Source organism: Gordonia sp. N1V (assembly GCF_029269935.1).
Taxonomy (GTDB): Bacteria; Actinomycetota; Actinomycetes; order Mycobacteriales; family Mycobacteriaceae; genus Gordonia; species Gordonia polyisoprenivorans.
In genome coordinates, this window is sequence record NZ_JARJDD010000020.1 from 57672 (window position 1) to 114793 (window position 57122).

General features: G+C 67.8%; 46 protein-coding genes, 1 tRNA gene, 1 pseudogene and 1 riboswitch (1 of these 49 only partly in view). Of the genes and pseudogenes, 18 read left to right on the plus strand and 30 right to left on the minus strand.

Going from position 1 to position 57122, the window contains the following annotated elements; translation table 11 throughout:
• The 3 genes in view from hpaE to P3L18_RS21770 are tightly spaced (at most 60 nt apart) and all read right to left on the minus strand, a layout consistent with a single transcriptional unit that may run on beyond the window.
• Positions 1-112: the beginning of a 5-carboxymethyl-2-hydroxymuconate semialdehyde dehydrogenase gene (hpaE, locus tag P3L18_RS21760; RefSeq protein WP_014360777.1), read on the minus strand. 1406 nt of this gene lie to the left of the window's left edge; 112 of the gene's 1518 nt are visible here — the first part of the coding sequence; it begins with the start codon at positions 110-112; its stop codon lies beyond the left edge, outside the window.
• Positions 113-172: 60 nt separating this feature from the next.
• The gene (locus P3L18_RS21765; RefSeq protein ID WP_276115203.1) at positions 173-871 is read right to left on the minus strand and encodes a GntR family transcriptional regulator; all 699 of its coding nucleotides are present in this window, start codon (positions 869-871) and stop codon (positions 173-175) included.
• Positions 868-2370, minus strand: a complete 1503-nt coding sequence (locus P3L18_RS21770) for a fumarylacetoacetate hydrolase family protein (protein ID WP_253194030.1) — start codon at positions 2368-2370, stop codon at positions 868-870. The genes P3L18_RS21765 and P3L18_RS21770 overlap by 4 nt, the downstream gene beginning before the upstream one ends.
• Positions 2371-2649: 279 nt before the next feature.
• Here P3L18_RS21770 and P3L18_RS21775 point away from each other — a divergent pair, with 279 nt between their 5' ends.
• Both P3L18_RS21775 and P3L18_RS21780 read left to right on the plus strand, forming a co-directional pair.
• Positions 2650-3963, plus strand: a complete 1314-nt coding sequence (locus tag P3L18_RS21775) for an MFS transporter (protein ID WP_276115222.1) — start codon at positions 2650-2652, stop codon at positions 3961-3963.
• A 3-nt stretch (positions 3964-3966) separates the two neighbouring features.
• Complete coding sequence (locus P3L18_RS21780; protein WP_276115204.1) at positions 3967-5904, plus strand: FAD-binding monooxygenase; 1938 nt, start codon at positions 3967-3969, stop codon at positions 5902-5904.
• A gap of 74 nt (positions 5905-5978) precedes the next feature.
• Here P3L18_RS21780 and P3L18_RS21785 read toward each other — a convergent pair whose 3' ends face one another.
• The gene (locus P3L18_RS21785) at positions 5979-6572 is read right to left on the minus strand and encodes a TetR/AcrR family transcriptional regulator (protein WP_276115205.1); all 594 of its coding nucleotides are present in this window, start codon (positions 6570-6572) and stop codon (positions 5979-5981) included.
• A 188-nt stretch (positions 6573-6760) separates the two neighbouring features.
• On the opposite strand from P3L18_RS21785, the gene P3L18_RS21790 reads away from it, so the two are divergent.
• The 6 genes from P3L18_RS21790 (at position 6761) to P3L18_RS21815 (ending at position 15015) form a co-directional block, all read left to right on the plus strand.
• A complete protein-coding gene (locus P3L18_RS21790) occupies positions 6761-8674 on the plus strand; it encodes a primary-amine oxidase (protein ID WP_276115206.1) in 1914 nt (637 codons plus the stop codon).
• Positions 8675-8709: 35 nt separating this feature from the next.
• Complete coding sequence (locus tag P3L18_RS21795; protein ID WP_276115207.1) at positions 8710-10200, plus strand: APC family permease; 1491 nt, start codon at positions 8710-8712, stop codon at positions 10198-10200.
• Positions 10201-10285: 85 nt separating this feature from the next.
• Positions 10286-11419: a tyramine oxidase subunit B gene (locus P3L18_RS21800; RefSeq protein ID WP_276115223.1), complete on the plus strand. Its 1134-nt coding sequence runs from the start codon at positions 10286-10288 to the stop codon at positions 11417-11419.
• A 30-nt stretch (positions 11420-11449) separates the two neighbouring features.
• Positions 11450-12571, plus strand: a complete 1122-nt coding sequence (solA, locus tag P3L18_RS21805) for an N-methyl-L-tryptophan oxidase (protein ID WP_006372898.1) — start codon at positions 11450-11452, stop codon at positions 12569-12571.
• A 202-nt stretch (positions 12572-12773) separates the two neighbouring features.
• Positions 12774-14450: a thiamine pyrophosphate-dependent enzyme gene (locus P3L18_RS21810; RefSeq protein ID WP_276115208.1), complete on the plus strand. Its 1677-nt coding sequence runs from the start codon at positions 12774-12776 to the stop codon at positions 14448-14450.
• Positions 14451-14511: 61 nt separating this feature from the next.
• Positions 14512-15015: an Lrp/AsnC family transcriptional regulator gene (locus P3L18_RS21815; RefSeq protein ID WP_006372900.1), complete on the plus strand. Its 504-nt coding sequence runs from the start codon at positions 14512-14514 to the stop codon at positions 15013-15015.
• Positions 15016-15047: 32 nt separating this feature from the next.
• On the opposite strand, the gene P3L18_RS21820 is transcribed toward P3L18_RS21815, so the two are convergent.
• The 11 genes from P3L18_RS21820 to P3L18_RS21870 form a co-directional block, all read right to left on the minus strand.
• A complete protein-coding gene (locus P3L18_RS21820) occupies positions 15048-15677 on the minus strand; it encodes a pyridoxamine 5'-phosphate oxidase family protein (RefSeq protein ID WP_276115209.1) in 630 nt (209 codons plus the stop codon).
• Between the two features lie 87 nt (positions 15678-15764).
• Complete coding sequence (locus tag P3L18_RS21825) at positions 15765-16997, minus strand: amidohydrolase (protein WP_276115210.1); 1233 nt, start codon at positions 16995-16997, stop codon at positions 15765-15767.
• A 171-nt stretch (positions 16998-17168) separates the two neighbouring features.
• Complete coding sequence (gene crcB / locus P3L18_RS21830) at positions 17169-17537, minus strand: fluoride efflux transporter CrcB (RefSeq protein WP_079930524.1); 369 nt, start codon at positions 17535-17537, stop codon at positions 17169-17171.
• The gene (gene crcB / locus P3L18_RS21835) at positions 17534-18037 is read right to left on the minus strand and encodes a fluoride efflux transporter CrcB (RefSeq protein ID WP_276115211.1); all 504 of its coding nucleotides are present in this window, start codon (positions 18035-18037) and stop codon (positions 17534-17536) included. Before crcB (P3L18_RS21835) ends, crcB (P3L18_RS21830) begins: the two co-directional genes overlap by 4 nt.
• 20 nt (positions 18038-18057) lie before the next feature.
• Positions 18058-18133, minus strand: a riboswitch (Fluoride riboswitch).
• 2 nt (positions 18134-18135) lie between these two features.
• Positions 18136-19134, minus strand: coding sequence for an FUSC family protein (locus tag P3L18_RS21840; RefSeq protein ID WP_276115212.1), 999 nt, complete (start codon positions 19132-19134; stop codon positions 18136-18138).
• Between the two features lie 53 nt (positions 19135-19187).
• Complete coding sequence (locus P3L18_RS21845; RefSeq protein ID WP_079930527.1) at positions 19188-21101, minus strand: propionyl-CoA synthetase; 1914 nt, start codon at positions 21099-21101, stop codon at positions 19188-19190.
• Between the two features lie 241 nt (positions 21102-21342).
• On the minus strand, positions 21343-21606 hold the full coding sequence (locus P3L18_RS21850) for a DUF2630 family protein (RefSeq protein WP_006372908.1): 264 nt from the start codon (positions 21604-21606) through the stop codon (positions 21343-21345).
• Positions 21607-21657: 51 nt separating this feature from the next.
• Entirely contained in the window at positions 21658-21984 is a 327-nt protein-coding gene (locus P3L18_RS21855; RefSeq protein ID WP_006372910.1) for an Lsr2 family protein, read from the minus strand.
• Positions 21985-22286: 302 nt separating this feature from the next.
• Positions 22287-24002, minus strand: coding sequence for a phospho-sugar mutase (locus P3L18_RS21860; RefSeq protein ID WP_253194034.1), 1716 nt, complete (start codon positions 24000-24002; stop codon positions 22287-22289).
• A 128-nt stretch (positions 24003-24130) separates the two neighbouring features.
• Positions 24131-24207 (minus strand) — tRNA-Met (locus tag P3L18_RS21865).
• Positions 24208-24317: 110 nt separating this feature from the next.
• Positions 24318-27338: a UPF0182 family protein gene (locus P3L18_RS21870; protein ID WP_276115213.1), complete on the minus strand. Its 3021-nt coding sequence runs from the start codon at positions 27336-27338 to the stop codon at positions 24318-24320.
• A 189-nt stretch (positions 27339-27527) separates the two neighbouring features.
• Between P3L18_RS21870 and P3L18_RS21875 the strand changes: the two genes are divergently transcribed.
• A complete protein-coding gene (locus P3L18_RS21875) occupies positions 27528-28133 on the plus strand; it encodes a PPA1309 family protein (RefSeq protein ID WP_238534733.1) in 606 nt (201 codons plus the stop codon).
• Between the two features lie 25 nt (positions 28134-28158).
• Here the strand turns inward: P3L18_RS21875 and P3L18_RS21880 are convergent, their stop codons facing one another.
• Complete coding sequence (locus P3L18_RS21880; protein ID WP_079930539.1) at positions 28159-29208, minus strand: PDZ domain-containing protein; 1050 nt, start codon at positions 29206-29208, stop codon at positions 28159-28161.
• A 186-nt stretch (positions 29209-29394) separates the two neighbouring features.
• Between P3L18_RS21880 and P3L18_RS21885 the strand changes: the two genes are divergently transcribed.
• The 3 genes from P3L18_RS21885 to P3L18_RS21895 all read left to right on the plus strand — a co-directional run bounded on the left by P3L18_RS21885 (position 29395) and on the right by P3L18_RS21895 (position 33309).
• On the plus strand, positions 29395-30864 hold the full coding sequence (locus P3L18_RS21885) for a zinc-dependent metalloprotease (RefSeq protein WP_079930529.1): 1470 nt from the start codon (positions 29395-29397) through the stop codon (positions 30862-30864).
• A 93-nt stretch (positions 30865-30957) separates the two neighbouring features.
• Positions 30958-31938, plus strand: coding sequence for a hypothetical protein (locus P3L18_RS21890; protein ID WP_240523970.1), 981 nt, complete (start codon positions 30958-30960; stop codon positions 31936-31938).
• Between the two features lie 57 nt (positions 31939-31995).
• The gene (locus P3L18_RS21895; RefSeq protein ID WP_006372918.1) at positions 31996-33309 is read left to right on the plus strand and encodes an AarF/UbiB family protein; all 1314 of its coding nucleotides are present in this window, start codon (positions 31996-31998) and stop codon (positions 33307-33309) included.
• Here the strand turns inward: P3L18_RS21895 and P3L18_RS21900 are convergent.
• On the minus strand, positions 33278-34015 hold the full coding sequence (locus P3L18_RS21900; protein ID WP_079930540.1) for a helix-turn-helix transcriptional regulator: 738 nt from the start codon (positions 34013-34015) through the stop codon (positions 33278-33280). The two genes, P3L18_RS21895 and P3L18_RS21900, sit on opposite strands and share 32 nt — an antisense overlap.
• A gap of 107 nt (positions 34016-34122) precedes the next feature.
• On the opposite strand from P3L18_RS21900, the gene P3L18_RS21905 reads away from it, so the two are divergent.
• A complete protein-coding gene (locus P3L18_RS21905; protein ID WP_006372920.1) occupies positions 34123-34494 on the plus strand; it encodes a VOC family protein in 372 nt (123 codons plus the stop codon).
• On the plus strand, positions 34491-35054 hold the full coding sequence (locus P3L18_RS21910) for a class I SAM-dependent methyltransferase (protein WP_079930531.1): 564 nt from the start codon (positions 34491-34493) through the stop codon (positions 35052-35054). The genes P3L18_RS21905 and P3L18_RS21910 overlap by 4 nt, the downstream gene beginning before the upstream one ends.
• Before the next feature lie 59 nt (positions 35055-35113).
• Here the strand turns inward: P3L18_RS21910 and P3L18_RS21915 are convergent, their stop codons facing one another.
• The 4 genes from P3L18_RS21915 to P3L18_RS21930 all read right to left on the minus strand — a co-directional run bounded on the left by P3L18_RS21915 (position 35114) and on the right by P3L18_RS21930 (position 38471).
• Complete coding sequence (locus P3L18_RS21915; protein WP_026919965.1) at positions 35114-35431, minus strand: WhiB family transcriptional regulator; 318 nt, start codon at positions 35429-35431, stop codon at positions 35114-35116.
• 154 nt (positions 35432-35585) lie between these two features.
• The gene (locus tag P3L18_RS21920) at positions 35586-35861 is read right to left on the minus strand and encodes a hypothetical protein (RefSeq protein WP_079930532.1); all 276 of its coding nucleotides are present in this window, start codon (positions 35859-35861) and stop codon (positions 35586-35588) included.
• 119 nt (positions 35862-35980) lie between these two features.
• Positions 35981-38098, minus strand: coding sequence for an ATP-dependent DNA helicase UvrD2 (locus tag P3L18_RS21925; RefSeq protein WP_079930541.1), 2118 nt, complete (start codon positions 38096-38098; stop codon positions 35981-35983).
• A 100-nt stretch (positions 38099-38198) separates the two neighbouring features.
• Positions 38199-38471: a mycoredoxin gene (locus tag P3L18_RS21930; RefSeq protein WP_006372925.1), complete on the minus strand. Its 273-nt coding sequence runs from the start codon at positions 38469-38471 to the stop codon at positions 38199-38201.
• Between the two features lie 95 nt (positions 38472-38566).
• Here P3L18_RS21930 and P3L18_RS21935 point away from each other — a divergent pair, with 95 nt between their 5' ends.
• Entirely contained in the window at positions 38567-39142 is a 576-nt protein-coding gene (locus P3L18_RS21935) for a DinB family protein (protein ID WP_172398865.1), read from the plus strand.
• Positions 39143-39171: 29 nt separating this feature from the next.
• Here the strand turns inward: P3L18_RS21935 and nudC are convergent, their stop codons facing one another.
• From nudC to P3L18_RS21955, 4 genes are read right to left on the minus strand one after another with little or no spacing between them, the layout of a single operon-like run.
• The gene (gene nudC, locus P3L18_RS21940; protein ID WP_006372927.1) at positions 39172-40098 is read right to left on the minus strand and encodes an NAD(+) diphosphatase; all 927 of its coding nucleotides are present in this window, start codon (positions 40096-40098) and stop codon (positions 39172-39174) included.
• A gap of 1 nt (position 40099) precedes the next feature.
• Positions 40100-41170: a potassium channel protein gene (locus tag P3L18_RS21945; RefSeq protein ID WP_026919963.1), complete on the minus strand. Its 1071-nt coding sequence runs from the start codon at positions 41168-41170 to the stop codon at positions 40100-40102.
• A gap of 53 nt (positions 41171-41223) precedes the next feature.
• A complete protein-coding gene (locus tag P3L18_RS21950) occupies positions 41224-44673 on the minus strand; it encodes an ATP-dependent DNA helicase (RefSeq protein ID WP_276115214.1) in 3450 nt (1149 codons plus the stop codon).
• Positions 44666-48289, minus strand: a complete 3624-nt coding sequence (locus P3L18_RS21955; protein WP_276115215.1) for an ATP-dependent DNA helicase — start codon at positions 48287-48289, stop codon at positions 44666-44668. Before P3L18_RS21955 ends, P3L18_RS21950 begins: the two co-directional genes overlap by 8 nt.
• A 113-nt stretch (positions 48290-48402) precedes the next feature.
• Here P3L18_RS21955 and P3L18_RS21960 point away from each other — a divergent pair, with 113 nt between their 5' ends.
• Both P3L18_RS21960 and P3L18_RS21965 read left to right on the plus strand, forming a co-directional pair.
• On the plus strand, positions 48403-49188 hold the full coding sequence (locus P3L18_RS21960) for an alpha/beta fold hydrolase (RefSeq protein ID WP_079930542.1): 786 nt from the start codon (positions 48403-48405) through the stop codon (positions 49186-49188).
• Entirely contained in the window at positions 49185-49493 is a 309-nt protein-coding gene (locus tag P3L18_RS21965) for an MGMT family protein (protein ID WP_276115216.1), read from the plus strand. Before P3L18_RS21960 ends, P3L18_RS21965 begins: the two co-directional genes overlap by 4 nt.
• Before the next feature lie 90 nt (positions 49494-49583).
• Here P3L18_RS21965 and P3L18_RS21970 read toward each other — a convergent pair whose 3' ends face one another.
• Genes P3L18_RS21970 through P3L18_RS21990 form a run of 5 tightly spaced genes read right to left on the minus strand, consistent with a single transcriptional unit; the run spans position 49584 to position 56035 of the window.
• Positions 49584-50327: a sirohydrochlorin chelatase gene (locus tag P3L18_RS21970; protein ID WP_079930543.1), complete on the minus strand. Its 744-nt coding sequence runs from the start codon at positions 50325-50327 to the stop codon at positions 49584-49586.
• On the minus strand, positions 50324-51496 hold the full coding sequence (locus P3L18_RS21975) for a uroporphyrinogen-III synthase (protein WP_276115217.1): 1173 nt from the start codon (positions 51494-51496) through the stop codon (positions 50324-50326). The genes P3L18_RS21970 and P3L18_RS21975 overlap by 4 nt, the downstream gene beginning before the upstream one ends.
• Positions 51493-51957: a nitrite reductase small subunit NirD gene (nirD, locus tag P3L18_RS21980; RefSeq protein WP_276115218.1), complete on the minus strand. Its 465-nt coding sequence runs from the start codon at positions 51955-51957 to the stop codon at positions 51493-51495. The genes P3L18_RS21975 and nirD overlap by 4 nt, the downstream gene beginning before the upstream one ends.
• A complete protein-coding gene (nirB, locus tag P3L18_RS21985; protein WP_276115219.1) occupies positions 51954-54548 on the minus strand; it encodes a nitrite reductase large subunit NirB in 2595 nt (864 codons plus the stop codon). Before nirB ends, nirD begins: the two co-directional genes overlap by 4 nt.
• Positions 54545-56035, minus strand: coding sequence for a nitrate/nitrite transporter (locus P3L18_RS21990; protein WP_172398867.1), 1491 nt, complete (start codon positions 56033-56035; stop codon positions 54545-54547). The genes nirB and P3L18_RS21990 overlap by 4 nt, the downstream gene beginning before the upstream one ends.
• Before the next feature lie 693 nt (positions 56036-56728).
• Here P3L18_RS21990 and P3L18_RS21995 point away from each other — a divergent pair.
• Positions 56729-57122: pseudogene (locus P3L18_RS21995) on the plus strand (HNH endonuclease); the annotation flags it as partial.

Genomic DNA, 57122 nt, shown 5'->3' on the forward strand with positions numbered 1-57122 from the left:
AGGTGTCGCCGTCGACCGAGTCGACGAACGCTCCGCCGATGTAATGTTGGATGCGCGTGGGCAAATCGGCCGGGACGTGACCGGTCACCGGTGAGCTCACCGTGTTCGTCATGGTTTCTCCGTTTCGGGGGTCGGGATCGGGGTCGGGGTCCGGTTACGGACCGTCGAAGAACTAGAAGGCCGGCAGGCCAAGGGTTTCGTCGGGGTGTTCGTGGACCAGGTAGGCGTCGAGGGTGGCCGCGCGGTGACGCCGCGCGACCTTCTCGATCTCGCCGAGCGGCGCACCGATCTCGATGAGCCGCACGATGTTCTCGTGTTCGCGGACTGACTCCTGCGCCCGGCCGGGCACGAAGGAGAACGTCGAGGCGCGCAGGTGCCCGAGTCGGGCCCATTCGGCTTCGACAAGGGTGACCATCCGCGGGTTGGTGCACTTGGAGAACAGGGTCGCGTGGAACTCCTGGTTCAGCGCGGTGAACAGACCCGGATCGAAGTGACCAAGCGATTCGATCATGCGCTCGTTGATGTCTCGCGCCTTGCGCAGATCGTCCTCGCTGAGCCGACGGGCGGCCAGCGCGGTGGCCGCACCCTCCAGGATCGACAACGCCTGCATGCTCTCGCGATACTGCGAGTCGTCGACCATCGACACCTGGGCGCCGACGTTGGTCTCGAAGGTGACCAGGCCCTCGGCCTCGAGTTGGCGGATCGCCTCGCGCACCGGTACCACGCTCATGTCCAGACTCTTGGCGATGGTGCTCAATACCAACCGATAGCCGGGCGTGTACTCCTGTCGCGCGATGCGCTCCTTGATCCAGTGGTAGGCGATCTGCGACTTGCTACGGCTCGGATTGACCTGGCCGGGTTGCTCATTCATCGATTCGCCTTCCATTCGAGATAGCGGGCTTTCCACTGCGCGTTGGGCGGGAACAGTCCGTCGACCGGGTGTCCGGCGGCGACCTGTTCGGCCACCCAGGCGTCCTGCTCCTCCTGGGCGAGCGCGGCGTCGGCCACCTCGGCGGCGATGGCCGGCGGGATGACGATCACGCCGTCGTCGTCACCGACGATGATGTCGCCGGGTTGGATCGTGGCACCGCCGCACGCGATGGTCAGGTCGTGATCCCAGGGCACGTGCTTGCGGCCGAGGACCGCCGGATGCGGTCCGGCGGTGAACACCGGTAGACCGATCTCGGCGACCGCGGCGTAGTCGCGTACCCCGCCGTCGGTGACGATGCCCTCGGCGCCAAGGGTTTTCGCGCGGATCGCCAGGATGTCACCGAGGGTGCCCGATCCGGTCTCGCCGCGCGCCTCGATGACGATCACCTCACCCGGGCCGACGGCGTCGAAGGTCTGTTTCTGCGCGTTGTATCCTCCGCCGTGGGAGTCGAACAGGTCTTCACGGTTGGGCACGAAGCGCAGGGTCTTGGCGGTGCCGACGATCTTGGTTCCTCGGGTCTGCGCGCGCACGCCGTCGATGGAGACGTTGTTGAGGCCGCGCTTGCGTAGTTGTCCGGACAGACCGGCGACCGGCACTCGCGTCAGTTTCTCGCGCAACTCGTCGGTGAGGACCGGCCCGGCGGGTGCCGGTAGTCCGGCCGCCTGCGCCGAGCCCCACGCCTCGGCGCGCTGGGTGTCGTCGACGGCCGGCAGCGACCCGAGGTCGGCGTCGAATCCGTTGTCGCCCTGCACCACTGTGGTGACGAGCCGACCGGAGGTCGGCCCGCCGGGAACGTCGACCTCGACCTCGACGACATCTCCGGGACCGATGACCGAGGAGCCGGCCGGGGTGCCGGTGAGGATCACATCGCCGCGTTCGAGGGTGAAATGCTGCGAGAGATCGGCGACGATCTGGGCCGGCGAGAAGAACATTCCCGCCGTCGAATCATCTTGCGCCAGGCGACCGTTCACCCAGGTACGAATGCGGATCGCGTTCGGGTCCACCGCGCGGGCGTCGATGAGGTCCGGGCCGAGCGGGGTGAATCCGTCGCCACCCTTGGACCGCACGTTGGAGCCCTTGTCGGCCGCCCGCAGGTCGTAGAGTCCGAGGTCGTTGGCGGCGGTGACGGCGGCGACGTGATCCCACGCCTGCGCGAGGCCGACCCGGCGGGCCGGGGTTCCGATGACCAGAGCCACCTCCCCTTCGAAGGCGAGCAACTCGGTGCCGAGTGGTCGCTCGACGGTACCGCCGGTCGCCGCCACCGAACTCGAGGGCTTGAAGAAGTACGACGGCTGTGCCGGTCGCCGCCCGCGCTGCTGCGCACGCGAGGTGTAGCTGAGATGGACCGCGATGATCTTGCCGGGCGTGCCGATCGCGGGCACGGCCACCGATGCTGCGGAACCGTCCCGGTTCGCCTGCTGATGTTGGTCGGTCGTCACGGATGTCCTCTCCGTCGGCAGGATCGTATATGAAAACGTATCTTGCGAGCGATATACGAGATCGTATATGGTCTGAGACACAGAGCGCAAGTGATCCAGATCGCAGCGACTCGAGACCGTGGCCCCGGCCACCAGAACCTCCGGCGACGAGGCCCCCACTCGGCCCCTCGCCACCAAGGGATTGCCCGCACCGGGCGCGACCCAGAAGGAGCCCCCATGAACGCCCCTCCCCGAACCGCATCACCGGCCGTGGTGGTGACCGAAAAGGATCGTCGCCGAGTGGTTTTCGCCACCGTCGTCGGCACCACCGTCGAGTGGTACGACTTCTTCGTCTACGCGGTGGCCGCGGGCCTGGTCTTCGGCGAATTGTTCTTCAAGCCCGCAGGCCCCGGGGTCGCGACCATCCTGTCGTTCCTTACGGTCGGCATCAGCTTCCTGTTCCGCCCGCTCGGTGCATTCCTGGCCGGACACTACGGTGACCGCTACGGTCGGCGCGTGGTCCTGATGGTGACCCTGGCCCTGATGGGCGTGGCAACCACCCTGGTCGGGCTTCTGCCCACCTACGCCGCCATCGGCATCGCGGCACCGATCCTGCTGATCACCCTGCGCATCCTGCAGGGCATCTCGGCCGGCGGCGAATGGGGCGGTGCGGTGTTGATGGCCGTCGAGCACGCCCCGGACCGCAAACGCGGTGTCTTCGGCGCCTCCCCGCAGGTCGGGGTGCCGCTGGGCATGCTGCTGGCCTCCGGAGTGATGGCCCTGATGGCCGTCCTCGCCCCCGGCGACTCTTTCGAGACGTGGGGGTGGCGCATCCCGTTCCTGCTGTCGTTCGTCCTGATCCTCATCGGTCACTTCATCCGTCGCCGCGTCGAGGAGAGTCCGGTGTTCCTCGAAATCGCCGAACGCCGGGAGGAGACCAAGACCCCGATCGTCGAGCTGTTCCGCAAGCACGCCGGACTGGTGCTCGTCGCCGCACTCGTCTTCGCCGGCAACAGCGCCGTCGGGTACATGACCACCGGCGGATACCTGCAGAGTTATGCCACCAATCCCGACGGTCCGGTCGGCCTGTCGCGCGGTCCGGTGCTGCTCGCGGTCGCCGGGTCGGCGGCCACCTGGCTGCTGTTCACCCTGATCGGGGCTCGCGTCAGTGATCGCATCGGCCGCCGCTCCACCTACCTGATCGGCTGGGTCCTGCTGCTGGCGGCGCTGCTCCCACTGTTCCCGCTCGTCGACACGGGCAACGTGTGGCTGATGTTCTGCGGCCTGGCCCTGCTGACCGTCGGCCTCGGCTTCACCTACGGTCCCCAGGCCGCCCTCTACGCCGAGCTCTTCCCGGCGTCGATCCGGTTCTCCGGCGTCTCGATCTCCTACGCGATCGGCGCCATCATCGGTGGTGCGTTCGCGCCCACGATCGCCGCGGCACTCATGCGCGCCACCGGCACCACGACCTCGATCGTCATCTACCTCGCGATCATGGCCGCCATCAGTCTTGTTGCCACACTGACGCTTCGGGACCGTACCGGAATCCCGCTCGGCCCCGCCCACGAAGCACAACAATCCATCAGTCCCATCCGAGGAATGGCGAGGGCCTAGACAATGCAGTTCCATCACCACGGCTATGTGTCCACCGACCCGCGGGTCCAACCCGCCGCGGGGACCGGCCTCGACCGGCCCGACGAACTCCCCGATGAGGTCGACGTCCTCATCGTCGGCACCGGTCCCGCCGGCATGATCACCGCCGCGCAACTCGCCCAGTTCCCCGACGTCACCACCCGCATCGTCGAACGCAGGCCGGGACGACTGGCGATCGGGCAGGCCGACGGTATCCAGGCGCGCAGCGTGGAGACCTTCCAGGCGTTCGGTTTCGCCGAGTCGATCATCGCCGAGGCCTACCGGATCACCGAGATGGCGTTCTGGAAGCCCGATCCCAACGACCCGTCACGAATCGTGCGCGCCGCGCGCACCCCCGACGATGCCGCCGGCATCTCGGAGTTCCCACACCTGATCGTCAATCAGGCCCGAGTCCTGGACTACTTCGCCGAGTCGATGGTCAACGCGCCGACCCGGATGACGCCCGACTTCGGCTACGAGTTCGTCGGCCTCGAGATCACCCAGGGCGCGCAGTACCCGGTGACGGTGACCCTGCGCCACACCGCGGGCGAACAAGACGGCCAGACGCGCACGGTGCGCGCGAAGTACGTCGTCGGTTCCGACGGCGCGCACAGCCGCGTCCGTGACGCGATCGGCTGCACACCACACGGCGACAAGGCCTTTCACGCCTGGGGTGTGATGGACGTGCTGGCCGACACCGACTTCCCCGACATCCGTACCAAGTGCGCGATCCAGTCCGGCTCCGGCGGGTCCATCCTGCACATCCCCCGCGAGGGCGGTTTCCTGTTCCGCATGTACGTCGATCTCGGCGAGGTCCCCGCCGACGACAACGGCAGGATCCGCACGACGAGCATCACCGAGATCATCCGGCAGGCCAACGAGATCCTGCATCCCTACACCCTCGACGTGAAAAACGTTGCCTGGCACAGTGTCTACGAGGTCGGTCACCGGGTCACCGATCGGTTCGACGACGTCGACATCGAGCAGGCCGGCACCCGCACCCCGCGGGTGTTCATCACCGGCGATGCGTGCCACACCCACAGCGCCAAGGCGGGACAGGGCATGAACGTCTCGATGCAGGACGGCTTCAACATCGGTTGGAAGCTCGGTCACGTGCTCTCCGGTCGTGCGCCGGAGGAACTGCTGAGCACGTATTCCGCCGAGCGTCAGGTGATTGCGCAGAACCTGATCGATTTCGACCGCGAATGGTCGTCGATGATGGCCAAACGTCCCGAGGAGTTCGACTCACCGTCGGAGCTGGAGGACTTCTACGTCAAGACCGCCGAATTCCCGGCCGGTTTCATGACGCAGTACGCGCCGTCGATGATCATCGCCGATGCCACCCACCAGGATCTGGCGACCGGCTACCCGATCGGCAAACGGTTCAAATCCGCGCCCGTGGTCCGCGTCGGCGATGCCAATCCGGTCCAGCTGGGCCATCACCACCGAGCTGACGGACGTTGGCGGATCTATGCGTTCGCCGCCGATCCGTCCGCCGGCATGAACAACGCCGCACCCGATGTCTCGGCTCTCGACGACTGGGCCACCTGGCTGGCCACCGATCCGGAGTCACCGGTGGTGCGTCATACCCCCGCCGGCACCGACCTCGACTCGGTGTTCGACGTCAAGGTGATCTACCAGCACGATCACACCCGCGTCGACCTCAACGCGGTGCCGAAGATCTTCCTGCCCAAGGTGGGACCGTTCCAGATCACCGACTACGAGAAGGTCTACGCGACCGACCCGCACGTCGACATCTTCGCCGAGCGCGGCATCGACCGTCGCGGAGCCGTCGTCGTGGTGCGCCCGGATCAGTATGTCGCGCACGTTCTCCCGCTCTCCGCCCGTACGGAGCTCGCGGGGTTCTTCGCCCGCAACCTGCTGCCCGCCAACACATCCGCTCGTGCCAAGGAGTCGGTGTGACCACCCTCGCCGATACCGATGCCGCCTGCCCACTCGGCGCCGGCGCCCACCCGTTCGCCTGACATGTCCGCCGCCTACCCAGCAGTGCGCAACTCCTCGAGCCATCGCTCGAACATCTCGTCCTGCCGGGCGGGCGGCAACGACTCGGGTGCGAGCACGGCCATCACCTGCATCCCCATCAACAGGGTCAGCAGGGTATCGGCGGCCAGTGCGGTGTCCGCCGACGCCAGTTCGCCGTCGGACACCGCCTGGTCGAGAAACCCGACCATCTGCGTGCGCCACGTCTGCCACGACTCGGCGTTGACCTGCTTCATCACCGGGTCGTACATGGCGTGCTCCCACAGCGTCGTGGCGATCCGCGCCTCGAGCAGGGCCTCCTCGGTGCGGGGCATGATCTCGCCGCACAGGATGCGTAGCGCGTCGAGACCCCGCGCGTCGCCCATCAACCGTGCCACGCGATCGTTGGTGGCCAGCGAGACGTGCTCGTAGGCCCGCCGGATCACCTCGTCCTTGTTCGCGAAGTAATAGCCCAGTACCCCGTTCGCGTAGCCGGCCTCCTCGGCGATCATGCGCATGCTCACCGCGCTGATCCCCCGGGTCGCGATCAACCGCCACACCACGGCGATGATCTCCCGGCGCCGCTCGTCGTGATCGACCACCTTGGGCACGTCCGCCCTCACCTCCTGGTGGCCTCACCACCGTCCGCCTCGTTCGGCGCATCCCGCGCCGGATCCACGCCCGTTACAGGGTACGTAACACGAAACGCACACACCGGAAACAACTCGTGCCTACTATTTCCTACAACCGTAGGAAAAACGATTCCGGTTGCGGCACACCATCTTGAACGGAGACACCGATGGCCGTCAGTCCTGACACCGTGGACCATCCCCTGTCCATGCCCACCGCCGCGGAGATCGACGACGTCACCGCGATCCTGAGGGCGGCCGGACTCGTCACCGATACGAGCCGCTTCGCCTATGTCGGGCTCGTCGAACCCGCGAAGGCACAGCTCTATCGCGACGCGCCCGCCTCGGCGCACCGACGCTTCCGAGCGCTGCTGCTCGACCCCACCACGTCCGAATCCCTTGACGCCGTCGTCGACGTCACCGACCGAGAGGTGGTGTCGCACCGCGTACTCGACACCGCCGTGGATGGTCAGGTGCCCGTGCTCGACGAGGAGTTCGGGCTCGTCGAGGAGGTCCTCGCCACCGACGAGCGATGGCTGGCGGCACTCGCCGCCCGCGACCTCGATGTGGCGCAGGTCCGCGTCGCACCCCTCTCGGCGGGCGTCTTCGACTATCCGGGCGAGGAGGGCCGCCGCATCCTGCGCGGGCTGGCCTTCTGGCAGCCCGAGCCCGCCGACCACCCGTGGGCACATCCGATCGACGGGCTGGTCGCCTTCGTCGACGTCACCGCACGAGAGGTCCTGCAGATCCTCGACCTGGGCGTGGTGCCGATCCCGCAAGAGTCCGGCAACTTCGCCGATCCCGAGGTCACCGGCCCGTTGCGCACGACACAGAAGCCCATCGCCATCACCCAACCGCAGGGTCCGAGCTTCGCCGTGACCGGCAATCTCGTCGAGTGGGAGAAGTGGAGTCTGCGAGTCGGTTTCGACGCCCGCGAAGGTCTCGTCCTGCATCAGATCGGCTTCACCGACGGCGGTCGGGTGCGTCCGATCATCCACCGCGCGTCGATCGCGGAGATGGTTGTGCCCTACGGCGATCCGTCGCCGGTGCGTTCGTGGCAGAACTATTTCGACACCGGCGAATATCTCGTCGGGCGTTACGCCAATGCCCTCGAACTCGGCTGTGACTGCGTCGGCGACATCACCTACTTCGATGCGGTCATCGCCGACGAGAGCGGCGCCCCGCACACGCTGCGCAACGCGGTGTGCATGCACGAGGAGGATTACGGCATACTCTGGAAGCACACCGATCTGTGGGCCGGCTCCCACGAGACCCGCAGACAGCGGCGTCTGGTGATCTCGTTCTTCACCACCATCGGCAATTACGACTACGGCTTCTTCTGGTACCTCTACCTCGACGGGACCATCCAATTCGAGGTCAAGGCAACGGGAATCGTGTTCACCTCCGCCTACCCCGGCGACGAGTACCCGTACTCCTCGCAGATCGCCCCCGGACTCGGCGCTCCGTATCACCAGCACCTGTTCAGCGCCCGGCTCGACATGATGGTCGACGGCGATGCCAACAGTGTCGAGGAACTGCAGAGCGTCCGGGTCCCGATGGGAGACGGCAATCCGCACGGCAACGCCTTCACCCTGTCGAAGACGTTGCTGCGCACCGAATCCGAGGCGCAACGTGACGCCGACAACACCGTCGGCCGGGTCTGGCACGTCACCAACCTCGGGATGCGGAACCGGCTCGGCCATCCGGTCGCCTATGCGTTGCTCCCGGAGGGCCGCCAGACCCTGCTGGCCGACGACGGATCGTCGATCGCCCGTCGCGCCGCATTCGCGACCAAACACCTGTGGGTGACACCCTTCGACGCCGACGAGCTCTATGCCGCAGGCGATCTGGTGAACCAGCACCCCGGGGGCTCGGGTCTACCCGCCTTCGTGCACGGTGATCGCAGCGTCGAGAACACCGACATCGTCGTGTGGCACACCTTCGGTCTCACGCATTATCCGCGCCCGGAGGACTGGCCCATCATGCCCGTCGACTACACCGGCTTCACCCTCAAACCGGTCGGCTTCTTCGACCGCAACCCCACCCTCGACGTCCCCGCCTCACGCGCCTCCTGTCACGGCTGACCATCCATCCCCCACCCGATCTCCCTGGAGTTCCCATGACCACCGACCATCCGGCGCCGAGCCCCGCCGCGACCTCCACCACATCCACCCGAGAACAACATCAACTCCGGCGCGGCAGCCTCGGCGTCTTCGGGGTCACGTTCTTCGTGATCTCCGCCGCGGCACCGCTGACCGCGATGGCCGGCGGTGCGCCCGTGGCCATGCTGCTGGGCAACGGCCCCGGCGTGCCCGGCGCCTACATCGTCGCCGTACTCACCCTGCTCGTCTTCGCCGTCGGCTACACCACCATGGCCCGCCACCACACCAGCACCGGCGCGTTCTACTCCTACGTGACCCGCGGCCTGCGCCAGCAATTCGGTGGGGCGGCAGCCTATCTCGCGCTGCTCAGTTACAACGCGATGCAGATCGGCCTGTGGGGTCTGTTCGGCGCCGCGGTCACCGGATTCGTCAGCGACGAATTCGGGGTGTCCATCGACTGGTGGGTGTTCGTCCTGATCGGCATCGCCATCGTCGCAGTCCTCGGCTATCGCCAGATCGATCTGTCGGTGAAGGTGCTCTCGGTGCTGGTGGCCGCGGAATTCCTGGTGGTGATCGTGCTGGCGATCGTCATCGCGGTCAAGGGCGGCGATTTCGGGACGACGTCGCTGAGCGTCACCCCGCTGACGCCGAGCGCCCTCACCTCCGGCTCACTACCGATCGCCCTGCTGTTCTGCTTCGCATCCTTCGTCGGATTCGAGGCCACCGCCATCTACAGCGAAGAAGCCAAGGACCCCAAGCGCACGGTGCCGCGCGCGACGTTCCTCGCCGTGATCACCATCGGCGTGGTCTACACCGCCGTCACCTTCCTGATGGTCAACGGCGCGGGCGTGGGCAACATCCCCGACTACATCGCGAAACTCGCCGACCCGACGACCTTCCTGTTCGATCTCTCGAACTCCTACATCGGGTCCTGGTTCACCACCATCATGCGACTACTGTTCATCACCAGCGTGTTCGCCGCGGTGCTGGCCTTCCACAACGCCGTCGCCCGCTACACCTACGCCCTCGGACGCGAGGGACTGCTGCCCGAGCAGGCCGGTCGCACCCACCGCACCCACCAGAGCCCGCACGTCGGGTCGGTGGCCCAGACCACCGTCGCGGTGATCGTGGTCGCGATCTTCGCCCTCGCCGGTCAAGATCCGGTGCTCGCACTGTTCACCTGGCTGACCAACCTCGGCACGCTTGGCGTGATCGCCTTGATGGCCGCATCGTCGTTGGCCGTGGTCGCCTTCTTCCTGCGCCACCGCGACCTCGAACGGAACCTGTTGCGCACCTTGGTCGCTCCGCTGGTGGCCGGTATCGCCCTGATCGCGATCCTGTGGTACGCGATCGCCAACTTCGGGCTGCTCATCAGTTCGGGCGGAATCCTCGTCTGGCTGCTCCCGGCCCTGCTGCTCGTCGCCGCGGTGCTCGGGGCGGGCGCCTCGCTGGTGCTCCGCTCACGCTCACCGCAGCTCTACGCCGAGATGGGACGTCACCGTGAGTGAGACAGCCACCACGGACGCGACGGCGACAACACCGATCGTGTCGAAACCCCCTGCCCTGCACCAGATCACCACCGAGGACCGCCCGATGCTCACCCGGATCGACTTCCGCTATCTCTCCGAACCCGACATGATCGCCGCAGGCGTCACCGACATGCCCGCGTGCGTCGACGCCATGGAGGAGACCTTCGTGTTGCTACACAAGGGTGATTACCGCATGGCCGGACCCAACAGCGACTCGCACGGTGCGATGATCACCTTCCCTGACGAGTCGCCGTTCGAGGGCATGCCCGCCAACACCGCCGACCGCCGGTTCATGGCGATGCCCGCCTACCTCGGCGGCAGCTTCGGCACCAGCGGCATGAAGTGGTACGGCTCCAATGTCGCCAACCGCGACAAGGGATTACCGCGCTCGATCCTGATGTTCATGCTCAATGACACCGACACCGGCGCGCCGCTGGCGCTGATGTCGGCGAACCTGTTGTCGGCGTATCGGACCGGCGCGGTCCCCGGAGTCGGCGCGCGCCACCTGGCGCGCCCGGACTCGCGGGTGGTCGGCATCGTCGGTCCCGGAGTGATGGCCCGCACGTCGTTGTCGGCGTTCGTCGCCACCTGCCCGATGATCGACACCCTCAAGATCAAGGGCCGCAGCCGGAGCAGTATCGACGCCTTCACCGCCTGGGTGCGCGACGAATTCCCGCAGATCACCACGATTCTGGAGGTCGAGACGCTCGGCGAGGCCGTCCACGATTCCGACATCGTCACCTTCTGCACGACCGGGGTCACCGGCGATCCCGCCACCTATCCCACGATCCGCCGCGAGGACGTGAAACCGGGGGCTTTCCTGAGCATGCCCGCCCCCTGCAACATCGACGCCGGCATGCAGACACCCGATGTCCGCAAGGTGGTCGACAACGTGCGCCTCTACGAAGCATGGGCCGAGGAGACCGGGCACCCGTCGCACCACACGATCCCGATCATCGGATGCAAGTTCATGGACATGATCCATGACGGTGCAATGGCCGCCGACGACCTCGTGGATCTCGGTGCCGTCGCCGCAGGCGACGCCGTCGGGCGCCGCTCCGACGACGAGATCGTCGTGTTCTCGGTCGGCGGGATGCCCGTCGAGGATGTCGCCTGGGGCACCGTCATCTATCGCAACGCCGTCGCCAAGGGCATCGGCACCATCCTCAACCTCTGGGACTCACCGGCCCTGGCCTGAGTCATCCTCTACCCGAAGGACATTCACATCATGGAGACCGACGTCGTCGTCATCGGCCTGGGTTCGGCAGGATCAATGGCGCTGTGGCAGTTGGCCAAACGAGGCGTACGCACCATCGGCGTCGAACAATTCGGGATCGGGCACGCCCGCGGCTCGTATGCCGGTGATTCACGCCTGTTCCGATCGGCCGTGCACGAGGGTCCGCGCTTCGTCCCGATGCTCGCCCGCGCGCGTGAGCTGTGGTTCGAGTTGGAGCACGACTCGGGCCGGCACCTCTACGACGAGTGCGGCGCCCTGCAGATCGGCGACGCGGGCTCCGGCGGACTGCTCAAGTCGATCGCGTCGGCCGAACAGTTCGACCTCCCGCACGAGATCCTCGACGCGGCCGCACTGCGCTCGCGCTACCCGCAACACCGCGTCGACGACCACACCGTCGCCGTCCTCGATCACCGCGCCGGCAGCCTCTATCCGGAAGCGAGCGTGATGGCCGCCGTGGAGACCGCGAAATCCCATGGTGCGCAGGTACTCACGAACACCGAGGTGATCGACTTCGATGAGGCGGGCGGACGTCTGCAGATCATCACCGATCACGGCACGATCGCCTGCGACAAGGTCGTCGTGGCGACCGGATCGTGGACGACCCGCCTGCGCCCGGATCTCAAGGGATTCCTCTCGATCATCCCGCTGTCGCTGACCTGGTTCATGCCCCGCCACCCGCAGATGTTCACCCCGGAGCGCTTCCCGGTCTTCATCCGCGACGAGGACGGGGTACACCTCTACGGCACCCCCAGCCACGACTCGTACAGCATCAAGGTCGCGACCGAGCCCCTCTGGCCCGCCATCGGCTCCCCCGACGAGGTGCCCGAGTTCAGTCGCGCCGACCTCACCCGGATCGGCAGTTGGGCCGCGAACTTCCTTCCCGACCTCAATCCCGAACCGGTGAAGTACTCGATGCACCACGAGCTGTGTACTCCCGGCGATCTACCGCTGGTGGATCTCGACGCCGACACCGGGATGCTGCTGCTCACCGCGTTCTCCGGGCGTGGTTTCAAGTTCGCCCCCGTCTACGGGCAGATCGCCGCCGACCTCATCACCGGAACACCCACCGACCTCTACGATCCCTCGTTCGCGTTGTCGGCGCAGCATCGATGAGCATGCCCGCCCGGGACCCGGCAGGTTGTATAGATCAGAGGCGGTGATGCTGCTCGATCTGCACAGGATCGCCAGTTGTCGCCACCACTGTTGACCGCCTCCACGTGGCGTTGTTACCTCGAACACACCGTTGTCTGCAGCACATCTGTCTGCAGCACATCTGTCTCCAGCGCATCAGGGTTCGAGCGGAAGGACGCCACCGATGACCATCACCGCACCGAGCAGCCACCCGATCACCGAGACGCGACACCCGATCGCCACCCCGCGCACCACTGCGGAGGTACTCGTCGACGGGCTCGTCGCACACGGCGTCGACACAGTGTTCGGCATCCCCGGGGTCCAGACCTACCCGTTGTTCGAGGCACTCGGCAACGCCTCGGACACCATCGACCTGATCACGCCGCGTCACGAGCAGACCTGCGCCTACATGGCATTGGGGTATGCACAGTCCACCGGACGCCTCGGGGTGTGCTCGGTGGTGCCCGGGCCCGGAATCCTCAACGCCTCGGCCGGCCTGCTCACCGCGATGGGCACCAGCACACCGGTACTCGCCCTCACCGGCGAGATCCCCTCGGACTACCTCGGACGGGGTTTCGGCCACGTCCACGAGATGCCCGATCAACTCGCCACCCTGCGCGGCGTCACCAAACACGCCGAGCTGCTGCTCGATCCCGAGAACGCCGCAACCGTTCTGGCGGAATCGATTCGGACAGCGCTCCAGGGCCGGCCGGGCCCGACGGCAATCGCCACACCGTGGGACGTGCTACCCCGGCAGGTACGCGTCGACGATGTGGCGCCGCTCGAGATCTCCCGTCCTGCAGTCGATTCGCGCGACATCGACGCCGCAGCCGCACTCATCGCCACGGCACGCGCGCCGATGATCCTCGTCGGTGGCGGCGCCCGGGAGGCCGGCCCGCAGGTACGGGCGCTGGCCGAGACCTGTGGCGCGCCGGTGGTGGCCTTCCGCGGCGGCAAGGGCGTCGTCGACGACTCGTCACCCTACGGCTTCACCTGTGCCGACGGCCTCGCCCGCTGGCCCGACACCGATCTGGTGATCATCGTCGGGTCCCGCGCCGAGCTGCTCTGGTTCCGCTGGCCGACCCCGGACGTCGACGTTCCCCGCGTGGTCATCGACATCGACCCGGCCGTCCACACCCGGCTGCATCCGACGGTGGCGATCACCGCCGACGCCCGGGACGCGACCGCCGATCTGGTCGACCGCCTGAATGCCCGCAGACGGCAACGAGCCGACCGCACAAACGAATTCGCCGCGATCAAACGCCGGACGCGCAGTGAGATCACCGAGTGGCTGCAGCCACACGCCGATCATCTCGCGGCGATCCGGCGAGCGGTACCCACCGACGGTTATCTCGTCGACGAGGTGTCGCAGATGGGTTTCGCCGCGTGCTTCGGCTTCCCGGTCGGCGCGCCCCGCCACTTCATCACCACCGGGCACCAGAGCACCCTGGGGTACGGCTTTCCCACGGCTTTGGGAGTCAAGGCGGCCCATCGTGATTCCGTGGTCGTCTCGGTGACCGGCGACGGTGGCTTCCAGTTCGCGATCGCCGAGCTGGCCACCGCGGTCCAGTATCGGCTCGGCGTCGTGGTGGTCGTCTTCGACAACGCGGCCTTCGGCAACGTCAAGGCCGATCAGATCCGCCGCTACGGCCATCCCGTCGGCGCGGATCTGCACAATCCCGATTTCGCCGCCGTCGCCACCGCGTATGGCGCACAAGGGGTTCGGGCCGAGTCACCGGAGGAGCTCGAAGCGGCGATCACCGCCGCCGCGGGCCGCGATGTGCCGACGGTGGTCGTCGTGCCGATGCCGCTGAGCACCGAGATCACGCCCTGGCGCTACCTCATGCGAACCACCGCCTGAGCGGTCGACGACCCCTAGACTGGCCGCAACTGGTCATCTCGACCAGCTGGAAGGGCACGCAATGGACGGAGTTCAGCTCGACGACATCGATTTCGCGCTGCTCGAGTCGCTGCATCGGGACCCGCAGATCGGGGTTCTCGAAACGTCGCGGCGAATCCGGGTGGCGCGCGCCACCGTGCAGTCCCGCCTGGCGAAGCTCGAGGACGCCGGGATCATCGCCGGATATCACCCGCATCTCGATGTCGCGGCCGCCGGTTTCGACGTCCAGTGCTTCGTCCAGCTCGAAACGGTGCAGGGTGAGCTGAGTACCGTCACCGCGGCATTGTCGGCGATTCCCGGTGTACTCGAGGCGTTCGCCACCACCGGTGCCAGTGATGTGCTGTGCCGGGTCGCGGCCGCCTCGCACAAGGATTTGCAGGAGACCTTGCTCGAGATCGGCCGGTCACCGTCGGTCGCGCGCTCCATCAGCATCGTCGTGCTGTCGGAGATCGTGCCCTATCGGGCTCTGCCACTGCTGCGCACCGCGCGCTCGGACCGCACACCCCGTGCTCCCGGATACCGGTGAAGAATCCCGGGAATGCGCTCAGTACAACAACTTCAGTACAACAACTTCCGGTAGTTGCTCTCGGCATAGCGCTCCTGCAGGGCCACCTCGTCGAGTTCGGGCATGAGTTTCTTGGTCATCTGCGCGGTGCTCGGCAGGTCGTCGGGATGCCACGTCTCCGGCCGCCACAGATCCGACCGCAGGAAAGCCTTGGCGCAGTGAAAGAACACCTCCTCCACGGTGACCTCCAGCGCCAGGATCGGTCGGCGGCCCTTGACGGCGAGCTCATCGAAATATGTGCCCCCGCTGTCGTCGTCGGCGCCATCGACGATGCGTGCGGTTCCGTTGACCCGCAACGTGTCCCCGCGTCCCGGGATGATGGCGATGGTTCCCACGTGCGGATTGCGCAGGATGTTGAGGTAACCGTCGACGCGTTTGTTGCCGGGACGTTCGGGGATGACGATGGTGTGCTCGTCGAGGACGTGCACCACCTTGCCGGGCGGATCACCCTTGGGTGAGACGTCCATCCGGCCCTGCTCGTCGGAGGTGGCCACGAACAGCATCGGCGAGGCTGCCAGCCACTCGACGTGCACCGGCTCGAGCGCGGACTTGACCTTCTTGACCACCATCTCGATGGGATGACCGACGATCGCGCGCAACTGTTCTTCGGTGGTGATCTCCATGCCGCCATGCTCCCAGATCGCCTCTCGACTGCCCAGCGGTTTCTGCCTCGCGGGTTCCTGGTCTGCGGCTCCCGCAACTGGCGGCGGTCAGGTGGTGGGCCGCAGCCATGCGAGGGCCGCGGCGACGAGTGCGCTGACCCCGTGCGAGAGGGTCGGTTGGATCACCGGTGCGAATTGCGGCGAGTGATTGGACGGCAGCCCGGCGACCACCGCCGCGATCTCCTCGACGCTGCCGGCACCGGCGAACAACGCCGGATCGGCGCCGCCCAACAGCCAGTACGCACAGGGCGCGTCGGCCGCGTGGGCGAAGTGACCGACGTCCTCGCTGCCGGTCACCACCCCGGGATCGACCACCATCACCCCGGGCACGTGCGAGAATGCCTTCCGTACCGTGTCACACGCGCCGGGATCGTTGACCAGCGCCGGGAACGACTCGGCGATCCGGATCTCCGGGTCACGACGGCCGCCGGCAGCCATCGTCTCCGCTTGCGCGAGAACGCGAATGCGTTCGAGGACGGTCTCGCGTACGTCCGGGTCGAAACTGCGTACGCTCACCGCGAGTTCGGCGCGGTCGGCGATGATGTTGGGAGCTGTGCCCGCGTGCAGCGATCCGACCGTCACCACCGCGGTCTCCGTGGGCGGCAGGGTCCTCGACACGATGGTCTGCAGACGCATGACCAAAGAGGACGCCATGACGACCGGGTCGATCGTCGTCTCCGGACGTGAGCCGTGCCCACCGACGCCGTGCAACACCACCGACACGCTGTCGGCCGCGGCAAACGAGACCCCGTCGTGGACACCGAGCAGCCCGGCCGGTAGCGGCGCGACATGTTGTCCGAGAACCACATCCGGCGTGCCGAACCGGCCGAAGAGGTCGTCGTCGACCATGGCGCGCGCCCCGCTGCCGAGCTCTTCTGCGGGTTGGAACACCAGCATCAGACATCCGCGCCACGTGGCGTCGGCGGCGAGGTCGTAGGCCGCGCCGATCAGGCAACTGGTGTGGACGTCATGGCCGCAGGCGTGCATCAACGGGGTGCTCGTCCCGTCGGCGTGGGTGCCGACCGCGGTGCTGGCGTAGTCGAGTCCGGTCTGTTCCTGCACGGGCAGGGCGTCCATGTCGGCGCGCAACAGAACCGTCGGGCCCGCTCCGCGTGTCAGTACTCCGACGACCCCGGTTCCGCCGATCCCCTCGGCCACCACGTACCCCGCGGCGCGCAGGTGGGCGGCGGCGATACCGGCCGTGCGTGTCTCGGTGAAGGCGAGTTCGGGGTGGCGGTGCAGGTCCCGATACAGCGTCGGCACGTCGATGGTGGTGGTCATGGGCACTCCTTCAATCCTGCGGTTCGCCGACCTCGGTGTCGGCGGGGACCACGAGCAGCGGCCCAGTGTCCTCGGAACCTCGGTCCTCGGAATTTCGGTTGTGGGAACTTCGGTTGTCGGAACTTCGGTTGTGGGAATAGCGGTTTCGGTTGTTGTTGCTCATCGCGCTCCTCAGATCGCCCACATCAGGGCCAGCCCGGCTGCACATGCGGTCACCGAGGCGACCACCGAGCCGACCGCGTTGGCCATCGCGAGCATTCCGTGCCGCTGCTGGGCGAGCCGAATCGTCTCCACCGATGCGGTGCTGAATGTCGTGTATCCGCCGCAGAATCCGGTCCCGACGACAGCTTGCAACCCGGTCGGCGCCCCGTGCGAGATCACCAGCCCGGCGAGCATTCCCAACACCAACGACCCGGTCACGTTGATGACGACGGTGGCCCACGGAAACGTCGTCGATCGCCATCGTTTGATGCTGCCGTCGACGACGAACCGGGCGACCGCGCCGAGGGCACCCGCCAGCAGGATCGCGATCACCGTCATGCGACCTCACCTCCCCGGCCCCGTAGAGCGGCACCGGCGAGCGCGATACCGGCCCAGGCGCACAGGATTCCGCCGACCACGCTCACTGCTGCGTACGCGATCGCGGTGCCCGGCGCGCCGTGGTGTCCGAGGTGGGCGGTTTCCAGGGCGAATGTGCTGTAGGTGGTGTAAGAACCGCAGAATCCGGTGCCGACGAGCACCCGAATGCGTCGTCGCCATCCCTCGTCCGGCCCGGCCAGGGCGAGTACCTCGAGCAGCGCACCCAGGACGAGGGAACCGCTGAGGTTGATGCCGAATGTCGCCCACGGCCAACCGGTTCCGTGGGCCGGGAACAACTCCTCGAGCAGGTACCGCATCCCGGTACCGGCAATACCGCCGAGAAAGACCAGCGCGAGCGCTCCCGGCTGCAGGTGCAGGGGCCGTGGAGCCGGGCTGTCGGGGTCGACGGGACGAGGAACTGGTGGATTCGAGGTCGGCTCGGGGTGCGGAGGTGCGCCCATGACAGAACTCCTTTCCGGCAATCGGAACAGGAGCCATCAGCCTTGTCGGCGGTTCGGGCCGGTGCGGCCCGGGCGAGATCCATCACCCGCGGCCGATGCTACTCGACGTCCGTCGAATCCGGGTGCAGGCGTCGGCGCAAGAGCGGAACACCCACACCGACCACCGCCGCGACCGCGAGGCCGAGAAGCGTCTCGCCGACGCGCTCACCGAAGCGTCCGGGTGCGGTTCCGGTGGTCGCCGCGCCGAGCATGAGGATGACCAGAAAGGTGGTGAAGGTCGGCAGGACGTACCATCGGCTGCCGCGCGTGCCCGCCGCCGCGGCGAGGACCACCCCGACCACGATCGCGATCAACCAGGCGGGTGCATGGTCGGCGAGTACGACGGCGACCGCACCACCGGTCACCACCGACACGAACCGTCCGGCGGTCCGCCACAGTTGCAGATCCGGATCCGGCCTCATGACCAGAAGCGCTGCCGCGCAAGCCCATCCGACGTGATCGAAGCCGAAGGCGAATCCGATGCCCGCGGTGATCGCCCCCACCACACCGACGAGCAGGCCATACTGCATTCCCGGCACCCGCGGACCCGGCCCACCGCCGGGCGCGTCCGGGACGAAGCGTTCCGGGATGACGACGGCGACGACGAACGCGGCGAGGCCACCGAGGAGGAACAGTCCGGTGATCCGCAGGCCGACGGCCACACCGTCGGAGCTCAGGCCCACCCCGATCAGCGGTGGCGCCATGATCGTCAGCAGCATCGACAGTCGCGGACGTCGCAGTGCGGGCGCCGACCACACGGCCAGCACCGGCAACACCGCCATCACCGCCACGGCGAGGACCGGGAAGGGAGCGACAGCGGAACCGAGGATGATCGGGACCCCGAGAACCGGTCCGGCTGCCACGATCACGAGCCGGGAGCGTCGGGCATGCGGTACGCCCACCACCAGCGCCGGGATCATGCCGACCGCCAGGGCAGCGCCGGCGCCCACGTCGACCAGTGCCGTCACGACGATCGCCGGGATACCCGCCACGAGTGCGGCCACGGCCGGCAGCCAGTTCCAGATGAACAGTGGCGGGCGGGCGCTGTCGGGAGCCACCCGCTCACCCTAGCCCAACCTCACCGCACCCGGACGCCGAACGACCCAGGGGCTCAGCCACCGAGCTGACGCGCCAACGCCGCCAACACGTCCGGGTCCTCGATGGTCGAGGGCACCGTGTAGTCCTCGTGATCGGCGATCTGGCGCATGGTCTTTCGCAGGATCTTGCCCGAGCGGGTCTTCGGCAGCGCCGGTACCACGGTGACGTCGCGGAAGGTCGCGACGGCCCCGATCTCGTTGCGCACCATGGCGACCAGCTCGGCGCGCAGGGTGTCGGGCTCGATCTCGACTCCCGACTTGAGGACCACGTACCCGCTCGGCCGCTGCCCCTTGAGGTCGTCGTGAATGCCGATGACCGCGCATTCGGCGACCGCCGGATGCGCGGCGACGACCGCCTCGATACTGCCGGTGGACATCCGGTGTCCGGCGACGTTGATGACGTCATCGGAGCGGCCGAGGACGAACACGTAGCCGTCGGCGTCGACGTATCCGGAGTCGCCGGTCAGGTAGTACCCGGGGAAGGCCTTGAGATAGGAACTGCGGTAACGCTCTTCGTCGCGCCACAATCCGGCGAGGGTTCCCGGCGGCAGCGGGAGTTCGATGACGATGTTGCCCTCGGTGCCGGGCGCGACCGCGGCGCCCTCGGCGTCGACGACGCCGACGCGGTACCCCGGTACCGGCACGGTCGGCGAGCCGGCCTTGATCGGCATGGGTTGGAGCCCACGCAGATTGGCTGCTATGGCCCAGCCGGTCTCGGTCTGCCACCAGTGGTCGACGACCGGGATCCCGAGGATCTGTCCCGCCCACTCGAAGGTGTCGGGGTCGAGGCGCTCGCCGGCGGCGAACAGGGTCTGCAGCGAGGAGACGTCGTATTGGGCGAGTAGCGCGGCATCGGGGTCGGCCTTGCGGATGGCGCGGATCGCGGTCGGTGCGGTGAACAGCGCCTTGGCACGGTGTTCTGAGATGACGCGCCAGAACGCACCGGCGTCGGGCGTGCCGACCGGCTTGCCCTCGTACATGATCGTCGTCGCGCCGATCAGCAGCGGACCGTAGACGATGTAGGAGTGGCCGACGACCCATCCGACGTCGGACGCGGTCCACCAGACGTCACCGGGGTGGATGTCGTAGATGTTGGGCATCGACCAGGCCAGCGCGACGGCATGCCCACCGTTGTCGCGGACGACGCCCTTGGGTTTCCCGGTGGTTCCCGAGGTGTAGAGGATGTAGAGCGGGTCGGTGGCCGCGACCGTCACCGGTGCCGCCGGCATGGCGTCGGCGATCTCGTCGTCCCAGTCGAGCCAGCCGTCGTGGTCGGCGGCCGAGCCGGGGACCTCGTCGCGGTTCTTGACGATCACGGTGGTCGGGGGCTTGGCGGCGAGTTCGAGCGCCTTGTGCACCATCGGCAGATATTCCACGACGCGGCCGGGTTCGAGACCGCCGGACGCGGTGACGATCGCCACCGGCTCGGCGTCGTCGATCCGGGTGGCGAGTTCGGGTGCGGCGAATCCGCCGAAGACCACCGAGTGGACGGCGCCGATACGGGCGCACGCCAACATCGCGATCGCGGCCTCGGGAATCATCGGAAGGTAGATGACGACACGGTCGCCCGCCGCGACGCCTGCCGCGCCGAGTACCCCGGCGAAACGCGACACCTCGTCGAGTAGCTCGGCATAGGTGTAGCGCCGCACCTCACCGACCATGGCCGAATCCCAGATGAGCGCCATCCGATCGCCGTGACCGGCGGCGACGTGGCGATCGAGGGAGTTGAAACAGGTGTTCAGGGTGCCGTCGGGGAACCAGCGATAGATCGGCGCGTGTGAGTCATCGAGCGCCACCGTCGGCGGCACCGACCACTCGATCTCGGCGGCGGCGGTGAGCCAGAACGACTCCCGGTCCTCGATGCTGTCGCGAAATGCCTTGTCGTAGCTGTCTGATCCGAAGCTGCGCGCGTCGCTGTTGCTGGCCACTGCCGTCCTCACGTCGATCGATGTCGCGGCAGAGAGGTCGGGTGACCCGCCACGCTGCCGATTCGAGGGTAATCAGCCTCACACGTGGGCGCGAGGGGTTGGCCACACCTGCGCCGACCGGTCGGCAGATCGCGCCGAACGGTGTGGCGAACCCACCCGTTCGGGCAGGTCAGCATGTCCGATCGGGTGGGTTCGGTGGGCATCGGGTCTCGGCGATGCAAGGTGGATCCAGGACCCGAGATCACTCCAGATAGTTCTCGACGACGTCGGCTGGACGGGCCGACGCGTCGTCGGGATTCTGCCCGGCACGCCGGCGTGCCTGACGCTGCCGCAGCAGATCCCAGCATTGATCGAGGTCCACCTCGAGTGCGCGCAGTCGCGCATTTTCTTCACCCTTGCTGATATCTCCGCGCTCGAGTCGCTCACGCAACTCGTGCTCCTCCCCGATCAGCTCGGTGATGTGGTCTCGGATGGACCTGTCGGTATTCGGAAAGTCGTCGGCCATGCCCCGACACTACGCGTCGGGCACATCAGGCGTCGGAACGAGTTTCGACCCTCAGTTCGCGGCCTGGTACGCCTCGATGATCTCCGTTGCGATACGTCCGCGATCACTGATGTCGTACCCGTTGACGCGCGCCCAGTCGCGCACGGCCTTCAGATCGCGAGACGAACGTGCACTTCGGGCCGCCTTCGACCGGCGGCTACCGGCCGAGCGTGAGGCCGTCACATATTGTTCGAGATCCTGCCGGAATTGCTTGGCGTGCGCCGGCGACGTATCGAATTCATAGGCTTTGTTGTCGACACTGAAGGTGATTGTGACAGCTTCCTTCAGTTCTTTTCCATCGAGATCATCGACGAATGTAACAACGGTTCGACGTGCCATCGGATAGAGCCCCCTCGTAGTACTGCGTTGCTGAATACAAAACGAACAATAGCACCGTACGGCATTAGTGCTCCATATCCGGGCGCCGAATCGAGCGTTTTCCGGCGAGCATCAATAAATAATTGTCACATGTAAAGAAAATCGAGATTTTTCCGTCTTGGAACACCGCGACGTCGATATTCCGTGCTTATTCGGAGGTTTATGTCGTCTGATTATGCGACACGGAGAACGCCCATCTCGGTACCCGACCCGCAGCGGGCGCGGCGGCACCACGGGTCCGGCCGCCGGCCTCGCCGTGCGGGTCAGAGCCCCAGAAGCGAGGTGAGTTCGGTGGCGAGGTCGCCCAGGCGTGCCTGCGCCGTGGCCCGTGCCGCCCGCACCCCTGCGGTACGCACATCGTCGGCCGGAATGACCACCTCGAGATAGCACTTGAGCTTGGGTTCGGTACCCGACGGCCGGACGATGACGCGATCGTCGGCGGCGGTCCGGAACAGGAGGGCGTCGGTCGGCGGGAGGTCATCCCCACCACGTGCGAGATCGCGGAACTCGACGATCGCCTCCCCGACCAGTCGATCCGCCCGGGCCGACCGCAGCCTTGTCATCGTGGCCTCGATCACCGCGGGATTCTCGACGCGCACGCTGATGGCCGAGGTGCTGTGGAGCCCGTGCACATGAGCCAGGCGGTCGAGCTGGTCCTCCAGACCCGCACCGGTCGCGGCGAGATCCTCGACCAGGGTGATCATGCGAACGGCCGCGCCGATTCCGTCCTTGTCGTGCACCGCGTCGGGGTCGGTGCAGTATCCGATCGCTTCCTCGTAGCCAAATCGCAGGCCGGGGGTGCGCGCTATCCACTTGAAGCCGGTGAGGGTCTGCGCGAATCGCAGACCGTGGGCGGCGGCGATGCGGCCCAGCAGCCTGCTGGACACGATCGAGCACGCCAGGGTGTCGCCGGGCCGGGAATCGTCGGCGGCGGCCTGTTCGCCGAGCAGGGCACCGATTTCGTCGCCGGACAGCTGCCGCCAGAGTCCGTCGCGGCTCGTCGCGACCGAACAGCGGTCGGCGTCGGGATCGAGCGCGATGACGACGTCGGCGTCGACCTCCCGGGCGTGGGCGATCGCGAGATCGATGGCGCCGGGCTCCTCCGGGTTCGGGAACGCCACGGTCGGGAAGTCCGGATCCGGTAGGAACTGCGCCTGCACGGGGTGGACGTCGCCGATGCCGGCGGCCCGCAGGACCTGCATCGCCGTGGAGCCGCCGACGCCGTGCATCGCGGTCAGGACCACGCGCACCGGTGACGGCTCGGCACGCCGTCGAAGACCGGCCGTGCGGGAGAGGTAGCCGTTCACCAGCGCAGGATCGGCGTCGGTGATCCGTTCGTCGGTGCGCGGCACCTCATCGGCGGGCGGACTGTCGGCGATCCGCGACGCGATCTCGGCGTCGGCGGGCGGCACGATCTGCACACCTGCTCCGTCGGCGTCGGTCGCCCGGCCACCCAGGTACACCTTGTAGCCGTTGTCGGCGGGTGGATTGTGTGACGCGGTGATCATGATCCCGGCGTCGGCGTCGAGCGCGCGCACCGCGTACGCGGTGATCGGCGTCGGCAACTGCTCGTGCAGGGCGATGGCCCGCAGGCCGGCGCCGGAGAGCACCTGCAGCGCGGCTGTCCGGAATCGTGAAGAACCATGCCGCGCATCACAACCCACGACGACTGCGGCGTCGGGTCCGACGACGTCGAGCAGGTAGCGGGCCAGCCCCGCGGTGGCCCGGATGACGACGGCGGTGTTCATGCGGGATTCGCCGGCACCCACCGCCGCCCGCAGACCCGCGGTACCGAACTCGAGGGGACCGGCACACCGCGACCGCAACTCGGCGAGAGCCTCCGGATCGTGCGACCTCGCACCGGTGATGAGGACGCCGAGTTCGGCCCGGGTGGCCGCGTCGGGGTCGTGTGCGCACCAGTGCGCGGCGCGGGCGATCAGTTCACCGTCGGTGAGGACACCGTTGCTCACGCCAGTCATCGCATCCTCTTGCTCGTCTGTGTGAACCCGAACGTATCAAGCCGGCCCGCACTGGACTGCTCTTGACGGGTGGGGTGCAGATGCGATTCGGCCCCCGATCGCTGATGCGATCGGGGGCCGAATCTCCGTGGTAGCGGGGACAGGATTTGAACCTGCGACCTCTGGGTTATGAGCCCAGCGAGCTACCGAGCTGCTCCACCCCGCGTTGGTGAACACCACGTTACAGGGTGGTTCGGCGCGGATGCAAATCGCCTCCGCCCCGATACCTGCAGGTCGGAAAAACGTGTGACCACAACCACATTCATGGAAGCCACATCAGTTACCGCCACCGAGGGACTCGTATTGCGCAACTGCCTTGTTGAGCTGATCGAGCGCCTGACCGTACGCGGTGAAGTCGCCGCTGGACTGCGCTTGACGCAGCTTGTTGAGCGCATCACCGATCGCCGCGACGGCTGCATCCCGCTGCTGGTTGTTCCCCGACTGGCCCGTTTGACCGTTGCCCGTGGAGGGCTGGTTCGGTTGTGGCGTCGGCACGGTCGGTTGGTCGGCGCCGGCCTGATTGCCGCTGGGCTCGCCGTTGAGCGGTGCGGTCGCATCCTCCGGACTGATACTCACCTGAGCCAGCGCCTCGGCAACGGTGGCTGCGTAACCGACCTTCGGATTACCCGCCGCGGCGTTGTAATACATCAGCACGCGGTGCAACTTGGGGATGCCGCCGCCGTTGTTGGTCTGGGTGTACAGCGGCTGGACGTAGAGGATTCCGCCCCCGCCGACGGGAAGCGTCAGCAGGTTGCCGTAGGTCACCTTGGTGGTGCCCTCCAACTGTTTTCGGTCGCCGAGGACGGCGCCGTAGTTGTTCATGTTGTCCTGCGCCTGCTGTGGGCCGACACCGGACTGACGATCGGTGGGCAGCACCTTCATGGTGATCTGGCCATAGGAGCCGGGATCCGACGAGACCGTCATGTAAGAGGCGAGGTTGCGCTCGCGGAAACCGGTGAACACCGTCGTCAGCTGGAATTGGGAGTCCGAACCGGTGCCGCCGCGCGGATTGCGCGCGGTGAAGTAGTAGGGCGGTTGGTTCAGCTGCCGGTTGGCGTTGTCCTCGTTACTCGGATCCGGGGGCACCGACCAGAAGTTGTTGTTCTGGAAGAACGCCGTCGGATCGGTCACGTGATACTTCGCGAGCAGTTCGCGCTGGATCTTGAACAGGTCCTCGGGATAGCGGACATGTGAGGCCAGGCTGGTGTTCTTGTCGAATTCCGACCGCGGTTGCACGGTTCCCGGGAACACCTTCATCCACGTCTTGAGCACCGGGTCGTTCTTGTCGAACTGGTACAGGGTGACCTTGCCGGTGTAGGCGTCGACGGTGGCCTTCACCGAGTTGCGCACGTAGGACACCTGCGTGTTCGCCTGGCTGCGCTGAGCCTGGTTGTTGATCAGTTCTTGCGCATCGGTCGTCGCGTCCTGCAACGACGTCTGCTGCGAATACGGATAGTTGTCGAGGGTGGTGTACCCGTCGACGATCCACTTGATCGAACCGTCGGCCATCACCGCGGGATAGGCCTTGGAATCGACGGTCAGCCACGGCGCGACCTGCTTGACGCGGTCGCGCGGGTCACGGTTGTAGAGAATCCGCGAGTTGCTGTTGATGGCGTCGGAGAGCAGGAAGTTGCGTTCGGTGTACTTGACCGCGTACATCGCCCGCACGAACCAATTACTCAGCGAGACACCGGAATCGGCGGTGTAGGTGTAGGTCTTGTTGTCCTCGTCGTACTCCCGCGCGCCACCGGAGGTGCCGACGATCGCGTAATCGGGCGAGACGTTGGAGATCAGCTCGCCGAAGTAGATCCGCGGCTGGCTCACCTTGATCGGCGCGGTCGCCGCATAGTTGGGATCGCGGATGGTCTGCAGGTCGCTGACATAGAACACGGGAAGTCCCCCGCGGTCACTGCCCGACGTCGCGTCACCGGAGGCCTCGTCGACCTGATTGGCCGGTGCGGCGACGAAGCCGTTGCCGTGGGTGTAGACGGTGTGCTTGTTCAGCCAGTTCTGCTGCTGGTCACCGTATTTCGTCGGGTCGAGTTCGCGGACGGCGACGATGAAGTCACGTTCTTGACCGTCGACCTTGTACCGGTCGATGGCCAGCTGGGAGGGGAAGCCGTAGAAGTTCTTGAGGAACTGACGCTGGTTGAACGTGGGGGCGATGACATTGGGGTCGAGGATGCGGATGTTCGACAGGGTTGCCTCGTCGGCGTTGACCGCCTCGGCACTCGGCGCAGTCGCGCCCCAATCGTTCTGGTAGTCCACGTTCTTGCCGGCGACGATGCCGTACGCCTGTGTCGTCGCCGCGATGTTGCGACTGATGTACTCGGCTTCCTTCTGCGCCGCATTCGGCTTGACCGAGAACTGCTCCATCGTCAGCGGCCATCCGACACCCATGACCAACGCCGCGAGCAACATCAGCACCGTGGCGATCGCGGGAATACGCAGATCCTTGAGAACGACACCGGCGAAGAACGCCAGAGCACAGATGATCGCGATCGCCATGAGGATCAGCTTCGACGGGAGCACCGCGTTGATGTCGGTATAACTCGCACCGGAGAAGATCTCCTGCTTTCGATCACTGGAGAGCAGACTGTACCGATCGAACCAGTAGGCAGTTGCCTTGAGCAGCAAGAAGATCCCGGCCAGGGCCGCGAGCTGGATTCTGGCCGACCCGGTCAACGATCCGCTGCCGCCGCCGAGACGGATACCGCCGAAGACGTAGTGGGTGATCAGACTCGCCACGAACGCGATGACGACGATGACGAACAGGAAGTTCAGGACGAAGGTGATGAACGGCAGCTTGAAGGCGTAGAAGCTGATGTCGATGCCGAACTGGGGATCGGTCACCCCGAAATCGGTGCTGTGCAAGAAGGTCTGGACCGTCGCCCACGAACCCTGTGCGACGAGCCCGGAGAGCACACCGATGAGGACCGGCGGGATGATGGCGAACCAGCGAATCCGGCCCATCACCGCGGCGCGATAGCGCGCGAGCGGATCACCGGGTCCCGACGCGGGCACGAACACCGGACGCGACCGATAGGCGGACGCGATCGCGGCGAAGACGATGCCGCCGACGATCACCGCGGTGATCACGAACAGCAGGATTCGAGTCCACAGAATCGTCGAGAAAACCTCGGAGTAGCCCAGATCGGAGAACCACAACCAGTCGGTGACGAGGCCGACGATGCGCGGCCCGATCAGCAGGATGATCAGCAACGCAACCGCGATGCCGATGATGATCTTGCTCCTGCGCGACAGTGTCGGCAAACCTGCCGGCCCGCGAACGCCCACCTGACCCACTCTCCAAAGTTCTCAATCCGGACATGCGCCCGGCGACCGTCTGTGCCGTCCCTCCGGCGTGGCCACCCACTGTACTGGGCGGCGCGAGGTTCGGGCAGCGGGGCGATCCCGGCGCCGCAGTGTGGGTACTCGGGCGGTGCGGGCGCCGCGGTCGACGACCGTCCGGGCATGATGGACGCGATGTCCGACACGACCCGCTACTCCCCCGACGACCTCGGCCGTTCGCTACGCGAAGCGCTCGACTTCCTCGTGCCGAACGGACCCGATCACCTGCCCGCGGTCTTCGCGCTGGTTCCGACGCCGGTGCTGGCCCGGATGCACCCCGAACTCGTCGACCCCGACGACGACTCGGCGTTGAGTCTGCTCGCCGAGGAGCCGATTGCCCCGCGCGCAGACGACGATGGCGACACCGACGACGATGGCGACACCGACGACGTCGAACCGTACGCCGCGCTCGAGGAATTCCTCGCGACCACGTCGTGGCCGGAACCGGTGGTGGGGGCGGCGGTCGTCCTCGACATCGTCGTACTGCCGCCCCAGGCCGGTCTCGATCTACCCGAGGCCGCCGGCGGCGCCGAACCGGATGCGCCCAACTTGCGCTCGGCGGCCCGTGATCATCCCGACGCGCGGGCGGCCCGGCTGGCTGTCGGCGCGTTGCGCGGTGGTACCCGTCTGGCCCTGCTCGAGCTGGTACCCGACGATCCCGACGAGGCGCGCGAGCTGCGGACCCATCCCGATATGGCGGCCGATCTGCAGCAGGCGTTGGCCGCGGCTCTCGACGGCTGACGCCCCCGGGGGGTCGCTCCCGGCGTCAGCAGTGCGGCACCGGCTTACCCGCGGCGAGGGCGTCGAGCGAGTCGACCGCGGAATCCAGCGACTCGACCTTGACCAGTTTCAGTCCGTCGGGGGCGTCACCGGCGGCCTCGGCGCAGTTCTGGTCGGGGACGAGGAAGACCGTTGCCCCGGCATCGCGTGCGGCGCGGGTCTTGTGGGTGATGCCGCCGATCGGACCGACGTCGCCGTCGTCGGCGATGGTGCCGGTCCCGGCGATGAACTTGCCGTGGGTGAGTTGTCCGCTGCCGAGACGATCGATCACCGCGAGGGTCAGCATCAAGCCGGCCGATGGGCCGCCGATGTCCCCGACGTTGAAGGTGATCTTGAGGTTCGGGTCGGCGTTGCGTACCTCCGGGGTGACGCCGATGTAGGCCACGTTCTGCTCGCCGGGACGCGCAGCGGCCTTGACGGTGACCGTCTGGGTGGCCCCGCCGCGTCGGATCTCGAAGGCGATCTCATCGCCCGGCTTGTGCGCGCGCACCGCCTTCTGCAGGTCTTCGGTGGTCGCGACCTCGGTGCCGCCGACCTTCACGATCGCGTCGCCGGACCGGAGCACCGACGAGGCCGGCCCGTCCGGGGCGACGAGTGCCGCCACGAGCTCGGTGGGCCGATCGAGGTATCGCAACGCGGCCGCCTGGGCGGTGCTCTCCGAGTTGCTCATGTCCTCGACGTTCTGCTGATTGGTCTGCTCGGTGGTCTGGTTCGGTGGGAACACGGTCTCGCGCGGCTGTACCGAATACGTTCCCGACAGCCACATCCCGATCGTCTGGAACAGCGACAGCCCGTCGGTCACCGACACCGTCGTCAGGTTCAGGTTGCCGTCGGTGTGCTGCGTCGGCACTCCGCTGATGTCGACGACGGGCACCTCGCGGTTGTCGAGTTGGATGGTGCCCAGGGTGTTGACCGTGGGCCCGGGCCCGAGCGCGACGAACGGCACCTGAACGGTCGTTCCCACGACGACGAGTGCCAGCAGGATCAGCACGGTCACGGCCACGGTGACGATGCGACGCGAGGTAGGCCCCTTCATTCCGACCACCCTAGGACATGGGTCCGATCCAGCCGCCGCACAGACCGATGCGGCGGACGGTCGAGGGCCGGTCGAGGGCCGGGTGCCGCCGTCGACGTCGACAACGCGCAGCCGACCTGCGCGAACTACGCTCAAGGCGAAATCATCGAGGGGGTCGCGACGACGCGCTGGCGGTACCGTGGAGGCATGAGTGATTTGCCCTTCGGTTTCTCGTCCTCCGGTGACGACAGCGGCAAGGACGACCGCCGCAAGGACGACGGTCCGACCGGCAACGACGGCCCCGGTGGCGCCCAGAACCCGTTCGGTGCCCAGAACCCGTTCGGGTTCGCCCTCGGCGGCGAGGGATTCGACCCGTCCGCCGGTCTCGACCCGTCGGCGCTGGGCCAGATGTTCAGCCAGCTCGGCAGCATGCTGAGCGGGATGGGGTCGTCGATGACCGGTCCGTCGGCCGGCGGTCCGGTCAACTACCAGCTCGCCGCCAACCTCGCGCGTCAGCAGATTGGCAACTTCACGCCCGTCCTCGACAAGGAGACCTCGGCGGTCGCCGATGCGGTCCGCCTGGCCGAGGTGTGGCTCGACGACGTCACCACGCTGCCGGCCGGCATCAGCAAGCCGGTCGCATGGACGCCGGTGCAGTGGCTCGACGAGACCATGCCGACCTGGAAAGGCCTGTGCAATCCCGTTGCCGCGCAGCTGGCCAAGACGTGGGAGCAGAATCTGCCCGCCGAGGCCGCGCAGTTCGCCGGACCGATGATGGGCATGATGACCCAGATGAGCGGCATGGCCTTCGGCACACAGCTCGGTCAGGGTCTGGGGCAGTTGGCCAAGGAGGTGTTGACCTCCACCGACATCGGATTGCCCCTGGCACCCGAAGGTGTCGGTGTGCTGTTGCCCGAGGCGATCGCGACCTTCGCCGACGGCCTCGATCTCCCGGCCCAGGAGATCATCGTGTTCCTCGCCGCGCGCGAGGCCGCGCACATGCGGCTGTTCACCCACGTGCCGTGGCTACGCCAGCGCCTATTGGCCACCGTGGAGGAGTACGCGCGGGGAATCAGCATCGACTTCTCCGGCATCACCGACGCGACCGCGGGGATCGATCCCACCGAGTTGTTCTCCGATCCGTCCAAACTCGAGGAACTGATCAGCTCCTCGACGTCGTTCGAACCGACCACCACCCCCGAACAGAAGGCCGCACTCGAACGCCTCGAAACACTGCTCGCCCTCATCGAGGGTTGGGTGGAAAACGTTGTCACCCAAGCACTCTCCGATCGCATCCCCAGTACCGCCGCGTTGACCGAGACGATGCGCCGCAGGCGGGCCAGCGGTGGTCCGGCCGAGCAGACCTTCGCCACCCTCGTCGGCCTCGAACTGCGCCCCCGTAAGTTGCGCGAGGCAGCCGCATTGTGGCGATCGCTGCTCGAGGCGTCCGACGTGGCCACCCGCGACAAGGTGTGGGAGCACCCCGACCTGCTGCCCGACGGCACCGATCTCGATGCTCCGGCGGCCTTCATCGACCGGGTGATCGGCGGCGACACCTCCGACATCGATTCGGCGATCGCCGAACTCGAGAAGTCCCTCGCCGCAGAGGCCGGGGACGAGAAAGCCAAGGACGTCAATCCCGACGACAAGTCCGAGGGCGGCGACGACAAGTCCTGACTTCACGTCGATGGTCGTGACAGCCGGGGCGGCGCCCACCGCCTGTGGATAACGCCGTGGGCGCTCGGTGCCGCCGGTGGCATGGTGATCGACATGACAGCGGCCGCCGCGACACCTGATCCCGCCACCCCCGATGCCGGGACGTCCCGGCCGGCGACCGGTTCGCGAGTACCGACGGGCATGCCGGTCCTCGCCGACGGAACTGCGGTCCTGATCCGGCCCGGCAACCGGGTACACATCGGCGCCGACCCACACACCGCGTTGGTGCTCGAACTGCCCGCACGGGTCTCCGGCCGGGCGGTGGCCGACCTGTTGGCGTCGCTGTCCGGTCCGCGCAGCCGCGGCGAGGTGTTTTCCGATCTCGTCGACACCGGGCTCACCCGATCCGAGTTCGACGCGATCCTCGACCGCCTCGTCGCCGCGGGCAAAGCACTCCGCCCACCGTCGCAGCGACGCGTCGGCGCGCTGCGCATTCGTGTGCACGGGTCCGGGCCGCTGAGCACGCTGTTGTCGGCGTCGCTGACCGACGCCGGTTACAGCGTCACACGCAGCGTCCGCCGGCCCACCCCGACCGCGCCCGGGACCGTGCAGATGTCACCGATAGCGCTGCCCAATCTGGTCGTCCTCACCGACCACGTCGTACACGAGCCGTGGATGGCCGAACGTCTGATGCGCGTGGGCACCCCGCACCTGCAGGTCCGGTTGCGCGACGGGACCGGCCTGCTCGGTCCGCTGGTGCTGCCCGGCCTGTCGAGCTGCCTGAACTGCGCCGACCGTCACCGCGCCGACCGCGATCCGGCGTGGCCGTTGCTCGCGGCGCAACTCGCCGGGACGAGCGGACACGCCTCGGCGTCGATCGCCCGTGCCACTGCCGCACTCGCCCACGAGCAGGTCGATCATCTCGCTGCAGCCCTCGCGTCGAGCCCCGACGCCGAGGGCACTGCCGCGCCGCCCGATCCCCCGCACCTGGTGAACCGGATCCTGCAACTGCACCCGGCGCCGCTGCGCATCGAGAGCACCACCTGGCTACCGCATCCGCTGTGCGGTTGCCACGAGATCGCCACGCTGACGTGAGGCGCGGCCCGGGCAACACCTCGCCGGTCCTCTATCCTGAGGAGGGGAAAGGAAGCTATGACCGACATCACGCGGGGGCAAGGTCGCCGTAACGCCAAACTCGTCTCGCTGCCCATCGGTATGGCCGGGCGCGCCGCTGCCGGGTTCGGCAAACGGATGGCCGGCCGGGACAAGGACGAGGTCAACCAGGAGCTGCTGGAGAAGTCCGCCGAGCAACTGTTCGCGGTTCTCGGGGAGCTCAAGGGTGGGGCCATGAAGGTCGGCCAGGCCATGTCCATCATGGAGGCGGCGATCCCGGACGAGTTCGGTGAACCGTTCCGCGAGGCCCTCACCAAGTTGCAGGCCGAGGCGCCGCCGCTGTCGGCGTCGAAGGTTCATCGGGTGCTCGATCAACAGCTCGGCACCAAGTGGCGATCGCGATTCCGCGAGTTCTCCGACGAGCCCGCGGCCGCCGCCAGCATCGGTCAGGTGCATCGCGCGGTGTGGTCCGACGGGCGTGACGTGGCCGTCAAGATCCAATACCCGGGCGCCGACCACGCACTCAAGGCCGACCTGAAGACGTTGTCCCGGATGTCGGGGCTGATGCAGAAGCTCTCCCCCGGCACCGACGTGAAATCGATGATGGACGAGCTCATCGACCGCACCGAGGCCGAACTCGACTACCTCGGCGAGGCCGACAACCAGCGCGCGTTCGCCAAGGCCTTCGACGGCGACCCGGACTTCGTGGTGCCCAAGGTCGTGGCGAGCTCACCCAAGGTCATCGTCTCCGAATGGCTCAACGGCACACCACTGTCGAAGATCATCACCAACGGCGACAAGGCAACTCGCGACCGCGCCGCGGCGCTGATGTCGACCTTCGAGGTGTCCTCACCGTTCCGCGTGGGCCTGCTGCACGGCGACCCGCACCCCGGCAACTTCTTCCTCACCGACGACGGTCGGTTCGGCGCACTGGATTTCGGCGCGGTCGGCCACTACCCGAACGGGTTGCCGCCGGAGACCGGCCCGATCCTGCGTCTCGCGCGCGAGAAGGAATACGACGAACTCAAGGAACACATGGTGGCGGCGGGATTCATCCTGCGCTCCCAGGTCGACAAGGTCTCACCGACCGACCTGCAGGCGTATCTGCGTCCGTACGTGGATCCGCTGTACTCCGAGTCGTTCCATTTCACCCGAAAGTGGTTGCAGCGCGCGGCCGGTCACGCGACCGACGTACGCGGCGAGGTGTACAAGACCTCACGGCACCTCAACGTCCCCAAGCACTATGTGATGGTGTTCCGCGTGCTCGCCGGATGCGTCGGCATCGCCGCACAGCTCGACGCCGAGGCGCCATACCGGGCGATCATGGAGAAGTGGGTGCCGGGCCTGGCCTGAGACCGAAGCGGGCCGGCGTCGTCCCCAGCTCCCGGGAGAATGCGACGATGTAGGCCGACGGTGTGGCATAACCACAGGCCGCGGCCGCTCGTGTCACCGAACCGGTGTTCGTCAGGGTTTCCAGGGACGTCAGGATGCGCGCACGGCGCAGCCATAGTCCCAGCGTCAACCCGGTATCACGCCACACATGACGTTCGAGAGTGCGCACGGCAACCGACATGTCGCGTGCGAGGGTGGCCGCCGGCGTACCCGGCGATCGAAACGCGAGCACGACGAGCAAACGCCCGAGTTCCCCGGTGGGCAATGGCAACTCGAGAGATTCGACCGGTGCGGAACGCAGTTGGTCGACGAGGACGGTCACGAGGGCCGAGTGCAAGGGATCGCCCGGTTTCAGTGGCGCCTGTCGAACGACGTGTGCGAGCAGTTCACGCGCGAACGGCGACAGCGACACCACCGTGGGTCGATCGGCGGGAAACGGTTCGGCAACAGCGGCCGGGTTGCGCTGTAGGTAGACGATCCTGACTCGGACCGGCCGTGCATTGTCGATCTCCACCGGGATCCCCGCGGGTATCCAGACCGCACGCCCGACGGGCACTGTCCACCGTGCGGCCGCGGTCAGCACGGTCAGCACCCCGGCTGCCGCATGGATCATCTGATTCCATCCGGGTTCGATGGCGATCTGCGCGCGTTCGGCCGGATGAGTCACGGCGTACCCACGAACGATCGGTTCCCTCGAATCGTGTTGTCGTAATTCCGACACAATTTGTCAGAGTATCGAAAGCACGGCGAGACAGCAGGGAGAATGCTGGAGCCATGGCCGCTCCGATCACTCACTTCGCACTCAACGCCGACGACGTAGCCTCGACTCGACGGTTCTACGAGTCGGTGTTCGGATGGAGGTTTGCCGCATGGGGGCCGCCGGGCTTCTACTCCATCGACACCGGCGGCGAGATTGCAGGAGCACTCCAACAGCGCCGCAGCCTCGACGGTCGCGAAATCGTCGGAGCCGAGATCACATTCTCCGTCTCCGATGTCGACGCGACAGCCTGCACCATCGAGGAATCGGGTGGGCGGGTGGTCCTGCCTCGCCACACCATCGACGGCGTCGGACACCTGATCTTTCTTGCCGATCCCGCCGGAAATGTGGTTGGCGCGATGCAATACGACCCTCGTGCGGGCAGATGAACGAGGAGCACCTCACGCTGTGCACCAGTAGCGAGTGGGCACATGCGGTACGTGAATGGATACTGCCGTGGACCCTCGAGGGCTTTGAGCTCGGTGAGCAGGTGGTAGAGATCGGACCCGGCCCCGGCGTGACCACCGAGTTGCTCATCGAGCGCGCCTCACATCTCACCGCGGTCGAGATCGATGAGTCGCTCGCCGCCGACCTGCGCCGACGTTTCGCCGATCGGACCGACATCGACATCCTCTGCGCTGACGGCGCGAATACCGGATTGACTGCAGGCCACTATGATTCGGTGATCTGCATGACGATGTTGCACCACGTCGCCTCACCAAGGGCTCAGGACGCGGTGTTCACCGAGGCACGGCGACTGTTATCACCAACCGGCGCCTTTCTCGGTTCTGACAGCCTCGACGGCCCTGAGTTCCGTGCATTGCACGAGAACGATGTGTGCGTACCCGTGGCGCCGGAGGAACTCGACACCCGCCTGCGACGTGCGGGTTTCCGGTGGGTCGAGATCGACACAAACGAGTGGTCAGTACGCTTCCGCGCGCAGCCTTGATGCACACCGACGAAACCGGCCGTCCCCGACAGACTTTCGTCGGGAACGGCCGGTTACGTTCAGGCCGCATTCTTGCGCGGGCGGCCACGGGGACGCTTGCGCGCCACCACGACACCGCGATCGAAGATCTCGCCGCCCCACACACCCCACGGTTCGGCCCGCTCGAGGGCCGCGGCCAGGCAGGCCTCCCGCAACGGGCACTCGGCGCACATCGCCTTGGCCCGCTCGAGGTCTCGGGGATCCTCGGCGAACCACAGGTCGGCGTCGGTCATCTGGCAGGGAAGGTCGGTCTGCCCGAGGGCCGGGGCGGACGTGACGCCGACCGCGTCGAAGCGATCGGCGGGCATACAGGACTCGAGAACGCAGTCGGTCGTCATTGTTGTCTCCACCTCTACTCGGATTCTTCGGATGTTCTCGACCCGAGCCGTTGGTGGAGCCCTGCCGCACATCGACGAGATGGGCGGGAGGTCAACCAAAAAAGGGCCACGGGTTCGCTTTCGCGATTCGCCCGTGGCCGCCGTTCCGACGCTGTCAGCGTCTGAATACGAGGTTCTGCACGGGGAACCGCTTGTCGGCTCGTGCTGCCGCTACCGCGGGAGCCGGAAATCCGACGGGCTGCGCCAGAGCGACGGCGCCGCCACGGTGATCGGTGGCATGGCCACACTCGTCGAGCCAGGAGCGGTCGCGACGGGCGACGGTCCGACGGGACATGGCGATGCCGTCGTCGACGACAGCGATGCCGTTGCCGATCTCCGATGCCGACGCTGCTTGCGTCGACTCGGCGGCGCCAAGAATGATTGCGTTCACTGATCCGCTCCTTTCTGGTCTCGTGTGGCCACGCGTGACAGGCGGTGCCGTGACGGCACACAGCCGTCCCCGTGCTGATGTGTTCACCAGCCTAAGGGCCGATGCATAGATCGCACAACCTATTTTTGACCTGCGGTTTTCACGATGTCGATGACGTCGGGACCGTACTTGTCGAGCTTGCTCGCGCCGATGCCCGAGATCGACACCAGCGCCTGCTCGTCGGTGGGATGCTGCTCGGCGATGGCGAGCAGGGTCTTGTCGGAGAACACCACGTAGGGCGGAACCGCGTCGTCCTTGGCGCGTTGCCTGCGCCAGTCCTTGAGCGCGACCAGCAGATCCTCGTCGAGATCGGACGGGCAGCTCTCGCATCTGCCGAGCAGCGTCGCCGTCGCATCGATCAGTTTGGACCCGCAGACCCGACAGGTGGGGCCGCGTTTGGGTTTGCGTTCGGGCGCGATCCGCGACGCCGGCGAATCGTCGGGGATCAGGCCGGACAGGAACCGTGACCGCCGGCGGGAGCGGCCACCCTCGTTGCGCGCGGCCGCCCACGACACCTGCAGGTGCTCTCGAGCACGGGTGATCCCCACGTAGAACAGCCGCCGCTCCTCCTCGACCTCGTCGGGAGAGCCCTTGATGGCCTGGCTGATCGGCAACGATCCCTCGGTCAGGCCGACCAGGAACACCGCATCCCACTCGAGTCCCTTGGCCGCATGCAACGATGACAGTGTCACGCCCTGCACGGTCGGTGGGTGCCGCGACTGCGCGCGCGTCCGCAGCTCTGCGGCGAGTTGGGGCAGCGTCAGGTCAGGGGTTTCGTGAACCATGTCCTCGGTGAGCTCGGCGAGCGCCCGCAGCGATTGCCACCGCGCCTTGGCCTGCGCCCCCGTGGGTTCGGTGTCGTCGAGGCCGAGTTCACGCAGCACCGCGGTCACCGCGGTGGTCACGTCGACGTCCTCACGCAGTCCACGTTCGGCGACGGTGTCGAGACGACGCATCGCCTGCCGCACCTCGGTACGCGTGAAGAACGCCTCGCCGCCGCGCACCTGGTACGGAATGCCCTGCTCGGTCAGCGCCTGTTCGTGATTCTCCGACTGGGCGTTGACGCGGTAGAGGATCGCGATCTCCGACGCCGGTACGCCATCGTTGATGAGCCGCTTGATCCGCTTGGCGACCGCGGCGGCCTCGGCCGGCTCGTCGGGGTAGTCGACGAAGCGGGGCGCCGGGCCGCGCGCACGCTGGCCGACGAGTTCGAGCCGGGTCCCGGCGATCCGTCCGTGCGCTGCACCGATCACCCGATTGGCCAGACTCACCACCTCGGGGGTGGACCGGTAGTCGCGGACCAGACGCACCATGGTCGCCTCCGGGAAGCGCCGGGGAAAGTCGAGCAGGTAGTCGGCCTTGGCGCCGGTGAAGGTGTAGATGGTCTGGTTGGCGTCACCGACGACCGTCAGGTCGTCGCGTTCGCCGAGCCACGCGTCGAGCAGGCCCTGCTGCACGGGCGTGACGTCCTGGTACTCGTCGACGACGAAACACCGGTATCGCGAGCGGAACTCCTCGGCCACAGCGGGATCGACGTCGATCATCTGGGTCATGTAGATGAGCAGATCGTCGAAGTCGAGCAGACGATCCCCCTCCGGCGACACCTTGGCGTCCTCGTAGGCGGCATAGACCTCGGCCACCTTCTCCGGCGCAGCGGGAGACTCGCGCATCAGCCGTGTCGCCGCGGCGACATAGCCTTCCGGCCCGATCACCGACGCCTTGGCCCACTCGATCTCCGAGAGCAGATCGCGCACCGTGTCGGTGGACGTACCGAGCCCCGACCGCCGCGCCGCGCGCGCCATCAACGGGAACTTGTTGTCCAGCAATTCCCATGACGCGTTGCCGAACACCCGCGGCCAGAAGAACCGGAGCTGCCGCAACGACGCGGCGTGAAAGGTCTGCGCCGACACCGACGGACCGGACGCACCGATTCCCAAGGAGCGCAATCGGGTACGCATCTCCCCCGCCGCGCGTGCGGTGAAGGTGACGGCGAGCACCTGCGACGGATTGACCTGCCCGGTGTCGATGAGATGCGCGATCCGACGGGTGATGGTGCGGGTCTTGCCGGTGCCCGCACCGGCGAGCACGCACACCGGACCACGCGGCGCGAGCACCGCCTCACGCTGCTCCGGGTCGAGACCGTCGAGAATGCCGCGATCGCGCGACGAGGATGTCGCCTCCTCCGGTCGCGCGGACATCTCGGCACCCTTCTGCGTGGAACGTTGCGGCACGCCCTCCACTATGTCAGCCGCCCCCGACACCGTCGTGGGACGCTCCACAGGGATGCGGGGCTGGTGCTCAGACTCCCAGTTTGGCCCGCACCTCGGCGATGCTGGGGTTGGTGGCGGTCGACCCGTCGGCGTAGAGCACGGTGGGGACGACGTGATTACCGCCGTTGACACTGCCGACGAACTCGGCGGCCTCGGGGTGGGCCTCGATGTCGATCTCGTTCCACTCGATCCCGGCGCTGCGCAATCCGGTCTTGAGTCGTGCGCAGAAGCCGCACCAGCTGGTGGTGTACATGGTCAGCTGATCGGTCGGGGTTGCGGTTGCCTCACTCATGGCACCCATAACATCATCGGACGGCAGGCTGTTCCGCACGGCGCGCGGTGATGCTCGCCACCGCGCGCCGACCCCTGCCACCGTGCAACGCGACAGGAGTGATGATGGCCGAATCCCCCACCAAGGAGCAGCTCGTCAAATACCTGCAGGAGCTCCGCGATACCGTCCTGTGGAAGCTCGACGGCCTCGACGAGTACGACCTCCGACGCCCGCTGACCCCCACCGGCACCTCACTGCTCGGCATGGTCAAGCACCTCGCCGACGACGAGTTCTCCTACTTCGGTGAAGCCTTCGGCCGGCCGGTGACCGACCTGCCCTGGATCGAGGGCCGCGACTCCGGGGACCAGGCGGACATGTTCGCCCGCGCCGACGAGTCCGTCGCCGACATCGTCGGCTGGTATCGGAGCTCGTGGGAGCACGCGGCACAGACACTTGCCACCCGAGACCTCGACGCACCCGGGGTGGTGACGTGGTGGACCCATCAGTCGGTGACGCTGGGGCGGATTCTGCTGCACATGGCGGTGGAGACCGCACGTCACGTCGGGCAGATGGACATCCTGCGCGAATCCGTCGACGGCGCCGTGGGTCTCTACGCGGACAACACCAACATCGCGCCCGTCGATCACGCGGCGCACCGTGCGCGCGTCCAGGCCATCGCCGACGGATTCCGGCGCAGCTGACATGGCCACCGCGTGCGCAGCCGGTGCGTTCAGGGCGTCGCGTGCGCCCAGGTCGTGATCAGTGCGTGGGCGATGGAGATCGAACCGGGCAACAGCAACCGCGGGCCGTCGGCGTCGGGTTCGGGATCGTCGCGCTGCCATTCGTCACCGCGGGCAAGTGCCTCGAGCACCTCGTCCCGGTGGAACCACACCGCGTCACCGATCTCGCCGTCGAGGAAGCGCAGCGGCTCGCTCGGGTCACCGACCGCGGCGAAGCCGAGCATCAATGATCGCGGGAACGGCCACGGCTGGCTGCCGAGGTACCGCGGATCGGTGACGGTGATCCCGACTTCCTCGTGCACTTCGCGAATCACGCACTGCTCCAACGATTCCCCGGGTTCGACGAAGCCCGCCAACGTGGAATACCAGCGTGCGGGCCACACGGCCTGACGGCCCAGCAGGATCTGGTCGGCGCCATCGTGCACCACGGTGATGATCGCCGGGTCGGTCCGCGGGAACTCATCCTCTCCGGTCTCGACGTGGCGTCGGACCCAGCCACCGCGGGCCGGGCGGGTCGCACCGCCGTCCACCGGCGAGAATTGTGCCCGCGCATGCCAATTCAGGATTCCCAACGCCGTCGCGAGCAGGCCTGCCTCGTCGGCGGAGAGCCGGGCGGCCCCGCGCCGGGCGTCGGCGGTGCGTCCGTCGAGGGTCTCCACGCGCAGCGCCCACAGATCGGTGTCGGTGTGGGCGAGGAAAACCGCGTCCTGCGGCGGGGCGTCGGCGATCTCGACGGCCGGACGCCATCGCAGGGCGCGTTCCTCGGTCACCGGGTAGCGTCCGGCCGGGTCGATCGGGAGAACCCTGGCGGTGGACCATCCCGACACCATCCGCGCCGGATCGTCGCGGATCTCGTCGGCACGGTCGAAGGTGCCGCGGGACAGCAGCGGCGGCTGGTCGAAAACGAAGGCGCCCATGTCAGTCCGCCGGTCCCTTGCGCACGTAGAGCAATCGGTCGCCGGCTTCGATCTGCTCCACCTCGCTGTCGTCGACCCGGTGCAACACCCCGCCACGGACCACACCGAGCACGATGTCGCGGGTGTGCGCCGGGGAGCCTCCGGTCTCGGTCGGGTCGACCTCACGCTCGGCGATCGCGTACCCGGCGTCGGGCGTCAGCAGATCCTCGATCACCTCCACCACCGACGGCGTCATGGTGGCGATGCCGAGCAGCCGGCCCGCGGTCTCCGACGACACCACCACGGAGTTGGCGCCCGACTGGCGCATCAGGTGGGTGTTCTCCGATTCGCGGATGCTCGCGACGATCTTCGCCCGCGGATTGAGTTCGCGGGCGGTCAGCGTGGCGAGTACCGCCGTGTCGTCGCGGTTGGTAGCGACGACGATGCTCGCAGCGTGTGCCACACCGGCGAGCCGCAGGATGTCGGACTTGGTGGCGTCACCGCGCACCGTGACCAGACCATCGGATTCGGCGGCCTCGAGCACCGTCGGGTCGGCGTCGACGACGACGATGTCGGCGGGTTTGATGCCGTCGCCGATCATCGCGTCGACCGCGGTACGACCCTTGGTGCCGTAGCCGATCACCACAGAGTGATTGCGCAAGTTGTTCCTCCAGCGCTGGATCTTGAGGGCTTGACGTGAGCGTTCGGTGAGCACCTCGAGTGTGGTGCCGATGAGCACGATCAGGAACAACACCCGCAACGGGGTGATGATGAGCAGGTTGAGCAATCGCGCCGACGGGGTCAGCGGGGTGATGTCGCCGTAGCCGGTCGTCGACAGCGTCACCGCCGAGTAGTACAGGGCGTCGAGAAACGACAGCGGGTTTTCCTGCACGTCGCGATATCCGTCGCGATCGAGGTAGACCAGCACCGCGGTGAAGAACAGCGCGATCACCGCGAACACCACGCGTTTGCCGATGGCGCGGCCCGGGCTCTGCTGCAGTTCGGGAATGCGAACGACCCCGACCAGGGCGTAGTCGGGGCCCTCGGAGAGATCCTCGCCGCGAAACCGGCGCCGGAATCCGCGCGATCTCATCGCCGGCACGGCGCGCTCGGATGGGTCGCTGCTGTCACAGTGTGGAATCTAGCTCATCGGGCCAGCAAAGCGGCGAGTGCCGCGGCATCGGGCAGGTCTCGGGGCGCGAGGGTGCGCCCGGACCGGACATAATGGAATGCGGCCGAGACCTTCTCCAGTGGCACCCCGGCCAACTGCGCCCACGCGATGCGGTAGGCCGCGAGCTGGATGAACACCGACGACGAGTCGGCGCTCGGCTCGGCTCCGGTCTTCCAGTCCACCACCACCCACGACCCGTCGGGTTCGGCGAAGATCGCGTCGATGCGTCCGCGGATCACCGTGTCGCCGATGACCGTCTCGAAGGGCACCTCGACCTCGCTGGGGCTGCGGGCGGCCCACGGCGAGGCCAGAAACGCCTCGCGCAGCGCGTCGAGGTCGGCGTCGGGGGCGGCACTCTCGTCGGCGGCGCCGGGCAACTCGTCGATGTCGAGCAGCCGGGTCGCGCCGAACCACCGCTCCACCCACGCGTGAAAGGCGGTGCCGCGCCGTGCGATCGGGTTGGGACGAAACGGCGTCGGGCGACGGAGCTTGCGCGCGAACTCGCGCTCGTCGGTGTCGAGGTCGACGAGTTGGCTGACCGACAGATGAGCCGGCAGCGCCACATCCACCTCGGCCTGATTCGTGCGCTCGTGCTCGGCGAGGAGCACCTCCACCTCGGCGCGCCACGCCTCGATCTCGTCGGCCGGCGCGTCATGGGCCACCGGCGCCTGGGAATCGGGCTCCGGATCGGTGAGCGCCCCGAACAACGCCGGCGCCTCCCGCCGGCGCAGTTCGTCGAGGACGAGATCGGCCGCCGCGGCCACCGCGTCACGGCGCGCACCGAGACGGTCGGTCGGCCACATCCGGGCATCGACCCGCTCGGCCAACGGGTTGGCGGCACCGTCGGGCGGGTCGTCGGCGAGCACGTCGACCGTCAAACCCCTTGCCTCGTCGGCGGATCCGTTCTCCACCGTCTCGGTCACGATGGCCAGCAACTCGTTGAAGAACGGCGATCCACCCCGGGGTTTCTCCCCGGTTTCCGACCAGTGATGCGCCGAGACCAACAGGTCGTGACGGGCTCGGGTGATCGCGACGTAGAGCAACCGCCGGTCCTCGGAGAGCCGGCGTTCGGCGATGGCCTCCTTGTGTTCGGTCAGCGCGTCCTCGAGTTCCTTGCGGTCGCCCACCCGACTCAGATCGAGCACCGGGAACCCCTCGTCGGCGCCGGCCGGCCGGGCCGCTGCGAGCTTCGCGGCCGCGGGTCCCCGGGGTTCCGGCTCGGCGAGATCACCGCGCAGCGGCCCCGGAAGTTCACGCGCACTGCGCATCCAGGTGGTCTCGCCCTTGGACGACGGGAAGATCCCCTGGCACAGATGCGGAATCGCGACCACATCCCACTCGAGTCCCTTCGCGGCATGCACGGTCAGGATCTGCACGCGCTGCTCGGCGACCTCCACCCGCCCGGGCTCGAGCCCCTTCTCGATGGTCTCGGCGGTGTCGAGGAACGCCAGCAGCCCCGCCAGATTCGCGCCGGGCCGCTCGGCGTAGCGGGTGACGTAGTCGGCGAAGGCATCGAGGTGTTCACGCCCGGTGATCGCGCCGCGCATCCGGCGTGCACGGATCTGCGCCTCGACGGCCACCCCGATGGTGTTCTCGACGTCGGCGACCAGCTCGGGCAGCGGCTGACCCATCCGGCGCCGCAACGACTCCAGTTGCGCCCCGAACGCCCGGATACGCGCATAGCCGTCGGGGCTGTAGGCCTCCGGACCGCCGGGATCGACTACGGCGTCGGCGATCCCGGCGCGGTCGACCACCTCGGTGGGCAGCACCGCGTCGAGTGCCTCGTCGAGTTCCTCGCGGGTGGTGACCACCCCGCCGGTGGCGATCTGGCCGGCGGCCAGCTCGGTGGCGCGACGCCACAGCACCGCCAGGTCGCGCGCGCCGAGCTGCCATCGCGAACCGGTCAGCAGACGCATCGCCGCGGTTCCGGCCATCGGATCTGCCATCAGGCGCAACGTCGCGACCACATCGGTGATCTCCGGTACGTGCAGCAACCCGCCGATGCCGACGACCTCCGCGGGAATGCCGCGCGCCTCCAGCTCGGCCGCGATCGGCGCCGAATCCTCGTTGCGGCGCACCAGGACCGCGACGGTCGGCGGCCCCGAACCGTCGACGTCGTGGTACCGGGCCGCGACCTGGTCGGCGAGCCAGGCGCGTTCGTCGAGCACCGTCTCGGTCAACGCGAACGTCACCGTCCCGGCGTCGGCGCCGGGCCGCGGACGCAGGACACTCACCGGCACACCGCGACGTCGCAGTTCCTCGGACGCCTCGTTCGCCAGGCGCAGCGTCTGCACCGGGTTGCGCCAGCTCGTCAACAGTTCGCGACGGTGCGCGGGCGAACCGTCGGCGCGGGGAAAGTCGGTGGCAAAGCGCGGGAGATTGGCCGCCGACGCACCCCGCCACCCGTAGATCGACTGGATCGGGTCGCCGACGGCGGTGACGGCCACCGGGTCGCTGCCCGCGGACGCCTGCCCACCGAAGAGCGCCGAGAGCAGAACCCGCTGGGAGTGACCGGTGTCCTGATATTCGTCGAGCAGCACCGCGCGAAATGATTGCCGCTGGGCGGCAACAACTTCCGGGTTGCCGGCGACGAGGCGGGCCGCCAGGGACATCTGGCTGCCGAAATCGAGGACGGCCTGCTCGCGCATGGTGCGCATCAACGTCGCCACGAGCGGCAACAGTTCCCGACGCTCGTCGATCACCTGCTGGACGGTACGTAGCGCGGCATTCGGTGCGCCCCGCTGGCGCGGGGCCTTGGGCAGATCGTCGACCATCCGGTAAAGGTCGTCACCCCATGCGGCGAGGGTGTCGAGGTCGACGAGGTGCTCCGACATCTCACCGAACAGCCGCAGGACCGCCTCGGTGACGCTCGCCGGCACCTTGGTGGTGCTCAGTTGCCCGGTCCACGAGGACACGATTCCGAAGGCCATCTGCCACAACTCGGTCTCCGACATCAGCGTCGCGTGCGGCTCGACCGGAAGGAGTAGACCGTAATCGGCGATGAGTCGCCCGGCATACGCGTGGTAGGTGCTGACCTCCGGATCACCGGCCCGCAGGCGTGTGGCGAGCGCCCCGTCGGGGTCCCAACTCAGCAGGGCCGGGGAGCCGGCGAGCATCGACAGCCGCCTGCGGATGCGGGCGCCGAGTTCGCTGGCCGCCTTGCGGGTGAAGGTGAGTCCGAGGATCTCGTCGGGCCCGACGATGCCGTTGGCCACCAACCACACCACGCGGGAGGCCATCGTCTCCGTCTTGCCCGCGCCCGCACCGGCGACCACCAGCATCGGTTCGGTGGGCGCCTCGATCACCTCGACCTGTTCGGGAGTGGGCGGAGGCAACCCGAGGGCGGCGGCCAGCGAGGTCGCCGACACCCGGGGCCGCGTGGGCCGCGCCTCGGTGGTGGTGCTCCCGGTGGTGTCCTCAGTCATCGGTGACCGCCTTGCCACGTAGTTGGGCGGGGCAACTGGTCACCAACGCACAGTGTGCGCAGCCGGGGTTGGGGGTCGCCTCGAAGACCGGACCGATGCCCGAGCGTGCGGCCCGGCGCACCACCGCGCGCCACTCGTCGAGCAATTCCGGTGTGAGCGCGGGCTGTTCGCGTTCGGTGGCGCCGGTCGAACGGTGCGGCGCCGACACGTACACCAGGCGACCGCCGCCGGGCTCGACGTCGGTGCCCGGGAAGTCACGCGCCCCGCCGTGCGCGATGGCGACTTGGTAGGCGGCGAGCTGGGCGTGGTCGAGCGTGTCGGCCTTGGTGATCGCCGACTTGGCGGTCTTGACGTCGACGACGACCGGTCGGCCCTGCGCGTCGCGTTCGAGGCGGTCGACCCGGCCACGGAGTCGTACCGGCAGGTCCGAGCCGTCCTCGGCCGGTGCGACGCCTTGTGCACCGGCATCAGGGGCACCGGTATCCGCGGCCGGTGGGATGACGGCGTCGATGACCGCCTCGACGCCCACCGTGGTGAGATCGTCGCGCGAAAGAGAAAGCCACTCACGGAAATTCGTGAGCATCGCCTCGGCACGCTCGAGTTCGTGCGCCAAGTACCAGGCCGCCCCGGTGTCGACGCGCTCCCAGATCTCGCGCAGCGCCGACGTCACCTCGGCGGGTTCGATCTCCCCGGCGACGGCCTGCACCAGCGTGTGCACGAGCGAGCCGGTCAGGGCCGGGGTGCCGTCGCCGTCGCGGCCTCCGGCACGCTCGAGCATCCAGCGCAGCGAACAACGCGACAGTTGGTCGACGTTGGACGGTGAGAGCACCACGGGGCCGGCGTCGGGCGTCCACAGCGGCTCGGCGGAACTCGGCCGCGACAGCCCGAACCAGTCCCGCGGATGCGCTCCGGGAATATCCGAATCGGCAAGTTGCGCAAGCAATTGGGCGGCGGCGCGAGTGCGTTCGTCCGGTTCGTCGGCGGTGGCACCGGCCACCACGACCGCACGCAGCGTCGCCACCAGCGACGGCAGCGACAACACCCGGTCGACACCGGGGTCGATGGGCAACTCGTCCTCGGCGACGGTGTCGAGGACGTCGGGATCGTCGGGCTGCTCGGCGTCGCCGGACTCGCCCGTCCCGCCCCGCCGGGCGTCGATCCGCAGTGCATCGGAGATCTCGCCGATGAACCTCGACGGTGACGACTCCCCTCCTCCGTCCTCGACGGCGGTCACCAGTAGTCGTCGGCGTGCGCGGGTGCACGCGACGAGCAACAGTCGACGTTCGTCGGCGAGCGCACCGGCGCCCCGCGCCACCCGATCGATCGCCGCGGGATCCATCCCGTCGAGAAGGTCCACCAATTCGGCTGTGCCCAAGACACCTCCGCGGCTGCGCAGCGACGGCCACAACCCGTCGAGAACTCCGGCGACGGCGACGACCTCCCATTCGCGGCCGGCGGCGGCGTGCGCGGAGAGCACCGACACCGAGTCGGCCGCGGCGGCCGGGGTGCGGCTGTCGCGTGGGATCTGCAGTTGCGAGAGATAGTGCACGAATGCGGCCGGGCCCGCGGCGGGCAGGGTGTCGGAGAAGTTCGCCGCCGCCTCGAACATCGCCATCATCGCGTCGAGGTCACGATCGGCCTGTTCGCCGCCGGGCCCGCCTCGAATCGCCGCGGAGACCCACCGCCGTTCCAGGCCGGTGGCCTGCCAGGACGCCCACAGGGTTTCCTCCACGCCACGTCCGGCGCGATGGGCGGTGGCGCCGGCGGCGATCACGTCGAGCACCCGCGCCAGCGGTGCGCCCTCGTGGTCGGTCAGCGCCGCCAGGTACTCGGCGCCGAGGTCGGGGTCGAGGAGCGCCAGACGCAACGACGACAGCGAATCGCGGCCCGCGCGCTCGCCTCCCGCCTGCTCGTCGCGACGACGCACACCCCGCCGCAGCCGGCGCAGCGCCCCTGGATCGGCCATCCCGACCGGGCCGGTGAACAGTGCCAGCGCGTCGTCGGCGGTGAAATCCTCGGCAGGCGAGTCGTCGGCGTGTGGGTTCTCGACGACGTGCGGATTCTCGACGGTCTCCGCGGTGTGTTCGACCCGCTCGCGGGCGGCCACCGCGCGCAGCACCACCATCAGCGCGGCCACCGATCGCTGACGGTGCAGCGGCAAATCGGAGGTCGGGGTGCTCAGCGGGACGCCGGCCGAACGGAACGCCCGCCGCAGGGCGGGGAGCGCCAGATGCGCCGACCGCACGATGACCGCCATCTGCGACCACGCCACCCCCTCGAAGAGGTGCGCCCGTCGTAGGAGATCGGCCACCGCGGTCGCCTCCTTGGCCGCGGAGCTGTACACCCGTACCGATGCCCCGCCGGGCAGCGCGTCGGCGTCGGGGACCACCGGGAAGCGATGCGGGCGCGCGCCGGGCAACCGTGCGGCGAGTGCACGACCGACCACCGCGATCTGGCGATGATGACGGAAGTCGGTGTCGAGCACGACGTCACGGTCGGTACCGGACGCCGCCAGTGAGTCGGCGAAACGCGGACTGGCGCCACGGAATCCGAAGATCGACTGGTCGGTGTCGGCGGCGATGATCGTCGAATCCGTTCCGGTGCCGATCAGCCGAACCAGGTGGGCGGCTTGTGGATCGAGGTGTTGGGCGTCGTCGACGATCAGGTGCCGGATACGCCGACGTTGCCCGGCGAGGAGGTCGGGGTCGGTGGCGAAGGCCGACAATGCCGAGCCGACGAGTTCGGCGGCGTCGACCGCGGGCGCCGAGGCGCCCGGTGTCTGCGATCCGACCGTGCCGCGCAACAGGACGTTCTGCTCGTACTGCGCGTATGCGTGCGCCGCGGCGACCCACTCGGGACGCCGGTGCCGGGAGCCGAGCTCGGCGAGCTCCTCGGGGCCGACGCCCCGTTCGGCGGCACGCATCATCAGGTCGCGCAGCGCCTGCGCGAATCCATCGGTCCCCAGCGCGGGACGCAGATGGGCGGGCCAGTACCCGGCACCGTCCTCGATGTCGCCGGCCAGCAGCTCGCGCAGCACGACGTCTTGTTCGGAGCCGGTGATCAGCCGCGGCGGCGGGTTGCCGTGCGCCTGCGCCTGCAGTCGCAGGATCGCGAACGCGAACGAATGCACGGTGCGCACCAACGGTTCACGCAGCGCCCCGCCGAGCGCGGGCGCGTCCGAGGACTGCGCCAACACCCGGCGGGTGATCTCCTCCCGCAACGCCACCGCGGCGCGACGGTTCGCGGTGAGCACGAGCACCGACTCCGGGTCGATGCCGGGCCGGGTGAGACGTGCGACGGCCGCATCGACCACCAATGCCGTCTTGCCCGAGCCGGGCCCGCCGTGGACGCGGAAGGGCCGCCACGGGTCGGCGACCGTCCCGTCGGGCGTGTGCGCGTCGATGACCCGCATCACGCTAGGCGGCCACTCCCGGGTGACGATGGGCCCACCGTCGGCCCCGACGAGATGTGCGCGCAACGCGGTGCCGCCCCGGCCGGCCGCGCCGCCCGCCGATCCCGGGCGCGCCTGCTCCGACCGCGACGAACCCCGCTTGGCGGGGGCGGCCCGCTTCGGCGAGCTCGGCGCGGCCGTGGTCGAGGGACGCTTACGGGCCATGCGTCCATGCAAGCACGGCCCACCGACAATCGTTGGTGGGCCCGTCTCCCCCACGATCCGCCCCGGCCCGGGCCGGGGCTGCGCGCTGCGGCGCGTACGGCACAATCGTCGGCGTGACGGCACTTCACCACGTCGAGTTCGGCGATCGGCGCGCCCCGACGGTTCTGGCACTGCACGGCCTCACCGGTCATGGGATGCGTTGGGCTCCGCTGGCTCACGACCATCTCGCCGACCTGCACATCGTCGCACCCGACCTCATCGGCCACGGCCGCTCGCCGTGGCGTCCGCCGTGGGCGATCGAGAACCATGTGCGTGCGCTCTCGGAGTTCATCGACACCGCCATCGATCCGGCGGCGCTGCCGCTGGTGGTCCTCGGGCATTCCTTCGGAGGTGCGCTGGCGATCCATCTGGCCAACCAGCGGCCGGACGCGGTGCGCGGGTTGGTCCTACTCGATCCCGCGCAGGGCCTCGACCCGGAGTTTGCTCTCGAGGTCGCCACCGACAGCCTCGAGAATTGGGACTATCCCGACGCCGACGCGGCCCGCGCGGCCAAGCGCTCCGAGGGCTGGGCACGGGTACCCGCGGAGATCCTCGAGGCCGAGATCGCCGAGCACCTCACCACCAGTGGTCGCGGGCGCGTCGGTTGGCGGGTCAGTGCGCCGATGGCCGCCGCGTCGTGGAGCGAGATGAGCCGTCCGCCAACGCTTCCGCCGCGAGGGGTGCCCACCCATGTCGTCGTCGCCGATCGCGTCGACCCGCCGTTTGTGCGGCCGGCGTTTCTCGAGGCCTGTGCGAGCGAACGCGGCGATCAGGTGCAGGTTCACCGCGCCGACTGCGAGCACATGGTGCCCTTCCTCGAACCCGGGTTGACCGCCCGGTTGGTGCGTTCGCTGCTGTGAGTGCGGTCACCGAGGATGACGTCGAGCGGGTGCGAGCCCTGGTCGCCGCGATCCCGTCCGGCCGGGTCAGTACCTACGGCGATCTCGCCGCCGCGGCCGGATTGAGTTCCCCGCGGATCGTCGGGTGGATCATGCGCACCGATTCCGCGGACCTGCCGTGGCATCGGGTCATCTCGGCGAGCGGCAAACCCGCACCACACCTCGCCCACCGGCAGCTCGACCGACTCCGCGACGAAGGGGCGCCGATCCGCGACGGAAGGGTGCTGATGCGCGAATGTCGTTGGGAGATCGACGTACTCGACTGAGCACTGTCGGCGCTGAGAAGAGCGCTGTCGGCGAAGTACAGAGCGCTGTCGGCAGGGTGATGGGCGCTGTCGGCGGGGTGGCGGGCGCGGTCAGCGCAGCAGGACCGCGTCGGTGCGGTACGGACTGACCGCGGCACGCATCCGGGTGACGATGAGTTCGACGATCGCTGGGTCGGCGCCGAGCGGCTCGGCCACCAGGTCGGCATCCACGGTGTGCAGACGCTCGTGAAAAAGGCCGGGGGCCAACAGGTATGCGGCGATGACGACGCGGCACCCGCTGGTTCGAGCGGCGGCCACCGCGTCGGCAACGGTCGGCGCGGCGGTGGTGAGGAAGCCGACCTCGATGTGCCCACCGATCAGCCCCTCGAGCTGACGCGCGGCGAGATATACCTGGGCACAGGCGGAGTCGTCGGACGAGCCGGCGGCCGCGAGCACCACGGCGTCGCCGGGTCGCCACCCGGATTCGATCAACCGCCGCCGCAGGACCGCGGCGATCCTCGGGTCGGGGCCCAAGGCGCGGGTGACGATGGCATCACCGACCCCGGATTTCCGGACGTGATCCGGGATATCCTGGCGCACATGGTATCCCGATGCCAGGAAGGCAGGGACCAGGACCGCGGGGCGATCCAGCCCGTCGAGCACCTCACTCGGGGTCGGGCCGAGGACGTCGACGAAGGCGGTGCGCGTCGGACCGACCGTCGCGGCGACCTTTTCGGCGATCTCGGCAACCACCGCGACGCCGCGGGGGTTGCGGGTCCCGTGCGCGACGAGTACCGGGCGGACCCCGCCCAGCCGGTCACCCACGGCAGACCGAATGTCGTTGCGGATCATCATGACTCGTCCTCGGCTTCGTCGTACTCGAGATCGACGGCAAGGCGGTATCCGCGCTTGACCACCGTCTGGATCATCTTCGGGTCGCCGAGCGCCGCCCGCAGACGCGCAACGGCCACCTCGACCGCGTGGGTGTCGGCGCTGTCGCCGGGCAGTCCGCGCAGCAACTCCTGGCGACCCACCACCTGCCCCGGCACCTGCGCGAGCATCTTGAGCAACAGATGTCCGGTGGCCGACAACTCACGCATCTGCCCGTCGACGACCACCGCCTGACCCCGAATCGCGGTGTCGTGTCCGGCAACCCGCAGGGTATGGCTGCGTCGGGGCAACTCGTCGGTGATCAGCCGGGCCAGCGCACCGAGCCGGAAGCGGCGCGGATAGACGGTCGGGATCTGCAACGCCTCCAGCGGCCCCGCGGTCACCGAGCCCACACAGAACACCGGTACCGCGGTCCGCAGTCCGTGCAGGAACGGCTGCAGTTTGCCGAGTTCCTTGGCGCGGGTGAGTATCGACGCCGCCGCGGGTGCGCTGGTGAAGGTGAGCGCGTCGAGGTCGGCACGCACGACCGACGCGATCATCGCGTCGATCCGCCCGACGTCGGGATGCATGTTCCAGCGGTACACGGGGACGGCCAGGACGTCGGCGCCCGCGGCGCGGAGCACCGCGCAGAAGTCGGGCAGCGGCTCCCATTCGCTGGTGGCACCGTGCAATTGCACCGCAATCCGCTTGCCCTCCACCCCTTCGTCGAGCAGACGGTCGAGAACCTCCGAGGAGGACTCGCTCTCCGGCGACCACTCCTCGCGAAGTCCGGCCGCACGGATCGCACCCTTGGCCTTGGGACCGCGGGCGATCAGCCGGCTCTCGCCGAGCGCGACGAGGAGTTGCTCGGCGTCCCCCCAGCCGTCGGCGGCCTCGACCCAGCCCCGGAAACCGATCCCGGTGGTGGCAACCATCAGGTCCGGCGGATCGGCGATGATCCGTTCGGTGACCTGTTCGAGCTCGGTGTCGTCGACGAGCGGCAGGATGCGAATGGTCGGGGCCATGACGACGTCGGCGCCGCGACGCACGAGGAGCGCCGCGAACTCGTCGGCCCGGCGCGCGGCGGTGATCCCGACGGTGAAACCGGTCAACGGCAGATCGTCGGAACTCGAGGGCGTCGCTCCAGGACTCATCGGGGCCCGTCGGGAACAACACGATGATCGGCGGCGCCGAACCAGATTTCGACGATGCCGTCGACCACGCGGGTCGCCAGCGAGGGCACCGACACAGACTCGTCGTCGAGGCACACCCCGGTGCGCAGCGAGAAGACCTGCTTGCCCAGCGGACTGGCGACCGTGAGCTCACCGCCGTGATCGCCGGTCAGCCCGCGCGAGAGCACCGCGGCACGCCCGAACGGGTCGATGTTGCCGATGGCGTAGATCCGCGAGCGCCCCACCGCCTCACGGTCGGTCTCGGCGGCGGGAATCCGGAAGAGCGCCGCCTGACGGCCCTCCGGGCCGAGGACTGCGACTCCGCGTCCCTCGACGAGCCGATCGAAGGGGCAGGCGCGCACCCACTGCCCTGCGCCGATCTGCCCTGCGCCGATCTGCCCTGGGCCGTTCTGCCCTGCGCCGGTCGCCGTGTCGGCGGTCATGTGGCCACTCCTTCGCGTTCGGTCGTACGGTCGGTGTTCGGCTGCTGCGCCCGGAACCGGGGCATGTCCAGCAGCACCGGGACCTTGCGGTCGCCTTCAACCGCTCCGTCGGTGAACCGGATGGTCGGGTCGGGCACGTCCGGCGCGTTGACGAACGACACGAACCGCGACAACTTTTCCTCGTCGGCGAGCACCTCGGCCCACTCGTCACGGTATCCGGCGACGTGACGGTCCATCGCGGCCTCCAGTTCTGCCGCCAGGCCGAGACTGTCCTCGCACACCACGGCTCGCAGGTGATCGAGACCTCCGTCGAGCGATTCCAGCCACGGGGCCGTGCGCTGAAGCCGATCGGCGGTGCGGATGTAGAACATCAGGTACCGATCAATGTAGGCGACGAGTGTCGCGTCATCCACTCCGCGGGCCAGCAGTTGGGCGTGCTTCGGGCTCTGTCCACCATTGCCCGCCACGTAGAGATTCCAGCCGTTCTCGGTGGCGATCACCCCGACGTCCTTGCCGCGCGCCTCGGCGCATTCGCGTGCGCACCCCGAGACACCGAACTTCAGTTTGTGCGGCGATCGCAGACCGCGGTACCGCTTCTCGAGGAACACCGCCATCCCGACCGAATCCTGCACACCGTATCGGCACCAGGATTGACCCACACAGCTCTTCACCGTGCGCAGACTCTTGCCGTAGGCGTGCCCCGATTCCATTCCGGCGTCGACGAGGCGCCGCCAGATCTGCGGCAACTGTTCGACGCGGGCGCCGAACATGTCGATCCGCTGGCCACCGGTGATCTTGGTGTACAGGTCGAAGTCGCGGGCGATCTCGCCGATGACGATCAGTTGTTCGGCGGTCACCTCCCCGCCGGGCATCCGGGGCACGACCGAATAGCTGCCGTTCTTCTGCAGGTTCGCCAGAAAGTGGTCGTTGGTGTCCTGCAGCGCGGCCTGTTCGCCGTCGAGGATGTGATCACTCGAGGTCGAGGCGAGAATGGAGGCGACCGTCGGTTTGCACACCTCGCAGCCGGAGCCGGCCCCGTACCGGGCGATCAGCTCGGAGAACGTCCGGATACCGGTCACCGCAACGACTTCGAACAACTCCGACCGCGACTGGGTGAAGTGTTCACAGAGCGCCTTGCTCATCTCGACGCCGGAGGCGGCCAGCAGCGAGGCGATACTCGGTACGCAACCGCCGCAGGTGGTGCCCGCAGAGGTGCACGCCTTGACCGCGGCGATGTCGCAGGCGCCCTCGGTGATGGCCGAACAGATCGCACCCTTGGACACCCCGTTGCACGAGCAGATCTCCGCGTCGTCGGGTAATGCGTCGAGACCCATGCCGGATTCCCCGGCCGCAGGGGCGATCAAAGCGGCCGGATCTCCCGGGATCTCGCGCCCCACCATGGGTTTGAGCGTGGCATAGGCCGATGCGTCCCCGACCAGGATGCCGCCGAGCAGGGTCCGTGCGTCGTCGGAGAGCACGATCTTCGCGTAGCGGCCGGCGAGCGGATCGGAATAGACGATCTCCAGCGCATTGTCCGTCTCCCCCATGGCGTCACCGAAGCTCGCGACGTCGACGCCGAGCAACTTCAACTTGGTCGACATGTCGGCACCGGCGAATGTCGCACTGCCACCGAGGAGTTGGTCGGCGACGACGTCGGCGGTGCTGTATCCGGGGGCGACCAGGCCGTAGCATCGCCCGTCGACCGCAGCGACCTCGCCGACGGCATAGATGTCCGGGTCGGCGGTTCGGCACGCCGAGTCCACCAGCACGCCGCCGCGCTCCCCGACGGGAAGACCCGCCTCCCGGGCCACCGCGTCGCGGGGGCGCACACCGGCGGAGAACACGACGAGGGCGGCGTCGATCGTCGCCCCGTCGCTCAGTGTCACCGTCAGCGATTCCCCTTCCGGTCCGTCGGCGATCGATGACGTGCCCACTCCGGTGTGCACGTGCAAGCCCAGGTCGGAGACCAGGTTCTGCAACACCGCCGCACCCCCGGCGTCGACCTGCATCGGCATGAGCCTCGGCGCGAACTCGACCACGTGCGGTGTCATCCCCAGCAGCCGAAGGGCATTGGCGGCTTCCAGGCCGAGCAACCCACCGCCCACCACCACACCGGCGGCGCCGGGCGTCGAACCCTCGGCGACGCGACGGATGCCATCGAGATCGTCAAGGGTGCGGTAGACGAAACACCGGTCGTGGTCGTGACCGGGAACCGGAGGCACGAAGGGGTACGAGCCGGTCGCGAACACCAGTGCGTCATAACCGATCTCGGACCCTCGATCGGTGATCACCCGTTTCCCGTCCCGGTCGATCGCGGTGACCGTCTCCCCCAGACGTAGCCGCACCGCGTCGTCACCCGCATAGTCGTTGCCGTGCAACGCCAGCGATGACCGGTCCCACGCGCCGACGTAGGATGACAATCCCACACGGTCGTATGCGGCGTGCGTCTCCTCGGCGATCACCACCACGCGCCAGATCCCGGCTTGATCCCGCTCACGCAGCGACTGCACGAACCGATGCCCGACCATGCCGTGGCCGATCACCACGACGGTCCTCGAGAGCGGGCGGGAATCCCTACGGGAGTGGGTCATCGGGCATCCACCGCCGGGGTGGCCGCGGTGGCCTGGGCGACGGGAGTGGCGGGTGCGGTATCGGCGACCTCGATGTCACCGGTGTGACGGAAGTGCGGGTCGAGGACCACCTCGCGCCGGGCGTAGAACCACCAGGTGATCACCCCGGCGATCACATAGAAGGCCATGAACACCCAAAATGCCACCGTCGCCGAATGATTTGCCTTGTAGCTGCTGCGAAGAACGAGGTTGATCGCGACACCACCGAGCGCTCCGACCGCCCCGGCGATTCCGATGAGAGCTCCCGACATCGACCGCGACCACAGCACCGCGGCACCTCCGCTGATCCCCGGTAGGTTCCGCGACTTGTGTTCGAAGATGGTCGGAATGATCTTGTAGACCGAGCCGTTGGCGATGCCCGAGATCGCGAACAACAAGATGAACCCGATGATGAATCCGGCCAGTTGGGTGGATTCGATCCGGTGGCCGGGGTGTGAATCGGCGACGGTTCCGGAGACGACCAGGATCACCGAGGAGGCGACCATCGCGACGAAGGACCACAGGGTCACCCGCCCTCCACCGAACCGGTCGGCGAACTTGCCACCCAGCGGACGGAACAACGAGCCGAGCAGCGGACCTATCCACGCGATCTGCGCGGCGGAAAGCGATGCGGCCGAGGCAGACTGACCCGACGACTGAAAACTGAGGCTGAGTACCTGGCTGAAGGCGAACGAGAAGCCGATGAACGACCCGAAGGTACCGATGTAGAGCACCGAGATCAGCCAACTGTCGTAGTGCTTGAGGCAATCGATCATCGCCCGACCGCTGGCGGTCTGGTGATCGAGGTTGTCCATGAAGACCGCCGCACCGATTCCCGCGACGGCGAGCGCGACAAGGTAGATCGCACAAAGGATCTCGGGTTTGTCGCTGGCCAGCCAGATGACCAGCAGACCGATCAGCTGGACCACAGGGACCCCGATGTTGCCGCCGCCGGCGTTGAGTCCCAACGCCCAGCCCTTGAGTCGCTGCGGATAGAACGCGTTGATGTTGGTCATCGACGAGGCGAAGTTGCCGCCACCGAAGCCCGTGAGCGCGGCCACCGCGAGGAACCAGCCGAAACCGAACTCTCCTGGGTTCATCATCAGCATCATCGTCAGACCGGTCGGGATCAGCAGGACCACGGCGGAGAAGATCGCCCAGTTGCGACCGCCGAAGCGCGCGGTGGCCTGGGTGTAGGGCACCCGCAGGCACGCGCCGACGAAGGTCGCCGTCGCCGCGATCACGAACTTCTGGTCGGCGTTGATGCCGTACTGGGGGCCCATGAACAGCGCCATCACCGAGAACAGCGACCAGATCGAGAAGCCGATGTGCTCGCAGATCACCGACCACAGCAGGTTGCGTCGGGCGATCGCGGCATTGCCGGTGTCCCAGGCGTGCCGGTCCTCCGGATCCCAGTCGGTGATCGTGTGGTCTCTGCGGAGGTCGTGAAGAAGCGTCGAGAATGCCATGTGGGTTCCCATCGGTCTCGGGTGGGCTGATGCCGTGACCACCGACGACGGCGTCGGTCGTTGGAACCAAAACTACGACTCGAGTGTTGCGCCGATTGTCGGCGCAGTGACCGCGACGTCACGTTGTTCTCACATTGGCGAGCGGAGCCTGTGAGACCGGGCCAACTCAGTCGCTGCTGGATCCCGAATCGCTTGATCCCGAAACACTTCGGGTGGCCCAACCAGGATAGCTGGAGAACTCACCATCGGGGTGTGGCCGGTCGCGTCGGACCTTGATGATCACGACGAGGATGATGAGGCCGAGCGCGAGCGGATCTGTGCGTGAGGTCCTTCCGCCGAGGTGTGTGTCTTCGGGTCACGGACTGTCGAGCAACCGCCGTACCCGCTGGCCGAGCACCCGTTCCCCGACAGTCCAGGCGCGCGGCGCCGACCTCCCGATGGTCGAGGTGCGAGCCGCGTGCGGCGAGCCTCGAGACCCGACGAGACATAAAGCCTCCCAACCACATCCACCCACCACAGCAAAAGACGCACCCCTACCACACCCCACCGACAGAAAACTGCCGCCAGCCCACCACCGAAACCCGTTGTCCACAAGCATCTTCCCTTCCACAGAACTGTCGAACACGCTTGCCATACTCCATATGTTCGAGTAGGATGGAGTCATCACACCGATCAGCCACTGGGGAGGGGCCCATGATCGACACCACCGAAGCTCTTGACGCCGAAGCGGTTTTCGCCGGGATTGTCAGCCAACTCAGCGACCTGCAATGGAATTCGGAAATGACCGGGCCCCAAGCCTTTGGCGCAATGAAACAAGTCCTGTTGCTGCGGAACCTGGTTGATCACCACGCCACATCGCTCACCGGTGAGATGGATCGCCTGGGCGTGGCCGATCACAAGACCACCCGACTTCGGGAGTTGTTGATCAGCATGGGCTCCTCCGAACACACCGACGCCATTTTCCGCGGATTGACCCACATTGACACCCGCTCCCCCGAACCCCGCGACACCGTGCAACGCTGTGAATACCTCCGGAAACTCTTGTCGCACTACTTCGCCGGATTCACCCCCGCCGAGATCAACCTCT

Bases quoted from the DNA above. Each gene is read 5' to 3' on its own strand.
- P3L18_RS21975 (WP_276115217.1), bottom strand. From the start codon at position 51,496: ATGAGTCCTGGAGCGACGCCCTCGAGTTCCGACGATCTGCCGTTGACC.
- P3L18_RS21765 (WP_276115203.1), bottom strand. From the start codon at position 871: ATGAATGAGCAACCCGGCCAGGTCAATCCGAGCCGTAGCAAGTCGCAG.
- P3L18_RS21820 (WP_276115209.1), bottom strand. From the start codon at position 15,677: ATGGAGATCACCACCGAAGAACAGTTGCGCGCGATCGTCGGTCATCCC.
- P3L18_RS21930 (WP_006372925.1), bottom strand. From the start codon at position 38,471: ATGGGTGCCATGAGTGAGGCAACCGCAACCCCGACCGATCAGCTGACC.
- P3L18_RS21895 (WP_006372918.1), top strand. From the start codon at position 31,996: ATGACCGACATCACGCGGGGGCAAGGTCGCCGTAACGCCAAACTCGTC.
- P3L18_RS21915 (WP_026919965.1), bottom strand. From the start codon at position 35,431: ATGACGACCGACTGCGTTCTCGAGTCCTGTATGCCCGCCGATCGCTTC.
- nirD (WP_276115218.1), bottom strand. From the start codon at position 51,957: ATGACCGCCGACACGGCGACCGGCGCAGGGCAGAACGGCCCAGGGCAG.
- P3L18_RS21880 (WP_079930539.1), bottom strand. From the start codon at position 29,208: ATGAAGGGGCCTACCTCGCGTCGCATCGTCACCGTGGCCGTGACCGTG.
- P3L18_RS21790 (WP_276115206.1), top strand. From the start codon at position 6,761: ATGGCCGTCAGTCCTGACACCGTGGACCATCCCCTGTCCATGCCCACC.
- P3L18_RS21990 (WP_172398867.1), bottom strand. From the start codon at position 56,035: ATGGCATTCTCGACGCTTCTTCACGACCTCCGCAGAGACCACACGATC.
- solA (WP_006372898.1), top strand. From the start codon at position 11,450: ATGGAGACCGACGTCGTCGTCATCGGCCTGGGTTCGGCAGGATCAATG.
- nirB (WP_276115219.1), bottom strand. From the start codon at position 54,548: ATGACCCACTCCCGTAGGGATTCCCGCCCGCTCTCGAGGACCGTCGTG.
- P3L18_RS21825 (WP_276115210.1), bottom strand. From the start codon at position 16,997: ATGACCACCACCATCGACGTGCCGACGCTGTATCGGGACCTGCACCGC.
- P3L18_RS21905 (WP_006372920.1), top strand. From the start codon at position 34,123: ATGGCCGCTCCGATCACTCACTTCGCACTCAACGCCGACGACGTAGCC.
- P3L18_RS21810 (WP_276115208.1), top strand. From the start codon at position 12,774: ATGACCATCACCGCACCGAGCAGCCACCCGATCACCGAGACGCGACAC.
- P3L18_RS21780 (WP_276115204.1), top strand. From the start codon at position 3,967: ATGCAGTTCCATCACCACGGCTATGTGTCCACCGACCCGCGGGTCCAA.
- P3L18_RS21885 (WP_079930529.1), top strand. From the start codon at position 29,395: ATGAGTGATTTGCCCTTCGGTTTCTCGTCCTCCGGTGACGACAGCGGC.
- P3L18_RS21925 (WP_079930541.1), bottom strand. From the start codon at position 38,098: ATGTCCGCGCGACCGGAGGAGGCGACATCCTCGTCGCGCGATCGCGGC.
- P3L18_RS21850 (WP_006372908.1), bottom strand. From the start codon at position 21,606: ATGGCCGACGACTTTCCGAATACCGACAGGTCCATCCGAGACCACATC.
- P3L18_RS21875 (WP_238534733.1), top strand. From the start codon at position 27,528: ATGTCCGACACGACCCGCTACTCCCCCGACGACCTCGGCCGTTCGCTA.
- P3L18_RS21970 (WP_079930543.1), bottom strand. From the start codon at position 50,327: ATGATGATCCGCAACGACATTCGGTCTGCCGTGGGTGACCGGCTGGGC.
- P3L18_RS21855 (WP_006372910.1), bottom strand. From the start codon at position 21,984: ATGGCACGTCGAACCGTTGTTACATTCGTCGATGATCTCGATGGAAAA.
- P3L18_RS21935 (WP_172398865.1), top strand. From the start codon at position 38,567: ATGGCCGAATCCCCCACCAAGGAGCAGCTCGTCAAATACCTGCAGGAG.
- nudC (WP_006372927.1), bottom strand. From the start codon at position 40,098: ATGGGCGCCTTCGTTTTCGACCAGCCGCCGCTGCTGTCCCGCGGCACC.
- crcB (WP_276115211.1), bottom strand. From the start codon at position 18,037: ATGGGCGCACCTCCGCACCCCGAGCCGACCTCGAATCCACCAGTTCCT.
- P3L18_RS21945 (WP_026919963.1), bottom strand. From the start codon at position 41,170: ATGAGATCGCGCGGATTCCGGCGCCGGTTTCGCGGCGAGGATCTCTCC.
- crcB (WP_079930524.1), bottom strand. From the start codon at position 17,537: ATGACGGTGATCGCGATCCTGCTGGCGGGTGCCCTCGGCGCGGTCGCC.
- P3L18_RS21815 (WP_006372900.1), top strand. From the start codon at position 14,512: ATGGACGGAGTTCAGCTCGACGACATCGATTTCGCGCTGCTCGAGTCG.
- P3L18_RS21910 (WP_079930531.1), top strand. From the start codon at position 34,491: ATGAACGAGGAGCACCTCACGCTGTGCACCAGTAGCGAGTGGGCACAT.
- P3L18_RS21860 (WP_253194034.1), bottom strand. From the start codon at position 24,002: ATGACTGGCGTGAGCAACGGTGTCCTCACCGACGGTGAACTGATCGCC.
- P3L18_RS21955 (WP_276115215.1), bottom strand. From the start codon at position 48,289: ATGGCCCGTAAGCGTCCCTCGACCACGGCCGCGCCGAGCTCGCCGAAG.
- P3L18_RS21950 (WP_276115214.1), bottom strand. From the start codon at position 44,673: ATGACTGAGGACACCACCGGGAGCACCACCACCGAGGCGCGGCCCACG.
- P3L18_RS21800 (WP_276115223.1), top strand. From the start codon at position 10,286: ATGCTCACCCGGATCGACTTCCGCTATCTCTCCGAACCCGACATGATC.
- P3L18_RS21795 (WP_276115207.1), top strand. From the start codon at position 8,710: ATGACCACCGACCATCCGGCGCCGAGCCCCGCCGCGACCTCCACCACA.
- P3L18_RS21890 (WP_240523970.1), top strand. From the start codon at position 30,958: ATGACAGCGGCCGCCGCGACACCTGATCCCGCCACCCCCGATGCCGGG.